This window comes from Mycobacterium sp. Root265 (assembly GCF_001428895.1).
In the GTDB taxonomy this organism is placed as follows: Bacteria; Actinomycetota; Actinomycetes; order Mycobacteriales; family Mycobacteriaceae; genus Mycobacterium.
Window position 1 is genome coordinate 1 of the sequence record NZ_LMJA01000013.1, and the last position, 55,455, is coordinate 55,455.

At 67.2% G+C, this 55,455-nt stretch carries 58 protein-coding genes and 1 tRNA gene; 34 read left to right on the forward strand and 25 right to left on the reverse strand.

The genetic code is table 11. The annotated features are described in order from the left end of the window. Nucleotides 1-126 precede the first annotated feature (126 nt). Genes ASE48_RS14300 through ASE48_RS14320 form a run of 5 tightly spaced genes read right to left on the reverse strand, consistent with a single transcriptional unit; the run spans nucleotide 127 to nucleotide 4,897 of the window. Complete coding sequence (locus tag ASE48_RS14300) at nucleotides 127-1,353, reverse strand: hypothetical protein (RefSeq protein WP_057167778.1); 1,227 nt, start codon at nucleotides 1,351-1,353, stop codon at nucleotides 127-129. Further along, entirely contained in the window at nucleotides 1,343-1,786 is a 444-nt protein-coding gene (locus ASE48_RS14305; protein WP_057167779.1) for a carboxymuconolactone decarboxylase family protein, read from the reverse strand. Before ASE48_RS14305 ends, ASE48_RS14300 begins: the two co-directional genes overlap by 11 nt. 2 nt (nucleotides 1,787-1,788) lie before the next feature. Continuing rightward, entirely contained in the window at nucleotides 1,789-2,643 is an 855-nt protein-coding gene (locus ASE48_RS14310) for an NAD(P)-dependent oxidoreductase (RefSeq protein WP_057167780.1), read from the reverse strand. Then, nucleotides 2,640-3,401, reverse strand: a complete 762-nt coding sequence (locus ASE48_RS14315; RefSeq protein WP_057167781.1) for an SDR family oxidoreductase — start codon at nucleotides 3,399-3,401, stop codon at nucleotides 2,640-2,642. The genes ASE48_RS14310 and ASE48_RS14315 overlap by 4 nt, the downstream gene beginning before the upstream one ends. Before the next feature lie 26 nt (nucleotides 3,402-3,427). Continuing rightward, complete coding sequence (locus ASE48_RS14320; RefSeq protein WP_057167782.1) at nucleotides 3,428-4,897, reverse strand: aldehyde dehydrogenase; 1,470 nt, start codon at nucleotides 4,895-4,897, stop codon at nucleotides 3,428-3,430. Between the two features lie 197 nt (nucleotides 4,898-5,094). Here ASE48_RS14320 and ASE48_RS14325 point away from each other — a divergent pair, with 197 nt between their 5' ends. From ASE48_RS14325 to ASE48_RS14365, 9 genes are all read left to right on the forward strand, one after another. Further along, complete coding sequence (locus tag ASE48_RS14325) at nucleotides 5,095-5,706, forward strand: TetR/AcrR family transcriptional regulator (RefSeq protein ID WP_057167783.1); 612 nt, start codon at nucleotides 5,095-5,097, stop codon at nucleotides 5,704-5,706. Beyond that, a complete protein-coding gene (locus ASE48_RS14330; RefSeq protein WP_057167784.1) occupies nucleotides 5,703-6,905 on the forward strand; it encodes a cytochrome P450 in 1,203 nt (400 codons plus the stop codon). The genes ASE48_RS14325 and ASE48_RS14330 overlap by 4 nt, the downstream gene beginning before the upstream one ends. Before the next feature lie 12 nt (nucleotides 6,906-6,917). After that, on the forward strand, nucleotides 6,918-7,745 hold the full coding sequence (locus ASE48_RS14335; RefSeq protein WP_057167785.1) for an SDR family oxidoreductase: 828 nt from the start codon (nucleotides 6,918-6,920) through the stop codon (nucleotides 7,743-7,745). Further along, on the forward strand, nucleotides 7,742-9,103 hold the full coding sequence (locus tag ASE48_RS14340; RefSeq protein ID WP_057167786.1) for a cytochrome P450: 1,362 nt from the start codon (nucleotides 7,742-7,744) through the stop codon (nucleotides 9,101-9,103). The genes ASE48_RS14335 and ASE48_RS14340 overlap by 4 nt, the downstream gene beginning before the upstream one ends. A gap of 1 nt (nucleotide 9,104) precedes the next feature. Next, on the forward strand, nucleotides 9,105-9,311 hold the full coding sequence (locus tag ASE48_RS14345; RefSeq protein ID WP_057167787.1) for a ferredoxin: 207 nt from the start codon (nucleotides 9,105-9,107) through the stop codon (nucleotides 9,309-9,311). A gap of 12 nt (nucleotides 9,312-9,323) precedes the next feature. Continuing rightward, nucleotides 9,324-9,863: a nuclear transport factor 2 family protein gene (locus tag ASE48_RS14350; protein ID WP_057167788.1), complete on the forward strand. Its 540-nt coding sequence runs from the start codon at nucleotides 9,324-9,326 to the stop codon at nucleotides 9,861-9,863. Between the two features lie 96 nt (nucleotides 9,864-9,959). After that, nucleotides 9,960-11,093, forward strand: a complete 1,134-nt coding sequence (locus tag ASE48_RS14355; RefSeq protein WP_057167789.1) for an NDMA-dependent alcohol dehydrogenase — start codon at nucleotides 9,960-9,962, stop codon at nucleotides 11,091-11,093. A gap of 18 nt (nucleotides 11,094-11,111) precedes the next feature. Then, nucleotides 11,112-11,531: a nuclear transport factor 2 family protein gene (locus ASE48_RS14360; RefSeq protein WP_057167852.1), complete on the forward strand. Its 420-nt coding sequence runs from the start codon at nucleotides 11,112-11,114 to the stop codon at nucleotides 11,529-11,531. 4 nt (nucleotides 11,532-11,535) lie between these two features. Continuing rightward, nucleotides 11,536-12,384: an SDR family NAD(P)-dependent oxidoreductase gene (locus ASE48_RS14365; RefSeq protein WP_057167790.1), complete on the forward strand. Its 849-nt coding sequence runs from the start codon at nucleotides 11,536-11,538 to the stop codon at nucleotides 12,382-12,384. Between the two features lie 6 nt (nucleotides 12,385-12,390). On the opposite strand, the gene ASE48_RS14370 is transcribed toward ASE48_RS14365, so the two are convergent. Beyond that, nucleotides 12,391-13,347, reverse strand: a complete 957-nt coding sequence (locus tag ASE48_RS14370) for an acyl-ACP desaturase (protein ID WP_442928723.1) — start codon at nucleotides 13,345-13,347, stop codon at nucleotides 12,391-12,393. 180 nt (nucleotides 13,348-13,527) lie between these two features. Here ASE48_RS14370 and ASE48_RS14375 point away from each other — a divergent pair, with 180 nt between their 5' ends. Continuing rightward, nucleotides 13,528-13,932 carry an HIT family protein gene (locus ASE48_RS14375; RefSeq protein WP_057167854.1) on the forward strand — a complete coding sequence of 135 codons (405 nt, stop codon included), beginning with the start codon at nucleotides 13,528-13,530 and terminating at the stop codon, nucleotides 13,930-13,932. On the opposite strand, the gene ASE48_RS14380 is transcribed toward ASE48_RS14375, so the two are convergent. Next, on the reverse strand, nucleotides 13,920-15,410 hold the full coding sequence (locus ASE48_RS14380; RefSeq protein ID WP_082614201.1) for a sensor histidine kinase: 1,491 nt from the start codon (nucleotides 15,408-15,410) through the stop codon (nucleotides 13,920-13,922). The two genes, ASE48_RS14375 and ASE48_RS14380, sit on opposite strands and share 13 nt — an antisense overlap. Before the next feature lie 9 nt (nucleotides 15,411-15,419). Further along, nucleotides 15,420-16,148 carry a response regulator transcription factor gene (locus tag ASE48_RS14385; protein WP_057167791.1) on the reverse strand — a complete coding sequence of 243 codons (729 nt, stop codon included), beginning with the start codon at nucleotides 16,146-16,148 and terminating at the stop codon, nucleotides 15,420-15,422. A 92-nt stretch (nucleotides 16,149-16,240) separates the two neighbouring features. On the opposite strand from ASE48_RS14385, the gene ASE48_RS14390 reads away from it, so the two are divergent. The 3 genes from ASE48_RS14390 (at nucleotide 16,241) to ASE48_RS14400 (ending at nucleotide 17,808) form a co-directional block, all read left to right on the forward strand. Next, a complete protein-coding gene (locus ASE48_RS14390; protein ID WP_057167792.1) occupies nucleotides 16,241-17,272 on the forward strand; it encodes a hypothetical protein in 1,032 nt (343 codons plus the stop codon). Between the two features lie 19 nt (nucleotides 17,273-17,291). After that, a tRNA-Thr gene (locus ASE48_RS14395) sits at nucleotides 17,292-17,366 on the forward strand. 43 nt (nucleotides 17,367-17,409) lie between these two features. Continuing rightward, nucleotides 17,410-17,808, forward strand: coding sequence for an HNH endonuclease (locus ASE48_RS14400; RefSeq protein ID WP_200962158.1), 399 nt, complete (start codon nucleotides 17,410-17,412; stop codon nucleotides 17,806-17,808). Here the strand turns inward: ASE48_RS14400 and ASE48_RS14405 are convergent. Then, a complete protein-coding gene (locus ASE48_RS14405) occupies nucleotides 17,805-18,518 on the reverse strand; it encodes a GntR family transcriptional regulator (protein WP_327049650.1) in 714 nt (237 codons plus the stop codon). The genes ASE48_RS14400 and ASE48_RS14405 overlap by 4 nt on opposite strands. 123 nt (nucleotides 18,519-18,641) lie before the next feature. On the opposite strand from ASE48_RS14405, the gene ASE48_RS14410 reads away from it, so the two are divergent. The 8 genes from ASE48_RS14410 to ASE48_RS14445 all read left to right on the forward strand — a co-directional run bounded on the left by ASE48_RS14410 (nucleotide 18,642) and on the right by ASE48_RS14445 (nucleotide 26,716). Further along, nucleotides 18,642-19,319 carry a phosphonatase-like hydrolase gene (locus ASE48_RS14410; RefSeq protein ID WP_057167794.1) on the forward strand — a complete coding sequence of 226 codons (678 nt, stop codon included), beginning with the start codon at nucleotides 18,642-18,644 and terminating at the stop codon, nucleotides 19,317-19,319. A 15-nt stretch (nucleotides 19,320-19,334) separates the two neighbouring features. Then, entirely contained in the window at nucleotides 19,335-20,294 is a 960-nt protein-coding gene (locus ASE48_RS14415; RefSeq protein ID WP_057167795.1) for a phosphate/phosphite/phosphonate ABC transporter substrate-binding protein, read from the forward strand. 2 nt (nucleotides 20,295-20,296) lie between these two features. Next, entirely contained in the window at nucleotides 20,297-21,115 is an 819-nt protein-coding gene (gene phnC, locus ASE48_RS14420) for a phosphonate ABC transporter ATP-binding protein (RefSeq protein ID WP_057167796.1), read from the forward strand. Beyond that, nucleotides 21,112-22,698 (forward strand): phosphonate ABC transporter, permease protein PhnE, encoded by a 1,587-nt coding sequence (phnE, locus tag ASE48_RS14425; protein WP_057167797.1) that lies wholly within the window; start codon nucleotides 21,112-21,114, stop codon nucleotides 22,696-22,698. Before phnC ends, phnE begins: the two co-directional genes overlap by 4 nt. Next, nucleotides 22,674-23,690, forward strand: a complete 1,017-nt coding sequence (locus ASE48_RS14430; RefSeq protein WP_057167798.1) for a zinc-binding dehydrogenase — start codon at nucleotides 22,674-22,676, stop codon at nucleotides 23,688-23,690. Before phnE ends, ASE48_RS14430 begins: the two co-directional genes overlap by 25 nt. A gap of 49 nt (nucleotides 23,691-23,739) precedes the next feature. After that, nucleotides 23,740-24,105 carry a hypothetical protein gene (locus ASE48_RS14435; RefSeq protein ID WP_057167799.1) on the forward strand — a complete coding sequence of 122 codons (366 nt, stop codon included), beginning with the start codon at nucleotides 23,740-23,742 and terminating at the stop codon, nucleotides 24,103-24,105. A gap of 122 nt (nucleotides 24,106-24,227) precedes the next feature. Continuing rightward, a complete protein-coding gene (locus ASE48_RS14440) occupies nucleotides 24,228-26,249 on the forward strand; it encodes a DUF4185 domain-containing protein (protein WP_082614203.1) in 2,022 nt (673 codons plus the stop codon). Between the two features lie 2 nt (nucleotides 26,250-26,251). Then, nucleotides 26,252-26,716: a hypothetical protein gene (locus ASE48_RS14445; protein WP_057167800.1), complete on the forward strand. Its 465-nt coding sequence runs from the start codon at nucleotides 26,252-26,254 to the stop codon at nucleotides 26,714-26,716. On the opposite strand, the gene ASE48_RS14450 is transcribed toward ASE48_RS14445, so the two are convergent. Both ASE48_RS14450 and ASE48_RS14455 read right to left on the reverse strand, forming a co-directional pair. Next, on the reverse strand, nucleotides 26,713-27,579 hold the full coding sequence (locus ASE48_RS14450; RefSeq protein ID WP_057167801.1) for a DKNYY domain-containing protein: 867 nt from the start codon (nucleotides 27,577-27,579) through the stop codon (nucleotides 26,713-26,715). The genes ASE48_RS14445 and ASE48_RS14450 overlap by 4 nt on opposite strands. A gap of 38 nt (nucleotides 27,580-27,617) precedes the next feature. Continuing rightward, complete coding sequence (locus ASE48_RS14455) at nucleotides 27,618-27,911, reverse strand: hypothetical protein (RefSeq protein WP_156409205.1); 294 nt, start codon at nucleotides 27,909-27,911, stop codon at nucleotides 27,618-27,620. Between the two features lie 94 nt (nucleotides 27,912-28,005). Here ASE48_RS14455 and ASE48_RS14460 point away from each other — a divergent pair, with 94 nt between their 5' ends. The 6 genes from ASE48_RS14460 (at nucleotide 28,006) to ASE48_RS14485 (ending at nucleotide 34,084) form a co-directional block, all read left to right on the forward strand. Further along, on the forward strand, nucleotides 28,006-29,163 hold the full coding sequence (locus ASE48_RS14460; RefSeq protein ID WP_057167803.1) for an XdhC family protein: 1,158 nt from the start codon (nucleotides 28,006-28,008) through the stop codon (nucleotides 29,161-29,163). Nucleotides 29,164-29,274: 111 nt separating this feature from the next. Next, on the forward strand, nucleotides 29,275-31,608 hold the full coding sequence (locus ASE48_RS14465; RefSeq protein ID WP_057167804.1) for a xanthine dehydrogenase family protein molybdopterin-binding subunit: 2,334 nt from the start codon (nucleotides 29,275-29,277) through the stop codon (nucleotides 31,606-31,608). Between the two features lie 3 nt (nucleotides 31,609-31,611). Next, nucleotides 31,612-32,298, forward strand: coding sequence for an SRPBCC family protein (locus ASE48_RS14470; RefSeq protein WP_057167805.1), 687 nt, complete (start codon nucleotides 31,612-31,614; stop codon nucleotides 32,296-32,298). Further along, a complete protein-coding gene (locus ASE48_RS14475) occupies nucleotides 32,295-33,170 on the forward strand; it encodes an FAD binding domain-containing protein (RefSeq protein ID WP_057167806.1) in 876 nt (291 codons plus the stop codon). The genes ASE48_RS14470 and ASE48_RS14475 overlap by 4 nt, the downstream gene beginning before the upstream one ends. Next, on the forward strand, nucleotides 33,163-33,636 hold the full coding sequence (locus ASE48_RS14480; protein ID WP_057167807.1) for a (2Fe-2S)-binding protein: 474 nt from the start codon (nucleotides 33,163-33,165) through the stop codon (nucleotides 33,634-33,636). Before ASE48_RS14475 ends, ASE48_RS14480 begins: the two co-directional genes overlap by 8 nt. A 109-nt stretch (nucleotides 33,637-33,745) precedes the next feature. After that, nucleotides 33,746-34,084: a DUF732 domain-containing protein gene (locus ASE48_RS14485; RefSeq protein WP_057167808.1), complete on the forward strand. Its 339-nt coding sequence runs from the start codon at nucleotides 33,746-33,748 to the stop codon at nucleotides 34,082-34,084. Here ASE48_RS14485 and ASE48_RS14490 read toward each other — a convergent pair. Further along, entirely contained in the window at nucleotides 34,081-34,917 is an 837-nt protein-coding gene (locus tag ASE48_RS14490) for an SDR family oxidoreductase (RefSeq protein WP_057167809.1), read from the reverse strand. The genes ASE48_RS14485 and ASE48_RS14490 overlap by 4 nt on opposite strands. Nucleotides 34,918-34,976: 59 nt before the next feature. Between ASE48_RS14490 and ASE48_RS32695 the strand changes: the two genes are divergently transcribed. Both ASE48_RS32695 and ASE48_RS14495 read left to right on the forward strand, forming a co-directional pair. Next, nucleotides 34,977-35,141, forward strand: a complete 165-nt coding sequence (locus ASE48_RS32695; RefSeq protein WP_105361631.1) for a hypothetical protein — start codon at nucleotides 34,977-34,979, stop codon at nucleotides 35,139-35,141. Between the two features lie 6 nt (nucleotides 35,142-35,147). Then, nucleotides 35,148-36,617 carry an alpha,alpha-trehalose-phosphate synthase (UDP-forming) gene (locus tag ASE48_RS14495; RefSeq protein WP_057167858.1) on the forward strand — a complete coding sequence of 490 codons (1,470 nt, stop codon included), beginning with the start codon at nucleotides 35,148-35,150 and terminating at the stop codon, nucleotides 36,615-36,617. On the opposite strand, the gene ASE48_RS14500 is transcribed toward ASE48_RS14495, so the two are convergent. The 12 genes from ASE48_RS14500 to ASE48_RS14555 form a co-directional block, all read right to left on the reverse strand. Then, the gene (locus ASE48_RS14500) at nucleotides 36,604-37,089 is read right to left on the reverse strand and encodes a mammalian cell entry protein (protein WP_057167810.1); all 486 of its coding nucleotides are present in this window, start codon (nucleotides 37,087-37,089) and stop codon (nucleotides 36,604-36,606) included. The genes ASE48_RS14495 and ASE48_RS14500 overlap by 14 nt on opposite strands. After that, the gene (locus ASE48_RS14505; protein WP_057167811.1) at nucleotides 37,089-37,781 is read right to left on the reverse strand and encodes a hypothetical protein; all 693 of its coding nucleotides are present in this window, start codon (nucleotides 37,779-37,781) and stop codon (nucleotides 37,089-37,091) included. Before ASE48_RS14505 ends, ASE48_RS14500 begins: the two co-directional genes overlap by 1 nt. Beyond that, nucleotides 37,782-39,563 (reverse strand): MCE family protein, encoded by a 1,782-nt coding sequence (locus ASE48_RS14510; protein ID WP_057167812.1) that lies wholly within the window; start codon nucleotides 39,561-39,563, stop codon nucleotides 37,782-37,784. Then, nucleotides 39,563-40,729 carry an MCE family protein gene (locus tag ASE48_RS14515; protein WP_162264231.1) on the reverse strand — a complete coding sequence of 389 codons (1,167 nt, stop codon included), beginning with the start codon at nucleotides 40,727-40,729 and terminating at the stop codon, nucleotides 39,563-39,565. The genes ASE48_RS14510 and ASE48_RS14515 overlap by 1 nt, the downstream gene beginning before the upstream one ends. Nucleotides 40,730-40,734: 5 nt before the next feature. After that, nucleotides 40,735-42,126 (reverse strand): MCE family protein, encoded by a 1,392-nt coding sequence (locus ASE48_RS14520; RefSeq protein ID WP_057167814.1) that lies wholly within the window; start codon nucleotides 42,124-42,126, stop codon nucleotides 40,735-40,737. Next, the gene (locus tag ASE48_RS14525) at nucleotides 42,123-43,181 is read right to left on the reverse strand and encodes an MCE family protein (RefSeq protein WP_057167815.1); all 1,059 of its coding nucleotides are present in this window, start codon (nucleotides 43,179-43,181) and stop codon (nucleotides 42,123-42,125) included. The genes ASE48_RS14520 and ASE48_RS14525 overlap by 4 nt, the downstream gene beginning before the upstream one ends. Continuing rightward, entirely contained in the window at nucleotides 43,174-44,208 is a 1,035-nt protein-coding gene (locus ASE48_RS14530; protein WP_057167816.1) for an MCE family protein, read from the reverse strand. The genes ASE48_RS14525 and ASE48_RS14530 overlap by 8 nt, the downstream gene beginning before the upstream one ends. A gap of 67 nt (nucleotides 44,209-44,275) precedes the next feature. After that, the gene (locus ASE48_RS14535; protein ID WP_057167817.1) at nucleotides 44,276-45,478 is read right to left on the reverse strand and encodes an MCE family protein; all 1,203 of its coding nucleotides are present in this window, start codon (nucleotides 45,476-45,478) and stop codon (nucleotides 44,276-44,278) included. A 7-nt stretch (nucleotides 45,479-45,485) separates the two neighbouring features. Then, entirely contained in the window at nucleotides 45,486-46,328 is an 843-nt protein-coding gene (locus tag ASE48_RS14540; protein WP_057167818.1) for an MlaE family ABC transporter permease, read from the reverse strand. Between the two features lie 7 nt (nucleotides 46,329-46,335). Continuing rightward, nucleotides 46,336-47,100, reverse strand: coding sequence for an MlaE family ABC transporter permease (locus ASE48_RS14545; protein WP_057167859.1), 765 nt, complete (start codon nucleotides 47,098-47,100; stop codon nucleotides 46,336-46,338). A gap of 272 nt (nucleotides 47,101-47,372) precedes the next feature. Beyond that, nucleotides 47,373-48,302: a 3-oxoacyl-ACP reductase gene (locus ASE48_RS14550; RefSeq protein ID WP_235571205.1), complete on the reverse strand. Its 930-nt coding sequence runs from the start codon at nucleotides 48,300-48,302 to the stop codon at nucleotides 47,373-47,375. A gap of 22 nt (nucleotides 48,303-48,324) precedes the next feature. Beyond that, a complete protein-coding gene (locus ASE48_RS14555) occupies nucleotides 48,325-48,516 on the reverse strand; it encodes a ferredoxin (RefSeq protein WP_057167820.1) in 192 nt (63 codons plus the stop codon). A 165-nt stretch (nucleotides 48,517-48,681) separates the two neighbouring features. Between ASE48_RS14555 and ASE48_RS14560 the strand changes: the two genes are divergently transcribed. The 5 genes from ASE48_RS14560 (at nucleotide 48,682) to ASE48_RS14580 (ending at nucleotide 54,187) form a co-directional block, all read left to right on the forward strand. Continuing rightward, the gene (locus ASE48_RS14560) at nucleotides 48,682-49,866 is read left to right on the forward strand and encodes an acyl-CoA dehydrogenase family protein (RefSeq protein ID WP_057167821.1); all 1,185 of its coding nucleotides are present in this window, start codon (nucleotides 48,682-48,684) and stop codon (nucleotides 49,864-49,866) included. 9 nt (nucleotides 49,867-49,875) lie between these two features. Next, nucleotides 49,876-50,973, forward strand: coding sequence for an acyl-CoA dehydrogenase family protein (locus tag ASE48_RS14565; RefSeq protein WP_057167822.1), 1,098 nt, complete (start codon nucleotides 49,876-49,878; stop codon nucleotides 50,971-50,973). 3 nt (nucleotides 50,974-50,976) lie between these two features. Next, nucleotides 50,977-52,488: a long-chain-fatty-acid--CoA ligase FadD17 gene (fadD17, locus tag ASE48_RS14570; RefSeq protein ID WP_057167823.1), complete on the forward strand. Its 1,512-nt coding sequence runs from the start codon at nucleotides 50,977-50,979 to the stop codon at nucleotides 52,486-52,488. Continuing rightward, nucleotides 52,488-53,303, forward strand: coding sequence for an SDR family NAD(P)-dependent oxidoreductase (locus ASE48_RS14575; RefSeq protein WP_057167824.1), 816 nt, complete (start codon nucleotides 52,488-52,490; stop codon nucleotides 53,301-53,303). The genes fadD17 and ASE48_RS14575 overlap by 1 nt, the downstream gene beginning before the upstream one ends. Before the next feature lie 152 nt (nucleotides 53,304-53,455). Next, nucleotides 53,456-54,187 (forward strand): LpqN/LpqT family lipoprotein, encoded by a 732-nt coding sequence (locus tag ASE48_RS14580; protein ID WP_057167860.1) that lies wholly within the window; start codon nucleotides 53,456-53,458, stop codon nucleotides 54,185-54,187. Between the two features lie 72 nt (nucleotides 54,188-54,259). On the opposite strand, the gene ASE48_RS14585 is transcribed toward ASE48_RS14580, so the two are convergent. Continuing rightward, nucleotides 54,260-55,429 (reverse strand): NADH:flavin oxidoreductase, encoded by a 1,170-nt coding sequence (locus tag ASE48_RS14585; RefSeq protein ID WP_057167825.1) that lies wholly within the window; start codon nucleotides 55,427-55,429, stop codon nucleotides 54,260-54,262. Between the last annotated feature and the right edge of the window lie 26 nt (nucleotides 55,430-55,455).

Sequence of the window (55,455 nt, forward strand, 5' to 3'; positions counted from 1 at the left end):
CACGGACCTACCGCGACCGTGAACCCCATCCGGCATCATCAGTGTGAGCGATGTCTTGAGACATATGTGTACGCGATGTCCCGAGACACCACATCGGAACAGGTCCGACGAAAACTCCACCAATCGCTAGACGACGGTGAGCGGCAACGACTTACGCTCCTCGAACACCCAGGATGCGCCGCCGCTGAACTCGCACACCTCGACCTCGGGCAACTTCTTGGCCGCCGTATCGGTGCTGATGACGCGCACGGTCCAGTCCGAGTCGGTACCCGATACCTCGGCACGCAGGTGCGGGTCGACGGCCTGCACGATGGCCTGCAGCGGGGCGTCCACGACCGGCGAGACCAGCGAGATCCAGGAACCGTCCTCGTAGGCCGGCGAGCGACGCACATGAACGAAGCCCGGGTCGACATCGGCCGACACGTAGGCCGCCGGGTTGAGCAGCGGGTGCAGTTCCAGCACCCGCAGCGCGCCCTGGGCATCGCTGCTCAGCTTGAGCGCCTTGTGGATTCGCTCCGCGGCCACCCCGGCAATGCCGATCAGCTGCTTGGTGCGAATCGAACGGGCCAGTGCCGCATCATCCTTGGCGCGTTTCTCCACAGCGATCGTGAAGGACTTCACCAGCAGGTGCATCTGGATGCACACCTCGTCGGCGATCCGGACCAGTGCCGAGTGGGAGAACGCGCCGAAGTCGACGTCGGCGAGCAGATCGCCCGAATAGTCGGACATGCCTTCGTCGTTCGGGTCGATCGGGTCGAGATCGATCGAGTGGGCGTGGGTGGCGCCGACGATGTCCATCGCCGGGATGAACGGCACCTCCGGGTAGGACTCGTCGATGATGACGGTCCACCGGCAATGCGGGTGTTGATCGGTCGATGCCCTCGGCGGCCGGTGGATGGGCCGGACCTGCGCCTTGCGGTTGGTGGCCAGCGCGGTGGCATCGAAGGTCGGGTCCTCGATGTCGTGGCACATGCCCTTGACGTAGTCCTCGCCCATCGGCTCCACGTCCAGCAGTGCACCGCAGTGATCCAGGTAGAACTCGCCGTGCCAGCGGTCGTGCACGACGTAGCGGAAGTCCATGAACTGTGGCGGCGCACCGATGTCGAGCTGCAGCCCCTTGAAGAGCGTGAAGATGTCGACGCCCTCGTATTTGAGCGCCTTCTGCATCCGCCGGGTGTAGAGCGGGCTGGACGCCGCCCACTCCTCGATCGCGATCTGCAGCATCTCCTCGCGGCCGAACGATGAGATGCACCAGGCCATTCCGGACCGGTCGATCAACTGACCGATCAGCAGTAGTTCGGGAACCAACGTCGCCAGCTCGTCACGGGTGAGCGAGGCATATCTACTCATCATCGAGGGACTTCCCGGAGTGCATCTTCACCGCGGCGTTCACGTTGCTCTTCTTGTCCTCAGCGCCGCCCTTCTCGGCGGCCTTCTTGCGGTTGCGCACCACCTTGCTGACCGCCCCGTCCAGCTTGGAGCCCAGCGGGAAACCCAGGTAATGGGTCAGGAACACCGAGACCTCCTTGAGCTCCTCGGCGGTGATCTCCCCGTTGTGCAGCGCGGCATTGACCTGGATCTCGGCCAGATCCGAGTTGCCCACCGCGGTCACCGCGGCGAGCGTCAGCAGACGCTTGTCCCGCATCGACAGTCCCGGTCGGGTCCAGATCGTGCCGAAGAGATGCTCGACGGTCAGATCGAAGTACGGGTCGCCCTGGATGTCGGGCATCTCCCAGCCGTAGACCTCGTTCATCTTCTGCAGGCCCTGCTTGCGACGATCGGTCATACTCACGACTCCTTCGTGTGCGGTACTCCGAGACCATCGGCCAGGCGCTGCAAGGCCACCTCTGCCAACGGAAGATCCACTCCCACAGCCTCACCCAAGCCGAGCGCCAGCGCCAGGTCCTTCTCGCCGAGACCGCGGGTATGGGTGAACATGTCGAACAACCAATGATCGGGCGCCAGCGGGGACATGTCATCGCGCAGGATGATCGCGCCGGGCCCGCCGCTCTGCGCATCGCTGTGCCGCACCACCCGGCCCAGCTTCTGCAGATCGATACCGGCGGCCTGGGCCAGGAACTGTGCCTCGTTCGCGGCGGCGAAACCGATGAACGTGAGCATGTTGCGGGCCAGCTTCATCCGGGTGCCCGCGCCCGGCTCGCCCGCGCGCACGACCAGTGAGGCCCACTTCTTGAACACCGGCTTGACCGTGTTGTAGGCCTCTTCGTCGGCGCCCACCATGACCGCCAGCTCACCCTTGTCGGCAGCACCGGCTCCCCCGCTGACCGGCGCGTCGACGATGTGAATACCCTTGGGCCGCAGCTGCTCGGCCAGCTCGGGCGCAGTACCCGGCTCGATGGTGGAGTGGATGGCGATGACGGTGCCCGCCGCGGCGTGTTCGCCGAGCTGGGTCACCACATCGCGCACCTGCGCGTCGTTGAGCACGGTCACGCTGATGACGTCGGCCTTGGCGACATCGGCGATACTGTCGGCCAGCGAGGCGCCCAGTTCCACCAGCGGCGTCATCGCCTCGGTGCGGACGTCGAAGACGATCAGCCCGCCCGGCCAGTCGGCCAGCCGCTTGGCCATCGGGGCACCCTGGTTGCCCAGACCGATATAGCCGAGCTTCACGTCATCGCTCATGACCGGATGATCTGTCCGCCGTCGACGTTGTAGATCTGCCCGGTGATCCACTTCGCCTGGTCCGACAGCAGGAACAGGCACATACCGACCAGGTCCTCCGGCTGGCCCATCCGGGACAACGGAATTCCCTTCACGATGTCGGCGACCATTTCCTGCGGTGTGGTGGTGCGGTTGGCCTCGGTGTCGATCGGTCCCGGCGCGATGGCATTGATGCGGATGTTCTGCCCGCCGAGCTCACGGGACAGCTGCTGAGTCAGGCCGTTGATGCCGACCTTGGCCAGACCGTAGAAGTTGGCGTACATCCAGGCCGCCGTGGAGGACTGGTTGATGATCGCGCCACCACCGCGCTTGGCCATCTTCTTGTAGACCGCACGCGTGCACCACAGTGCGCCGTCGAGGTTCACGCTCATGAACTTGCGGTAGTACTCCGGATCGACGGTGACCAGGAAGTCCAGCTTCATACCTCCGAAGATGGCCGCGTTGTTCACCAGGTAGTCGATGCCACCGAACTCCGAAAGCGTCTGTGCCGCCATCTCCCTGGCCGATTCGGGGTCGGATACGTCGACCCGAACGGCGAGCGCATTGCCACCCTCGCCCTTGATACCGTCGGCGACCTTCTGGGCGCCCTCGAGGTTGATATCGGCCACCACGACGGCCGCACCCTCACGTGCCAGCGCCTCGGCGTAGACCTGACCGATACCGCCGCCGGCTCCGGTGATGATGCCGACCTTGTCCTTGAATTCCGGGTACTGCGCCATGATGTCCTCTCCGCCTGTGTATGTGTCTAGGTCGCGATGGTCGCGATGAGTTTGGTTTCCAGGTATTCCTCGAAGCCGGCCACACCCATTTCGCGGCCGACCCCGGATTGCTTGTAGCCACCGAAGGGCGCGTCCGCCGAGTACCAGATGCCGCCGTTGACGTTGACGGTGCCGACCCGCAGCCGCGACGCCACCGCCTGGGCGCGTTCGTCGTCGCCGCCGAACACCGTGCCCGACAGTCCGTACGGGGAATCATTGGCGATGCGTACCGCGTCGTCGTCGCCGTCGTGGGCGATCACCGTCAGCACCGGGCCGAAGATCTCCTCGCGCGATACCTTCGCCGAATTGTCCAGTCCGGCAATGACGGTCGGTTCGATGAAGAAGCCGGTGTCCAGGTCGGCCGGGCGCCCGCCGCCGCAGGCGAAGCGGCCGCCCTCGGCGATCGCGGAGTCCAGATAGCCCTGGATACGGTCACGCTGGCGCGCCGAGATCACCGGGCCACACACGGTGCGCTTGCTGTTGGGGTCACCCGGCTTGATTCCGCCGAGCGTGGCCGCGGCGGCCTCGACGGCCGCGTCGTACTTGGCCCGCGGGACGACCAGGCGGGTGGTGATCGCGCAGCCCTGCCCAGCATGCATGGCGACGGTGAAGGCCGCCATGGCGCAGGCGCCGCCCAGGTCGGCGTCATCGAGCACGATGAAGGCGGACTTGCCGCCCAGTTCCAGGAAGACCTTCTTGATGGTCACCGCCGAGTCGGTCATCACGGCCCGGCCGGTGTTGGTCGATCCGGTGAACGAGACCATGTCCACCCGGGGGTCCTTGGACAGCAGCGCACCGACGCCGTGGTCATCGGAGGTGACGATGTTGATGACGCCGGCGGGGAAATCGGTGTGCTCGGCGATGATCTCGCCGAGTACGGCGGCCACCCACGGGGTGTCCGGGGCGGGCTTGAGGATCAGCGTGTTGCCTGCGGCCAGCGCCGGGCCGACCTTGGCCAGGTTGATCTGGTGCGGGAAGTTCCACGGGGTGATGGCGCCGACGACGCCGACGGCTTCCCGCGCGACGACGCGGTTGGTCGGAATACCCTGCGGTGTCGCGTATCCCAGATCCGACCGCCATGGGTAGTTCTCGGCGGTGTCGGCGGAGAACGCCAGATCGTCGATCGGGCCCTCCAGCTGCGCACCGGAGGTCAGCATGCGTGGAGCACCCACCTCGCTGATCGTCAGCTCCCGTAGATCCTCCAGGTTCGCCTGCAGCGCTTCGCGAAGCTGGCGCAGGCAGCGCACCCGCAGTTCGGTGTTGGTGGACCAATCGGTCTCGTCGAAGGCGGAGCGGGCGGCGCCGATGGCCGCGCCCATGTCTGCCTCGTCGGCGTTGGCCGCGACACCCAGGACCTCTTCGGTGGCGGGGTTGACCGTCTCGAAGGTCCCCCCGCTTCCGGCGACGAGCTTGCCGTCTATGAACAACCGGCTCTCGCGATCCGCCAGAATCGACATCCCACTCCTAGGTTTTGGTGACCCATATTCTCTGGACAAGTGTCCGACAACAATCCACCGCACCATAACCTCACCCGCGCGGCGGTGGCAAGGCCGGCCCTCACCCGCACGCGCTCCGCTGCCGGATCGATGCTGCTGTACTGGGAATTTCGGGCGATCGCTTGCCCATCGGCGACCCTTTCCGATAACTTGGACATGTGTCCAGCGATTCGGTGGTTGCCGTCACAGCCAAGACAGACGGCGAGCCAGTGGAAACGCCGCGCAACCGGCGGCAGGAAGAAACCTTCCGCAAGGTGCTCGCGGCGGGCGTCGAGATGCTGCGCGAATCGTCCTACGCCGATCTCACGGTCCGCGCCGTCGCGGCCCGCGCCAAGGTCGCGCCGGCCACCGCCTACACGTACTTCTCGTCCAAGAATCATCTGATCGCCGAGGTCTACCTCGACCTGGTCAAGCAGGTGCCCTATTTCACCGATGTCAACGACTCGATGACCACGCGCGTCGACAAGGCGGTACGCGCCCTGACCATGGTCGTCGCCGATGAACCCGAGGTCGCCGCCGCTTGCACCACCGCCCTGCTGGGCGGAGGCAGCGACCCCGCCGTGCGCACCGTCCGTGACCGTATCGGCGCCGAGATCCACAAGCGCATCCGTTCGGCGGTCGGCCCCGATGCCGATCCGCGCATCGTCTCAGCCCTGGAGATGACGTTTTTCGGAGCGCTTGTCAACGCCGGTAGCGGCGCGTTCACCTACCACCAGATAGCCGACCGGCTCACGTATTCGGTCAGCCTCATGCTCGGAGAGAACCGTTGAGCCTCGAAACAGCCCCACCGATACTCGATCCCTACGATTACGACTTCCACGAAGACCCGTACCCGTACTACAAGCGACTGCGCGACGAGGCCCCGCTCTATCACAACGAGCAGCGCAACTTCTGGGCGCTGTCGCGGCACAAGGACGTGGTGGCCGGCTTCCGGAACAGCGTCACCTTGTCCAACAAGCATGGCGTGGCGCTTGATCCGATCTCCCGCAATGACGAGGCCCACCGGGTGATGTCGTTCCTGGCCCTCGACGATCCCGGCCATCTGCGGCTGCGCACGCTGGTCTCCAAGGGCTTCACCCCGCGGCGCATCCGCGAGCTCGAAGGCCGGGTCACCGAGATCGCGCACCAGCACCTGGATGCGGCACTGCAGAGCCCCTCCTTCGATTACGTCGACGAGTTCGCGGGCAAGCTCCCGATGGATGTCATCTCCGAACTGATGGGGGTGCCCGACGAGGACCGGGTCCGGATCCGGGCGCTGGCCGACGGCGTGATGCACCGCGAGGACGGCGTCGCCGATGTGCCCACCTCGGCCATCGAGGCCTCCGGTGAACTGCTGGTCTACTACGCCGATATGGTCAAGCAGCGCCGCAAGAACGTCTCCGACGATCTGACCTCGGCACTGGTGGAAGCCGAGATCGACGGGGACAAGCTCACCGACGACGAGATCATGGCGTTCCTGTTCCTGATGGTGGTCGCGGGCAATGAGACCACCACCAAACTCCTTGCCAATGCCGCCTTCTGGGGCTACAAGAATCCCGACCAGCTGGCCCCGGTGTTCGACAACCACGACCTGGTCACCCCGTGGGTCGAAGAGACGCTGCGCTATGACGCCTCCAGCCAGATCCTGGCCCGCGCGGTCGTCGAAGACCTCACCTTCTATGACACCGTGGTCCCCAAAGACGATGTTCTGGTCCTGCTGATCGGCTCGGCGAACCGCGACGAGCGCGTCTTCGAGAACCCCGACGAATACCGCATCGACCGCGAAATCGGTCCGAAGCTGGTGAGTTTCGGCAGTGGCGCCCACTTCTGCCTCGGTGCGCATCTCGCGCGCATGGAGGCCCGGGTCGCACTGACCGAGTTGTTCAAGCGAATCCGCGGATATGAGGTCGATGAGGCCAACGCCGTCCGCGTCCACTCCAGCAGCGTCCGCGGATTCGCCCATCTCCCGATCACCGTCCAGCTCCGCTGAAAGGCCCGCTGCATGCCTCGTTTTGAACCCCTACCCGACCGTCGTCCCGCCCTGGTCGCCGGCGCCTCCTCCGGTATCGGCGAGGCGACCGCGATCAGGCTCGCCCGCAACGGTTTCCCGGTGGCGCTCGGTGCCCGCCGGGTGGAGAAGCTCGATGAGATCGTCGGCCAGATCCGCGCCGACGGCGGCGAAGCGATCGCCGTGCACCTCGATGTCACCGATCCGGATTCGGTGAAGGCCGCCGTCGAGCAGACCACCTCCGAACTCGGCGATATCGAGGTCCTGGTGGCCGGCGCCGGCGACACCTACTTCGGCAAGCTGGACTCGATCAGCACCGAGCAGTTCGATTCACAGATCCAGATCCATCTGGTCGGCGCCAACCGGGTGGCCTCCGCGGTGTTGCCCGGGATGATCGAGCGCCGCCGCGGTGACCTGATCTTCGTGGGATCCGATGTCTCGCTGCGCCAGCGGCCACACATGGGCGCCTACGGTGCGGCCAAGGCCGCCCTGGTCGCGATGGTCAACAACTATCAGATGGAACTGGAAGGCACCGGCGTGCGCGCGTCGATCGTGCATCCCGGCCCCACCAAGACCTCCATGGGCTGGAGCCTGCCCGCCGAGCTGATCGGCCCCGCGCTCGAGGACTGGGCCAAGTGGGGCCAGGCGCGCCACGACTACTTCCTGCGCGCGGACGACCTCGCTCGTGCCATCGCGTTCGTCGCCGAGACGCCCCGCGGCGGCTTCATCGCGAACATGGAGCTCCAGCCCGAGGCTCCGCTGGCCGACGTCACCGACCGCCAGAAGCTCGCCCTCGGCGAAGAAGGGATGCCTGCGACATGAGCGACCTCAGAGAGGTGGAACGCGTTTCGGGTGGCGAGGCCGAGGAGCACGGCCACCTGGAAGAGTTCCGCACCGACCCCATCGGACTGATGTGGCGCATCCGCAACGAATGCGGGGACGCCGGCTGGTTCCAGCTGGCCGACAAGCAGGTGGTGCTGCTGTCCGGCGCCGAGGCCAACGAGTTCTTCTTCCGCTCCAATGACAGTGAACTCAACCAGGCCGAGGCCTACCCCTTCATGACCCCGATCTTCGGCGAGGGTGTCGTGTTCGACGCCGATCCCGAACGCCGGGCCGAGATGCTGCACAACACCGCGCTGCGCGGCGAGCAGATGAAGGGCCACGCCGCGACCATCGAGAACGAGGTCAAGAAGATCATCGCCGACTGGGGCGACGAAGGCGAGATCGAGCTGCTGGACTTCTTCTCGGAACTGACGATCTACACCTCGACCGCCTGCCTCATCGGACTGAAGTTCCGCGAGCAGCTCGACAGTCGCTTCGCCCAGTACTACCACCAGCTGGAGCGTGGGACCGACCCGCTCTGCTACGTCGACCCGTACCTGGACATCGAGAGCTTCCGCATTCGCGACGAGTCGCGGGTCAAACTGGTTGCGCTGGTGCAGGAGATCATGAACGGGCGGATCGCCAACCCGCCCACGGACAAGAGCGATCGCGACCTGCTCGACGTGCTGGTCTCCATCAAGGACGAAGAGGGCAATCCGCGCTTCACCGCCAACGAGGTCACCGGCATGTTCATCTCGCTGATGTTCGCCGGCCACCACACCAGTTCGGGCACCTCGTCGTGGACGCTGATCGAACTGCTGCGCCACCCCGACTTCTACGCGCAGGTCCAGACCGAACTCGACGAGCTCTACGCCGACGGCCAGGAGGTGAGTTTCCATGCGCTGCGCCAGATCCCCAAGATCGACAACGCACTCAAGGAGACCCTGCGCCTGCATCCGCCGCTGATCATCCTGATGCGGGTCGCCCAGGACGAATTCGAAGTGGCCGGCCATCCGATCCGCAAGGGCCAGATGGTGGCCGCCTCCCCGGCGATTTCCAACCGGATCCCCGAGGACTTCCCGGATCCGGATGCCTTCGACCCGAGCCGGTATGAGAAGCCGCGCCAGGAAGATCTGATCAACCGGTGGACCTGGATCCCGTTCGGCGCGGGTAAGCACCGCTGCGTGGGCGCCGCGTTCGCGCAGATGCAGATCAAGGCGATCTTCTCGGTGCTGCTGCGCGAGTATGAGTTCGAGCTGTCGCAGCCGCCGGAGAGCTACCAGAACGACCACTCGAAGATGGTGGTGCAGTTGGCGCAGCCGGCCAAGGTGCGCTACCGCAAGCGCGTCAAGGCCTGAGATGGGCTGCTACCGGATAGAACTCGACGAGGACCTGTGTCAGGGCCACGCCATGTGCGAGCTGGAGGCACCAGACGTGTTCAAGGTGCCCAAACGCGGTGTCGTCGAGATCCTCGACCCCGAACCCCCTGACGAGCTCCGCGATGCCGTGGAGCTGGCTGTCGACATGTGTCCCACCCGAGCCCTGACCCTGATTGAAAAAGACTAGGAGAGAATGACAATGGCGTCACGCGAACAACTCGAAGACTGGGTCCAGCGCTGGCTCAAGGCCAACCAGGACGCCGAAGCAGCCGGCGACTGGAAGCCGATGGCGGAGTTCTACACCGAGGACGCCACCTACGGCTGGAACATCGGCCCCAAAGAGGACGTCATGTGCGTCAACCGCGACGAGATCCGCGACGTCGCACTGGGCCTGGAGATGGAAGGCCTGGAGAACTGGGTCTACGAGTACCAGAAGACGCTCATCGACGAGAAGCAGAACGAGATCGTCGGATTCTGGAAGCAGATCGCCAACAAGACCGACGGCACCCGTGACGAGATCTACGGCATCGGCGGCAGCTGGTTCCGGCTGAACGACGAGCTGCTCATCGAATGGCAGCGCGATTTCTTCGACTTCGGGCACGTCCAGAAGGCATTCCTGAAGCTCATCGAATCCGGTGACCTCACCCCCACCATGCAGAAGCGCATCGAACGTTCGCTGGCCGGCGAGAAGCTGCCCGGCTACTACCCGCTGGGTCAGGCGCCCGTCCCGATCTGGTGAAAACCCGGCCAAGCAGTTGATTGGGGGTGGCTGTGACGCACGTAACTAATGGCTCTAGTCTGGGGGCATCGAAGCTCTAGTGGAAGGCACATGCGGATGAAGACCAAAGGCGCTCTCATCAGGGAGTTCAACCAGCCCTGGGCGATCGAGGAGATCGAGATCGGTGACCCCCGCAAGGACGAGGTCAAGATCCAGATGGAAGCCTCGGGCATGTGCCACTCGGATCACCACCTGGTGACCGGTGGCATCCCGATGGCCGGCTTCCCGGTGCTCGGCGGTCACGAGGGCGCGGGCGTCGTCACCGAGGTCGGCCCCGGCGTCGAGCACATCGCCCCGGGCGATCACGTGGTGCTGTCGTTCATCCCGTCCTGTGGTGAATGTCCGTCGTGTCAGGCCGGCATGCGCAACCTGTGCGATCTCGGTGCCGGACTCCTCGGTGGCGCGTCGGTCTCCGACGGTTCCTTCCGGGTGCAGACCGTCGCCGACGGCGCGGATGTCTACCCGATGACCCTGCTGGGCACCTTCAGCCCGTACATGGTGGTGCACAAGAGCTCGGTCGTGAAGATCGATCCGTCCATCCCGTTCGAGGTCGCCTGCCTGGTGGGTTGCGGTGTCACGACCGGCTACGGCTCGGCGGTCCGCAATGCCGACATCCGCCCCGGTGAGGATGTCGCCATCGTCGGCGTCGGCGGTGTGGGCATGTCCGCGCTGCAGGGCGCGGTCATCGCCGGTGCACGGCACGTCTTCGCGATCGACCCGGTGGAGTGGAAGCGCGATCAGGCGCTGAAATTCGGTGCTACCCACGTCTACCCGGACATCTTTGCCGCAATGGGCGGGATCGCCGAGACCACCCACGGCGGGATGGCCAAGAAGGTCGTCGTCACCGTCGGCGAGCTGCACGGCGAAGATATCGACAACTACCTGGCCATCACCTCCAAGGGCGGCACCTGCGTGCTGACCGCCATGGGCGGGCTGATGGACAACCAGGTGACGCTGAACCTGGCCATGCTGACCCTGCTGCAGAAGAACCTGCAGGGCACCATCTTCGGCGGCGGTAATCCGCATCACGACATCCCGCTGCTGCTGTCGATGTACAAGGCCGGCCGCCTCAACCTCGACGACATGGTCACCCGCCAGTACAAGCTCGAACAGATCAATGACGGCTACAAGGACATGCTGGAGGGTCGCAACATCCGCGGCGTGATCCGCTACACCGACGCGGATCGGTAGAACGCGGTGACCGAGACGATGGAAATGTCTCCCGTTGTCGCAGCGTCACAAAACTCGTGGCGCTGCGTGCAGTCCGGTGACCGGGAGGGATGGCTGGCGCTGATGTCGGAGGACATCGTCGTCGAGGACCCGATCGGTGAGGCCGTCACCAACCCGGACGGCACCGGGGTGCGGGGTAAGGAAGCGCTGGCCGCGTTCTACGACGCGAACATCGGTCCCAACACCCTGACGATCACCTGCGAGGAGACGTTCCCGTCGAGCTCGCCGACCGAGATCGCCTACATCCTGGTGTTGCGCACCGAGTTTCCGAACGGCTTCACCGCCACCGTGCGCGGCGTGTTCACCTATCGGGTCGATGACGCCGGTCTGATCACGAACCTGCGCGGGTACTGGAACATGGATGCCATGACGTTCGCCGAGGGAGAGAAAGCCGATTAGTGGATTGCTCGCCGGCCGCGCCGCGGTCGTGGTCGGCGGCACCCGCGGTATCGGACTCGCGGTCGCCGAACTGCTCGCCGCCCAGGGCGCGCGGGTGGTTGTCAACGGTCGCGACCCGGACGCGGTGCACGAAGCCGCCCAGCGTGTTTCGGGTATCGGTCACGCCGGCTCCCCGGCCGATCCACAGGTCGCCGACGCACTGGTGGATGCCTGTGTCACCGAGTTCGGCAGCATCGACATCCTGATCAACTGTGCGGGCACCGCAGAACCGTCCGGCTCCTCGATCCTGACGGTGAGCAGTGCCGATTTCCGCGAACTGCTCGACGCCCATCTGGTCACCGCGTTCGAGGTCGCCAGGGCGGCCGCCCCGCACATGGTGGCGCAGCGGTCCGGGACGATCGTCAACACCAGCTCGTTCGCGTTCCTCGGCGATTACGGCGGCACCGGTTACCCGGCGGGCAAGGGCGGCGTAAACGGCCTCACCCTGGCCATCGCGGCCGAACTCAAGGCCCACAATGTGCGAGCCAATGTGGTCTGCCCCGGCGCGAAGACCCGGCTGTCGACCGGTGCCGACTACGAACAGCACGTCACTGAGCTCAACCGCCGCGGGCTGCTCGACGACGTGAGCCTGCAGGGCGCCCTGGACGCCGGCCCGCCCGAGTACGTCGCCCCCACCTACGCCTATCTGGCCAGCGATCTGGCCATGGACGTCACCGGTCGGATCTTCATCGCCGCGGGCGGTTTCGTCGGTGAGTTCACCCGCCCCGCACCGGGTTTCATCGGCTACCGGGACCACCACGACACCGCGCCGTACACCGTCGAAGAGGTGCACGGCCTGATCGGCAAGCGGTAGACCAGCTCAGCTGGCCCGCAGCTCGCGCCTGGCCGCTTCACGGGCGAGCAGCCGATCGCGCTGCTCCTCGAACCGCACGACATTGACGGCCAGGCCCTCCAGGAACGTCGCCAGCTGCTCGCGGCGGGCCTCGCCCGTGGCGCTCAAGTCCGTCCGATCGAAGATCCGCCACTTGCGCAGCACCGGCATCACCACTTCGTCCATGTGCTGGCGCAGGTCATAGATACCGTGCTTGGCCATCATCACCCCGTTGCGCCGGAAGTCGGGCATGCCCTGCCCGGGCATCCGGAAGTTCTCCACCACCGAGGCGATCGCCTCCAGCGCCTGATCCGGCGAAAGATCAAGGGCCGCATCACAGATATTGCGGTAGAAGACCATGTGCAGGTTCTCGTCGGCGGCGATCCGGCCCAGTAGCCGGTCGGCGATGGGGTCGTCGCAGACCTTTCCGGTGTTGCGGTGGCTCACCCGGGTGGCCAGCTCCTGGAACGTCACATAGGAGACCGACATCAGGAAATCCGAATCGTGCTTGGCCAGTTCCTCTTTGGTGGCCGCGAACCCGTTGGTCACATGCTCCATCCGGGCCCGCTCCAGCGCACCCAGGTCGACGGCGCGGGTGACGACGAGATAATCACGCAGGGCGATACCGTGCCGGTTCTCTTCGGCGGTCCAGCGATTCACCCAGGCGCCCCAGGGACCATCCTGGGAGAAGCTGCCCGATGCCTGGCGGTGGTAGGACGGCAGGTTGTCCTCGGTGAGCAGGTTGGTGATCATCGCCGCGCGCGCCACCTCGCCCAGCGACGACTGCTCGGGATGCCAGTCCGCGCCGCCGGTGGCCGCGAAATTGCGGCCCTCCTGCCACGGCACATAGTCGTGCGGATACCAGTCCTTGGTGGTGTCCAGATGCCGGTTCAGGTTGTCCGCGGCAATCGGCTCGAGCTCGTGCAACAGCACGGCATCTGTCATCGGCTTCTGCATGAGCCAGAACATCCCGTCGGTATCGTCCAGGTCGCCCGTGAGGGCTACGGATTCCCGAGTTGTGGCTCCGGCACGTCGGTTTCTGCGGAGTGCGCCTAGGTGGCGGTCAAGATCAGCATAAATGGCGCGGCCGTGAATTGGCTGAGCGACCCGCCTATGCTCGACCACATGGCGACCGTATTCACCATGATCATCAACGGCGATATCCCGGGGCGATTCGTCTACGAGGACGACGAAATCGTCGCGTTCCTGACCATCGAACCGATGACGCAGGGCCACACGCTGGTGGTACCGCGCGAAGAGGTGGACAACTGGCAGGACCTCGACCCCGCCCTGTTCGGCCGGGTGATGGCCGTATCGCAGCGCATCGGCAAGGCGGTGTGCAAGGCGTTCGACACCGAACGGTCCGGTGTGATCATCGCCGGCCTGGAGGTCCCGCACCTGCACGTGCACGTGTTCCCGGCGCGCAACCTCAGCGATTTCGGTTTTGCTTCCGTCGATCGCAATCCGTCACCGGAGTCCCTGGACGAGGCGCAGGCCAAGATCAAGGCCGCGCTGGCTCAGCTGGGCTGAGCCGCGACGTCGACGATCCTGGGCAAGCTGACCCGGAACCGGCAGCCGTGCCCGGGTGCGGTGTCCACCGATACCGCACCGCCGTGCGCCTCGACCAGCGAGTCGACGATCGACAGGCCCAGCCCGAATCCTCCACTGGAACGGGTCCGTGACGAGTCCGCGCGGTAGAAGCGCTCGAAAACCCGTTGAGCATCTTCGGCATTCATACCGGGACCCTCATCGCAGACTTCCAGCACCGCGTCGTCCTCGTCGGTACCCACCCGGACCGTGATCCCCGCCGACGGCGGAGTGTGCTGCACGGCATTGGACATCAGATTGCTGAACACCTGCCGCAGACGCGCCTCGTCGCCGAGCACCTCGGGGGTGCCCGGGCCGTCGAACACCTCCATCCGGATCTTGCGCTCCGGCGCGACCGTCTGCGCGTCGTGCACCGCATCGCTGGCCAGCGCCAGCAGATCGACCCGGCGCTGATCCAGCGGGCGCTGCTCGTCGAGGCGGGCCAGCAGCAGCAGGTCCTCCACGAGCAGGCCCATCCGGCCGGCCTCGCTCTCGATGCGGCCCATCAGCATCTCGGTATCGCGGGCCGCACCCTGGCGGTACAGCTCGGCGTAGCCGCGGATGGTGGTCAGCGGGGTCCGCAGATCGTGGCTGGCGTCACCGACGAACCGCCGCATCCGCTCCTCAGATTGGCGCGCCATCTCCGCGGACTGCGCCGAGGACGCCATCGCGCGCTGGATCTGCGCCAGCATGCCGTTCAACGCCAGGGACAGCCGGCCCACCTCGGTACGCGGATCACGTTGCGGCACACGACGATCCAACTCGCCGGCGGCGATCGCGGCGGCGGTCTGCTCCACCTCCGCCAGCGGGCGCAGGCTGCGGCGCACCACCGCGTAACCGACCACCCCGAGCACCAACAGCACGGCGGCTCCGATGGCGAACTGCGACCAGATCAGGGCGCGCATGGTGGATTCGACCTCGGTGAGGTCGATCGCGACGGTGGTCAGTGTCCCGTTCGATCCACCGACCGTGACGGCCCGCCACTCGATCCCGGAGGCGTCATCGGAGCCGACGGTCACCGGATTCGGGCCGACATCGTTGTTCGCCGGCAGTGCCGGATCGGTGGCGCCACTCTTGACGGCCAGCCGCACGCTGCCGTCGGCGTCGGTGCCGCGCACGTAGAAGGTCGACGGCGGATAGGCCGGGCTGGGGTCGGGGGCGATGGTGAGCGCGTTCATCGGCGCCCGCGCCCAGCCGCCGGATGCCTCCAGCAGGGTCTGGTCGATCCGCTGGATCTCGGTGTGCCGCATCAAAGAGGTGACCGCCACCCCCGACGCGAGCAGGCCCAGGCCGACCAGGACCAGAGTGACCGCGACCAGACCGACCCGCAGCGGAACTCCGCCTGCGAGTTTTCCCTCGTCGCTTCGCTCGCTCGGACGCGTTTCCTCGTCGCTCCGCTCGTGCGCGTGCCCCTTGGTCATCCCCCGCGACTAGCGCGGTTCGCGCAGGACGTAGCCCACGCCTCGCAGCGTGTGCAGCAATCGTTTGTCGCCGGTGTCGATCTTGCGGCGCAGATAGGAGACGTAGGACTCCACGACGTTGACGTCACCGCCGAAGTCGTAGCGCCACACGTGGTCGAGGATCTTCGGTTTGCTGAGCACGGTGCCCGCGTTGATGACGAAATAGCGCAACAGGGTGAACTCGGTGGGCGACAGCGACACCGGCTCGCCGGCCTTCCACACCTCGTGGGTCTCCTCGTCGAGTTCGATGTCGGCGAAGGACAGCCGGGCGTTGCGGGGCTCCTCGACGCCGCGGCCGACGCGCCGCAGGATGACGCGCAACCGCGCCACCACCTCTTCCAGGCTGAACGGCTTGGTGACGTAGTCGTCGCCGCCGAGGGTCAGGCCGGTGATCTTGTCCTGCAGGTTGTCGCGGGCGGTGAGGAACAACGCGGGGGCGTCGATACCGTCGGCGCGCATCCGGCGCAGCACGCCGAAGCCGTCCATGCCGGGCATCATCACGTCCAGGATCACCGCGTCAGGGCGGACTTCACGGGCCTTGTCCAGCGCATCGGTGCCGCTGGAGGCGGTGTGCACCTCGAAACCCTGGAATTTCAGGCTCACCGAGAGCAGCTCGACGATATTGGTCTCGTCGTCGACGACGAGCACCCGCGCCTCGGGGATGCTGTCCGCTGATTCCGAAATCGCCGCCATTGCCATCCCTATACAGTCCTCCCTTTGCATGAAGCGAAGCTGCGTAGTAGTTGTGAACTTGCTGAGAATGCGGTTCCGCGTCGCCCTAGACTGACGGCATGAACCTGGCCAATTCGATCGTGCAGGTTGCTACGGCCCCGGTGCGGGTCGGGCTCGCCGTCGCCGATCTGGGTCTCAACATCGCAGGTGGCACCCTCAAGGTGGTCCAGCGGTCGCTTTCGGAGACCAACCCGTCCGGCGGCACCTCCTCCTTTGCCGCAATGCTGGGCATCGACGACGCCGTCGACCGGGCGAACCGGCTGGCCCGGCTGATGGACGACGATGCCCCGCTGGGCCGCGCACTGGCCCCGGAAGGCCCACTCAACCAGCTGCTCCGCCCGGGCGGCCTCGTCGATCAGCTCACCGCTCCCGGCGGACTGCTGGACCGGCTCAATGCCCAGAGTGGACCGGTCGCGCGGGCACTGGCCCCGGACGGCCTGATCGATCAGGTGACCGCCGAGGGCGGGCTGGTGGACCGGCTGACCGTCGAAGGCGGCGTCGTCTCGCGGGTGATCGCGCCGGGCGGGCTGGCCGACCGGCTGCTGTCCGACGAGGGCCTGGTGGAGCGGGCGCTGCGCGAGGACGGTGTCGCCGAACAGCTGCTCTCCGAAAACGGGCCGGTGGGTCGCGCCCTGGCCAAGGGGGGACTCGTCGACCAGATCACCGCCGAGGGCGGCCTGATCGATCGCCTCACCACCGACAGCGGCGCGCTCTCCCGGGTGATCGCGCCCGGCGGACTGGCCGACCAACTGCTCGCCGACGACGGCCTGATCGAGCGGATCCTGCGCGAGAACGGCGTCGCCGACACCCTCCTGTCCGAGGGCGGCCTGCTGGACACCCTGACCGATCCGGACGGCCCGCTGCTCAAGCTGGCCGACGTGGCCGACACCCTGAACCGGTTGGCACCCGGCCTGGAGGCGCTGGCGCCGACCATCGACGCGCTGCACGAGGCCGTCATCACGCTCAGCCAGGTGGTCAACCCGCTGAGCAATATCGCCGGGCGCATCCCGCTGCCGCGTCAGCGCAGCCGGCGCAGCAACAGCGGACCGCGCGCCGTGGTCTCCGAACGGATCATCGACGAGGAACGCTAAGCTGTAGCGCGTTCCACCCGCCTCCGTAGCTCAGTGGTAGAGCTTCCGCCTTGTAAGCGGACGGCCGTCGGTTCAATCCCGACCGGGGGCTCCACACGGTACTTGTCGGTGGTTGTCCGTAATTTCTGATCATGAGAATCTGCCTCGGCTGCGGCGCAACGCTTTCCAGGCGCAGCCAGAAAATCTATTGCAATAACGCGTGCCAGGCGGTTGCCCGGCGCAATGCCAGTGTCAAGCTCTGGCTCGAGACCGGCGCAGCATGGGTTGGCAGCAGTCGAGGCCACTACGTGCGTACCTACCTCGCCGAGGCCCAATCAGGCTGTTGTGCCATATGCGGCGCATCGAGCACCTGGCAGGGACTGCCGCTCACTTTGGTCGTAGACCATATCGATGGCAATCCCACCAATAACTGGCGCGACAACCTGCGGCTGGTCTGCCCGAACTGCGACTCGCAACTGCCGACCTACAAGAGCCGCAACCGCGGCAGCGGACGGGCCTTCCGCAGGCAGCGCTATGCCGACGGCAAGTCCTACTAGCGGTCCTCCATGGTGATGGTGAAGGTCATCCGGTCCCCGCGGTACAGCGAGCGCCGCTGCTCGATCGGGACACCGTGCTGGTCGTAGGACACCCGGTTCAGCAGGAACATCGGGGTGCGCGCGTCGACAGTGAGCAGCGCTGACTCCCGCGCGTCCGGCAACGCGGTGTCGATGGTGTCGACCGTGCGCCCGAATGTCACTCCCCTGCTGCGGATTTCGGCGTACAGCGAGGTCCGGTAGTCGAATGTTTCGCGCAGGCCGGGATAGCGCTGGGCCGGCAGCTTCGAGGTTTCCAGCCCGACCCGCACCCCGTCGGTGGTGAAGACGCGCTCGAGCTGGATCACCGGTGCACCCACCTCCACCCGCAACACCCCGGCAAGCACCTCGTCGGCTTCCAGGTGCGTCCAGCCGACCAGGAACCGGTCCACGCTGTGCCCCTCATCGCGGGCGGCCTCGGTGTAGGACCCCATGCCCAGCGGCTGCAACAGCTTGGGGGCGGCGACCACGGTGGTGCGCCCGCGCCGTTCGACCCGGCCCGCCAGCAGCAGCTCCCGGACGGCCTGACGGACCGTCTCGCGGGCCACGTCGAACATTTCGGCGATCTCGCGTTCGGCCGGGAACGGGTCGCCCACCTGCAGCCCGTCCAGCATCCCATCGAGCTGCGCGCGCACGACCTGATGCTTCAGCACCCGGGGCTGCGCGCTGCTCATCACCCTTCTGACCATAGCAAACGCTGGCATAGACCATGGTCTAGACCAAGCTGTCGAGTGTTGTTCACCGACCGTTCGCCATCGATACACGCCTTGGTATAGACCAACTGTCAGGGTGGCACCATGCAACCGATCGAACTGGCCGTGCTCGACATGGCGGGCACCACCGTGACCGACGACGGACTGGTGCTGCGCGCCTTCGACGAGGCCGCCACCGCCGTCGGGGTGCCCGGGTCCGGCGAGGAACGCGAATCGGCCCGCACCTACGTACGCGACACCATGGGCCAGTCCAAGATCGAGGTGTTCCGCCACCTCTTCGGCGCCGAGGACCGCGCCCAGCAGGCCAACGCGACCTTCGAGCAGGCCTACACCGACAGCATCGACGGCGGCATCGCCCCGGTGCCCGGCGCCACCGAGGCGATCACCCGATTGCGCGAGGCCGGCGTGAAGGTCGCACTCAGCACCGGCTTCAGCCCAGCCACCCAGCAGCGCATCATCGACGCGCTCGACTGGGCCGACATCGCCGACCTGGTGCTCGCCCCCGGCGACGGCGGGCGCGGGCGCCCCTATCCCGACCTGATCCTGAACGCGTTGCTGCGCACCGGCATCGACGATGTCGCCAAGGTCGCCGTGCTGGGCGACACGACCAGCGACATCCTGTCCGGCCTGCGCGCCGGCGCCTCGATCGTCGCAGGCACCCTGACCGGCGCCCACGACGCCGACACCCTGACCGCCGCCGGAGCCACCCACGTCGTGGCCTCGGTCGCAGATTTCCCCGCCCTCTTCCTTCCCCTGTCCTGAAAGGACCTCTCAGACATGAAGATCCGTATCGCCGTAGTGGCAGCAGCTGCCGCCGCCCTCGCCCTGTCCGGTTGTTCGAGCAGCGATTTCGGCTCTGAGGCCGCCAATGCCCAGGGCTTCCCGGAGACCATCACCTTGGCCGCCATCCCGGCCGAGAACTCCTCGGACCTCAAGGCCAGCTACGCACCCCTGATCAACCTGCTGGAGAAGGAAACCGGCTCCAAGGTCGAGTTCGTGCAGGCCTCCGACTACGCCGGTGTCGTCGAGGGCATGATCGCCGAGAATGTCGATCTCGCCTTCTTCGGCCCCTTCGCCTATGTGGTGGCGAAGGTCAACGGCGCCAAGATCACCCCGCTCGGCGCGGTGATCGGCGAGGAGGGCGAGCAGCCCGGCTACCAGTCCTACGGCCTGACCCGCTCCGATGTCGCGGATATCAACGGCCTCAAAGACTTTGCCGGCAAGAAGGTCTGCTTCGTGGACCCCGGTTCCACCTCCGGTTTCCTGTACCCGACGGCGGGCCTCATCGAGGAAGGCGTCATCAAGTCCGGGTCGGAAGCCGATATCTCGGCCGCCATGTCACCGGTCTTCGCCGGCGGGCATGACGCCTCGGCGCTGTCCATCGCCAACGGTGACTGCGACGCCGGTTTCGCATTCGACACCATGGTCGACCAGACCATGATCGAGAAGGGCGATCTGCAGCCCGGTCAGCTCAAGACGGTGTGGAAGTCGGAGATGATCGCGGGCTCGGTGTTCGCGGCCAACGACTCGCTGGGCACGGAGGCGATCGACAAGCTCAAGACCCTCTTCGCCGAGAAGGTGAATGTGGAAAGCTTTGAGGCCGAGGGCTTCTGCAAGGGCGACGAATGCCGCATCACCGACGAACGCGCCTGGGGTGTCGTCCCGGCGTCTGACGCCGACTACGACGGTGTGCGCCACGTCTGTGACGTCACCGGCTCCGAGAAGTGCAAGGGCTGATCATGACGCTCCCGGCCGGCCCCGGCCATCCCGTCGCGGGCGACGACCTGGTCGTCGTCGCCCGCGACGTCACCAAGAAGTTCGGTGACACCCTGGCGCTGAACAATGTCTCACTGGATGTTCGGCGCAGTGAATTGCTGGTACTGCTCGGGCTTTCCGGCTCCGGTAAATCGACGCTGTTGCGCTGCTTCAACGGGCTGCACCCGGTCGACTCCGGCCGGATCGACGTCGGCGGTACCCGTGTCGACCAGGCCTCGGCGGCCCACCTGCGCGCGCTGCGCACCCGGGTCGGCTTCGTGTTCCAGCATTTCAACCTGGTCGGCCGGCTCAGCTGCCTGGAGAACGTCCTGATCGGTGGTCTCGGGCAACTCACGTTCCCCCGCTACGGTGCCCTGACCTACCCGAAGCACATGCGGGCGGCCGCCATGTCGCACCTCGACCGGGTCGGCCTCGCGGACTTCGCCGAACGCCGCGCCGACACCCTGTCCGGCGGGCAGCAGCAGCGCATCGCCATCGCACGCACGCTCATGCAGCGCCCGGCGCTGCTGCTGGCCGACGAGCCGGTTGCCTCACTCGACCCCGAAAATGCCGGTGTCGTCATGGATCTGCTGTTCCAGATCTGCGTCGAGGAAAAGCTCACCGTGGTCTGCACCTTGCATCAGGTCGATCTCGCGCTGGGCTGGGCGCACCGGCTGGTGGGTCTGCGCAACGGCGAGAAGGTCCTCGACCGGCCGGCGGTCGGCATGACCCGCGACGAGGTCATGGCGATCTACCAACGCGTCGACCCGACCAGCGAGACCGCCGCGAAGCAACGCTCATGAGCGCACCCGTCGCGGAACGCCCCTCCGCGCCGCCACGCGAGAAGCGCGCGCTGCCAGGCCTCCTGCACCTCGTGACCGTGGCGGCGCTGGTCGCCACCATGGTGTCGGCCTGGTCCATCGACTTCTTCCCGTCCGAGCTCATCGACGGATTCGACGAGGTCCTGCGCCTGCTGGAACGCATGCTGCCACCGCGCCTCGACGACCCGGGCCGCATCGGCGTCCTGGCCGTCGAGACCCTTCTGATGGCGGTGCTGGGCACCGTCCTCGCAGCAATCGTCTCGATTCCGTTGGCGTTCATGGCGGCCCGCAACACCACCCCGCATCCGGCCGTCTACGCCGCGGCCAGGGCGATCATCACGTTCTGCCGGGCCATGCCCGATCTGCTGTTCGCGGTGCTGTTCGTGCGCGCGCTCGGCATCGGCGTGCTCCCCGGCATCCTCGCGCTGGCGCTGCACTCCATCGGCATGCTGGCCAAGCTGTTCGCCGACGCCATCGAGCAGACCGATCCGGGCCCGCGCGAAGCGGTCCGCAGCACCGGCGTCGGTTACTTCCGCGAGATGCTGAACGCCGTCATCCCCCAGGTCATCCCGTCCTGGATCGGCACCTTCGTCTACCGCATCGACATCAATCTGCGGATGTCGGTGGTGCTCGGCTTCGTCGGCGCCGGCGGTATCGGTTTCGCCCTGCAGGACGCCCTGCGCGGGCTGATCTATCCCCGCGCCCTCGGCATCGTCTGCGTCATCCTGGTGATCATCGTCGCGATGGAACTGCTGTCCATCGTGATCCGACGAATGTTGTTGGCGCCGGGGCAGTCCGATCCTCGCCGTGACCGGGCGATGCGCTTCGCGTTCTCCGGTCTGCTGCTCGGCACCATCGTCGCGGCCTTCGCGGTGCTGCGGATCAATCCACTGTCTTTGTTCACCTGGGTCGTCCCGTCGGCCGAGGTGTTCACCCGGATGGTGCCGCCCAACTTCGGCGCGCTGGGCTGGGACCTGTTCGACGCCGCCGCGCAGACCGTGGCGATCGGCGTGGTGTCCACCGCGATCGGCGTGGTGTTGTCCATCCCGGTGGGAATCCTGGCCGCCCGCAACGTCACCCCGGGACCGACGGTGTACTGGCTGGCGCGCGGCTGGATCCTGGCGGTCCGCGCGGTACCCGAACTCATCCTGGCCGTGGTGTTCGTCGCCGCGCTGGGCCTGGGCCCGATCGCGGGAACCTGCGCGCTGGCCATCGGGTCGGTCGGCTTCCTGGCCAAACTCGTCGCCGACGCGGTCGAGGAGATCGATCCCGGGCCGATGGAGGCGGTGCGCTCGGTGGGCGCCGGATGGTGGAAGACGTTGTTCTCCGCGGTCATTCCGCAGTCGATGCCCGCGCTGGTCGGATCGAGCCTGTATCTGTTCGACGTCAACGTGCGCACCTCCACGGTGCTGGGCATCGTGGGCGCCGGCGGAGTGGGGTTCCTGCTCTTCGAGTCGATCAGGACGCTGAACTTCGATGTGGCCGGCGCGATCGTGATCGTCATCTTCGTCATCGTGTACTCGATCGAAAGGCTGTCCGGATGGATACGTTCGCGCCTGGTGTGACCACCGCCGCGGTGTGGACGGGCGGATCGGCGATCTCGCTGGAGAAGGTCGACATTCCGCGCCTGCGCGACGGCGAGACCCTGGTGCGGGTGCGGCTGGCCACCATCTGCGGCAGCGATCTGCACACCGTGACCGGGCGCCGGCCCGCCCCGTGTCCGTCGGTGCTCGGGCATGAGGCGGTCGGCGATGTCGTCGCCGTCGGACCCGGTGCGACTGCCGAACCGGGACAACGCATCGTCTGGTCGGTGACGGTCAGCTGTGGCGATTGCTCCCGGTGCGCGGCCGGACGGACGGCAAAGTGCACGTCGGTACGCAAGACCGGCCACGAACCCTTCGACGGGGACTGGCCGCTGTCGGGTTCCTACGCCGAGCACATCGTGCTGCCACGCGGCACCACCGTCAGCGTGGTGCCCGGCCGGATGCCCGACGCCGTCGCCGCACCGGCGGCCTGCGCGACGGCCACCGTGATGGCGACGCTGGAAGCGGCGGGTCGGCTGACCGGCAGACGGGTGCTGATCGGCGGGGCCGGGATGCTCGGGCTGACCGCCGTCGCCGCCTGCCTGGATGCCGGAGCGCAGGTCCAGGTGATCGACAACCACGCCGACCGGCTCGCGCTGGCCACCGGGTTCGGGGCACTGCCCAGCGACGGCGCACCGGTCGATGTGGCCATCGACTACACCGGCTCCACCGAGGCGGTGGGCGCGGCACTGTCCCGGCTCGATACCGGCGGCGTGCTCGTACTGGCCGGATCGGTCACGCCCGGCCCCGCACTGGCCGTGGACCCGGAGACGGTGGTCCGGCGCTGGCTGACCATCACCGGGGTGCACAACTACGAGCCCCGGCACCTGCATCAGGCGGTGCGCTTCCTGGACCGCACCCTGCACCGGCATCCGTGGCACCGACTGGTCACCGACCCGGTTCCGCTGGCCGACCTGTCGGCTGCGCTGCGCCCGCCGCCGACACGGACGTTGCGCACCGCGGTGGCGCCCTGACGCTGTGTACGTTTTTGGGGCGAGCGATGCGACGGGAAAGAGGTAAAACATGTCCAATACCGGTTTCTGGATAGCATGGGGACTGCCGACGCAGGGCCGCGAACCGCAGGCCCTCGCCACGTTGAAATCCTCGCGGACCTTCTTGGCCGAGCTGGCCGACGGCGGACGGATCGAACGTTTCGACGTAGTGGTCCTGCGACCGCAGAGCAGCGAACTCGGGGGCTTCATCCTGATCCAGGGCAGCACCCAGCAGATCGACCAGTTGCGGCGCGCCCCGGATTTTGAGCGTTGGGTCAACACGGTGCAGTTGGTCGCCGACCGGGTCGGCATCGTGGACGCCTGGGTCAACGACGGCCTCGACGAGGCCACCGACCTGTACACCGACGCCCTGCGCGAGGCCGGTCTGATCGACTGAAAGACCAGCTCGACCGCGACCGCTGGGGCCGGTGGGGTATTTGCCTCTTCCACTATCGGCGCCGCTGAGGTTTGATGGGGACTACTTGTTGGGCCGGGGGCGGACAGCACGGAGACTCCTTCATGGGCACAGCAACATATGTCGGGCGGGATGGCGAGATCACCGCCAAGCGGGGTGCACTGGCAATAGGCCGGGTCGGGGGCCTGGCCGTGGCACTCGGCGTCGGCACCGCGATAGCCACTGGGCACGGTATTGCCACGGCCGATCCCGGCGACCCGTCGTCCGGCTCCCCAGCCAAGGACTCCACCGCCAGTTCGGCCGGACCCGAGTCGACCTCCGGTTCCGGCGACAAGACCGAAACCGCGGGCACCGAGACGGATGAGAAACCGGCGAAGCCGGACGCCGACCCGGAGACCGAGACCATCAAGGATCCGGAGACGCCGGACAAACCGACCACCAAGAAGCCGCGACCCAGCCTGCGCACCGCCGGCAAGACCGCACTCTCACCGAAGCGGGCCGGCAGACCGGCGGCCGCCGAGGTGACCGAGCAGACGGCCACCGCGCCGGCCACCCCCGCGCCGGTGACGACGACGCCCATCGCGGCCGAGCCGGCCCGAGCCGCCGACCCCACCGACACCCTCCAGACCGCGGACAGGGTGGCGGTCTTCGCCTCCGCCCGCACGCTGGCGTCCTCGGACGCGGTGCAGGTCGAACGACGGGTCGCACCCATCACGGCAGCCCCGCCGAACCCGGTGACCGCGGTCGTCAAGGTGGTCTCCAAGGTGCTGGACTGGGCGGCCGGGGTGATCCCCGGCTCACCGTCGAGCCCGACGCTGGCCTGGACCCTGCTGGCCTTCGCCCGCCGCGAGGTCGACAACCTGCTGACGCGGCTGGACCCGAGCGGTGCCGCCGCCACCGGAGGCGTTGCCTCCGACAACGTCTCGCTGGCACTGGCCGCCGCCAATGCACGCCCCGGGTTCCCGTGGCCGGGCGCGCAGGTCAGCGGTTCCACCCAATTCGTCGACTGGGTGACCGGTAACTTCCCGCCGAACGATACGTTGAACCGTTACGGTATCTGGGGTACTGACATCGGCACCATGTGGGACAACGGGATTCCCGATGACCCGAGCACTCCGATCAACGAGCACCAGGTACTGATCGCCTTCGGCGACACCTTCGGCGGGCCTAACATGACCGGGACCTGGCGCCTGAACACGCTGTTCCGGAGTTCCGACATCGTTCTTGGGGATGGCATGGCGGTACCGGATGGACAATGGTTCAACGGCAACATGTTCGGTGGGTCTCCCTTGTGGGAGAAGTACTACGCACGCCAGATCATCCTGCCGGAACGGCTGCCCTCCGGGCTGCCGACCGGAGTGACCCTGATCCCGACGGCCGGCATCTCTGTCCCCACTCCAGGCACCAAGTACGGTGCAACGCAGTACCTCAGCTTTATGTCGGTCAAACAGTGGGGCGCCGCCGGGCAATGGACCACCAACTACTCGGCGATCGCTTATTCCGAGGACAACGGCGAGAACTGGTACATTTCACCGGCGAGCGTTCGCACAAACTTCGGCGGCAACAGCAACTTTCAGCAAGCATCCTTCGTTCGGCCGGGCGACGGATTCGTGTACGCCTATGGGACACCGAATGGGCGGCAGGGCGAGGCCTTCGTTTCTCGAGTTCTCGAGAAGGACATCCTCGACGTCACCAAGTACGAATATTTCAGCCAGGGCAATCCAGGCTGGTTCTTCGGGTTCGGCTCGTATCCCGCCGGGTGGTACAAGAACGACCCGGCGAAGGCGAGCCCGATCTTCGGTAGGGAACAAGGCGCTTGCGGAGTGGCGAAAGCTGGTAACCAGGTCAGCGAAATGTCGGTGCAGTACAACAAGACGCTAAAAAAGTACGTTGCTATGCACGGCGACCAGTTCAACAACATCGTGATGCGCACCTCGGATACCCCGACGGGCAATTGGTCGGGCCCGACCGTCGTGATGGGCCAGCAGAACGGCGGCATCTACGCGCCGATGATGCACCCGTGGTCGCCGTCCACCCTTGGCACCGGCACCGATCTGTACTGGAACCTGTCGATCTGGAGCGAGTACAACGTCATGCTCATGAAGACCGACCTCACCAAGCTGTAGCCATGCTCAAACTGGCAGTACCGCTGTTCGCCGCACTCGTGACGGCCGCGCCGGCGTATGCCGAACCCGCTGTGCCGCAACCGGACACCACATGTCCGTCCGACCTGACCGGTACCGCCACCCTGCCGTTCGGGCGGTCACTGCCGCTGATCTGCCAAGACCAACGATGGCAGGCGGCCACCGCTCCCACCGATCCCAGCGATCGGTGGGTCAGCTTCGGTCCGGTGATGGCGCTGCACGGCGGCGGCCTGCGCAACCCGAACCTGTTGCCGGGCCCTTGGATCGCGACCCCGCTGGACCCGGACACCCGGTGCGCGGCGACTCAGCAGACGGTCGTCAGCGCGGGTGTCCTCGGAACTCCGGTCAAAAACGAAGGCGCTCCCGGGCAGCCGCTCTCGCTGGAGGTCCTGCCCAGCCTGTTCGACATCTCGATGACCGGGCACTGCCTGTGGGAGCGCAAAGACTAGCCGGAGAACGTGATCCGGGATGTCGAACAACCGGTGACCGCGCGACCGGCCGGGAAGGTGCGCGGTTGGGCGCCGGCGATCACATCGCGCCGGTAGTACGCCCGGCGGTCATCGGCGGAGCATTCGAAGGCCGCGCTCAGCACCCGAAAACTGACCGGGTCGGCACCGGCGATTCCCAGCCCCATCCAGTACGCACCGCGTGCGTCCGCGGCGTAGGCGCCGTCCAGGTGACGCAGCGAGGCGGTGTCGGCACCGGCGATCGGATCGTCGAAGTAGTAGGCGCGCGTCGCATCGGTGGCATACGCCCCGCCGAGCACCGTGAAGCTGCGCGGGTCGGCCCCGTCGACCTCGTTGCCGTTGACGTGCACACTGTCGTCATCCCGGGTGAACAGATAGTGGTCGGCATTGGAGATGACCGCGAAATGCCCCGGATCATCGGACAGCACGCTGCCGTCGGGCCAGTACACCGCGGTGCTGTCCCTGGACAGCTCACCGTCGAGCAGTTCGAAATGCCCGGGATCGGTGCTGATCACCTGGCCACGGATATACACCTGATGGCCGTCCTTGGCGTAGCCGGGCCGGTCCAGCAGTTCGAAGGTCGCCGGGTCGGCCCCGTCGAGCCGGTGACCGTCCAGATACACCGCGTCGCGGTCCCTGGCGTAGGAACGGTCCAGCACCTCGAAGCTGCCGGCATCGGCGCCGTCGATGGCGAATGCCTTGCCGGGAAAGGCGTTCAGGTAGTAGACGTGTCCGTCACGCAGGTGGTAGCCGGCGGCGTCGAACAACGAATTGGGCTCGCCGGGGCCGCACCCGGACAGCACCACCGCCAGGAACACCGCCACGGCCGCGGTCACTGTGCGCATGACTCATCATGACGGCAGCCGCCTCACGGCTCCACCGTCTACGGGCACCATGTCACGACGCCGTAGGGTCCGGTCACGCACGGGAGATTGATGTGCAGGCCGGAGCGGCGCCCGTCGTCACGCCAGCCGTTGTCGTGACCGCGCCAGCCACGGTCGTCGTGCCGATCGTTGACCCACGGGGGATCCTGGGCGAATTGCATACCGCTACCGCCGGGCGACGGCGGCGCGGCGTTCGCAGCACCGGCACTGACTCCCAGCACCATTGCGAGTGATCCGGCACCGATCGCGCCGACCATTTCCGCCCTTCGCGCAAGCTGTTTCATGTCGATCATGCCTATAACTTAGCACAGCTAATAAAATGGGCGCCTGCGCTCGCTCCGGCCGCATCCGCGCGGGCCGGGCGGCCGCACTGCATAGACTTCAACGGTGCGCGAGGTTCTCGACGACCTGATGACCACCTGGCGGGCCGGCGGCACCGCCGGCCTCGCCACCGTGGTGCGGACCATCAAGTCTGCACCCCGGCCCGCCGGGGCGGCATTGGTCGTCGCCCCCGACGGTACCGTGGCCGGTTCGGTATCCGGTGGCTGCGTCGAGGGGGCGGTCTACGAGCTGGCCACCGAGGTGGTCGACACCGGGGCACCCGCGTTGCAGCGCTACGGCTTCAGCGACGATGACGCCTTCGCCGTCGGCCTGACCTGTGGCGGCATCCTGGACGTGTTCGTGGAACCGGTGTCGCAGCAGACGTTTCCACAGCTCGCCGAGGTCGCTGCGGCCATCGACGCACACCGGCCGATTGCGGTGGCCACGATCATCGCCCATCCGGAGGATGCCTGGGTGGGCCGCAGGCTCATCGTGGAACCCGATGCCGCGACGGGTTCGCTCGGGTCGGCACGTGCCGATGCCGCGGTCGCCGACGACGCCCGCGGCCTGCTGCTGGCCGGCCGCACCGCGGTGCTGTCCTACGGCCCGGACGGTGAGCGGGTGGATGAGACGGCCGAGACCGGCATGGCCGTCTTCGTCGCCAGCTACGCCCCGCGCCCGCGCATGCTGATCTTCGGCGCCATCGATTTCGCGGCCGCCCTGGCCCAGCAGGGGGCCTTCCTCGGCTACCGGGTGACGGTGTGCGATGCCCGGCCGGTCTTCGCCACCGAAGCACGCTTCCCGGCGGCCGACGACGTGGTCGTGGACTGGCCCGACCGCTATCTGCGCGCCCAGCAGGACGCCGGCGCCATCGACGGCCGCACCGCGATATGCGTGCTGACCCACGACCCCAAGTTCGACGTGCCCGCCCTGGAGGTGGCACTGCGACTGCCGCAGATCGGCTATATCGGGGCCATGGGTTCGCGGCGCACCCATCTCGACCGCCTCGCCCGGTTACGCGAGGCGGGGATCACCGATGCCGATCTGGCGGGGCTGTCGAGCCCGATCGGACTGGACCTCGGGGCGCGCACCCCCGAGGAGACCGCTGTCTCGATCGTGGCCGAGATCATCGCCCGCCGGTGGGGCGGCGGGGGTCGCCCGCTGGCCGCGGTGGACGGTCGGATCCACCACGAGCGGGCCGACACCAGCATCAACGTGCGGTAACGCCACTCTCTTCTTTTGGAACGCTGCTTCTCGGGGTAGGCTAACGCCGCTCGCATCAACGTGTGACACAGCCCACTTACACGCGCAAGCATTCGAGGAACAGGAGCCCCTGTGACGGGAACCGTCGCCGCTCGCTACGCAGGCACCCGGGTGCCACGAATCGAAGATGCCCGCCTGCTCACCGGCAAGGGCACCTTCGTCGATGATGTGCAGCGGCCCGGCATGCTGCATGCCTGCTTCGTGCGCAGCCCTTTCGCGCACGCCACCATCAACCGCATCGATACCGCGGCCGCGCTCGCGCTGCCCGGCGTGCAGGCGGTGTTCACCGCCGCCGACATCAACCCCGGCGTGCACGAGGCCTGGCACGCGGTGGCCGGCAAGGATGTCCCCGACACCCCGCGCCCGCCGCTGGCCGAGGGCGAGGTGAAGTTCGTCGGCGACCCGGTCGCCATCGTCATCGCCGAGAGCCGGCGCCTGGCCGAGGACGCCGTCGACCTCGTCGACGTCGACTACACCCAGCTGCCCGCCGTCGCCGACTTCCGCAAAGCAATCGGCGGTGCCGCCGAAGACATTCCCGTCGTGCACGAGGCCTACCCCGACAACGTCGCCGGCGGGATGGGCGGGATGCCGCCGGACGAGGAGCTGTTCGCCTCGGCGGCCCATGTGGTCGAAGAACGTATCTACCAACAGATGTACGTGCCGGTGCCGATGGAGACCCGCGGGATCGTCGTCGAGTGGACGGCAGGCACCTCCGAGCTCACCATCTGGGGCTCTACCCAGACACCGCACGAACTGCGTGCGTTCGCCGCCCGGCTGCTCGGCATCCCCGCCCAGGGCGTGCGGGTCATCGTCCGCGACACCGGCGGCGGATTCGGCCAGAAGGTCGTCCCGATGCGCGAGGACATGAGCATCATGCTGGCCGCACGCCGGGTGCCGGCGCCGCTGAAGTGGATCGAGGACCGCCGCGAGAACCTGATGTCGGCCGGGCAGTCCCGGCACGTCGACGGCACCGTCCGGATGGCCTTCGACGCCGAAGGGAAGATCCTGGCCGCCGATATCGACTTCGTCCAGGACGTCGGCTCCTACCCGACGCCCTACCCAGTGCTCACCACCGCCGCGATCGGCATGTTCTTCCCCGGCCCCTACCGGGTGCCCAAGGCCAGCTTCAACTACAAGACGGTGTTCTCCAACACCCCCGGCCTGCACGCCTACCGCGGCCCGTGGCAGTACGAAACCCTCACCCGGGAAATGCTTCTCGACATCGCCGCGCGCAAGATCGGGATGGATCCCGCGGAGCTTCGGCGCATCAACATCCTGCGCGGGGACGAGATGCCCTACTTCAATCCCAACGGCATGCCCTATGACAACTGCGCACCCGCCGACACCTTCGAGCAGGCCGTCAAGATCCTCGACCTCGAGGGTTTCCGCAAGGAACAGGCCGAAGCGCTGGCCCAGGGCCGCTACATCGGGCTCGGGTTCTCGGCCTACATCGAACCCACCGGTGCGGCGACAGGGAACCTCGCCACCGAGGGCGCCACCATCCGGATGGAATCCACGGGCAAGATCAACGTCTACGTCAACGGCGGTTCCAGCGGAAACAGCATCGAGACCACAGTCGTCCAGCTCACCGCAGATGTGTTGGGCGCCAACATCAACGACGTGGCCACCATCCAGGGCGACACCGCGGTGACACCGTACGGCGCGGGCACCCAGGGCAGTCGCAGCGCGCCCATGACCGCGGGCGCGGTGAACGAGGCGGGCACCATCCTGCGCCGCCAGATCGTCGCGATCGCGGCCCAGATGCTCGGCGCCGAGGCCGACGACATCGAGCTGGCCGATTCACGGGCCATCCTCATCAGCGATCGCGAGAAGAGCGTCGGCTTCTCCGACATCGCCTACCGGTCCTACTATGACCCCGCTCAGCTGGGCGGGGTCTCCCCCACCCTGGAGGCCACCGCGCGGTTCAACTCACAGGCGATGATCCACTGGGCCAATGCAACCCACGCCTGCACCTGCGAGGTCGACGTCGTCACCGGCCAGGTGACGCTGACCCGATACATCGTCAGCGAGGACGTCGGCCCGATGATCAACCCGAACGTGGTCGAGGGCCAGGTGGCCGGCGGCACCGTGCAGGGCATCGGCGGCGCACTGCTGGAACAGCTGGCCTACGACGACGCCGGCAATCCGATCGCCTCGACGTTCGTGGACTATCTGCTGCCCACCGCCACCGAGGTACCGACCATCGAGTTCGGTCACATCGAGATCCCGGGACCCGGCGTCGGCGGCTACAAGGGTGCCGGCGAGGGCGGCGCCATCGGGTCGCCGCCCGCCGTCATCAACGCCATCAACGACGCGCTCGCCCCCTTGGGTGTGACGGTCACCCAGATGCCCGCCACCCCGGCCAAGATCGTCGACCTGATCGAGAACGCCAGAAAGGACCGCTGAAACGTGGAGCTGAACAACGAATTCCGGGTCGCGGTGCCCACCGCCACCGTCTGGGAGGTTTTCACCGATGTGGAACGGGTGGCCCCGTGCCTGCCGGGAGCCACCCTGCTCAGCGTCGACGGCGATGACTTCACCGGGGCGGTGAAGGTCAAGGTCGGACCGATCACGGTGTCCTACAAGGGCGTGGCGACCTACCAGGAGAAGGACAGCGCAGCCCAGCGGATCGTGCTCAAGGCCGAGGGCAAGGAGACCCGCGGCAACGGCACCGCCGCAGCCACCGTGACCGCCCAGCTCAAGGACGAGGGAGACGCCACCACGGTGGTGATCACCACCGATCTCGCCATCTCCGGCAAGGCCGCCCAGTTCGGCCGCGGCGTGCTCGCCGATGTCTCGGGCAACCTGATCGCCCAGTTCGCCCGCAGCCTGGAGGCCGAACTACTCGGTGGCGCACCGTCTGCCACCTCCGCACCGTCCACCGAGACGGCCACCGCCGCCGCGCAACCCTCCGACTCCGTCGACCTGCTCAAGGTGGTCGCCGTGCCGGTGGCCAAGCGCTACGGACCCGCCGTCGCCGCGGCCGCGGCCGCCGGCGCCGCCGGATTCCTGGTCGGCCGGCGCAGGCGCACCGCCGCCGCCCCGCCCACGGTGTCCGCCGAACTGCAGGCCCTGCTGACCCGGTTGCTCGCGTGAAGGCCGCCCCGTTCGCCTATCACCGGGCCGAGTCGGTGAAGGAAGCCGCGGACGTGCTGGCCGAATTCGGTGACGAGGCCAAGGTGCTCGCGGGCGGGCAGAGCCTGATCCCGCTGCTGGCGATGCGGCTGACCCATTTCGAGAACCTGGTGGACATCTCCCGGGTACCCGAACTGCAGGGCATCGACCTGATCGAGGACGAGGTGGTCATCGGCGCCGGCACCGCGCACGCGTTGGTGGGCATGGACGACGAGGTCGCCGATTCGGTGCCGCTGCTGTCCCTGGCCACCCCGCACATCGGGCATTTCCAGATCCGCAACCGGGGCACCCTCGGCGGCGCGATCGCCCACGCCGACCCGGCGGCCGAATTCGCCGCGGTGGCACTGACGCTGGATGCCACCATCGACGCCGCGTCCTCGCGGGGTGACCGCCAGATCGCGGCCTCGGATTTCTTCACCGGCCTGTGGGAGAACTCGCTGGCCGCCGATGAGCTGCTGCGCGCGGTGCGCTTCCCGGTCTGGTCCGGGCGAACCGGCTTCGCCGTGCACGAGTTCGCGCGCAGACACGGTGATTTCGCGATCGCCGGCGCGACGGTGGCCGTCGAACTCGACACCGAGGATCGCGTCAAGCGCTGCGCGGTGGGGCTGCTCGGGCTGGGTTCCACCCCCGAGCGGGGCACGCCGGCCGAGCGGGCGATCACCGGCAGACCCGTCTCCGACATCACCGCAGAGGAATTCGGCCGGCTCGCGCTGTCCGAACTGCACGACGTCCCCGCCGACCTCCAGGGTTCGGCGTCCTACCGCATCCGGGTGGGAGCGGCGATGGTCGCCCGCGCCTGGACCGACGCCACCACGGAGGCCCTCGATGCATGAACTTCCCATCGCGGTGTCGGTGAACGGACGCGAGTACCGCGACACCGTCGAACCACGCGTGACGCTGGCCGATCACCTGCGCGAGAACTGCGGTCTGACCGGCACGCACCTGGGCTGCGAGCACGGCGCCTGCGGTGCATGCACGGTCCTGCTGGACGGTCAGGCCGTGCGGTCCTGCCTGGTGCTGGCCGTGCAGGCCGACGGCCGGGAGGTGACCACCGTGGAGGGCATCGCGTCCCCGGACGGCGAGCTGTCCCCGGTGCAGGCCGCCATGCGGGAATGCCACGGCCTGCAGTGCGGCTTCTGCACACCGGGTTTCGTCACCTCCATCACCGCACTGCTGGCCGAAAACCCCGACCCCACCGACGCGGAGATCCGCGAAGGACTGTCCGGCAACTTCTGCCGGTGCACGGGTTATCAGGGCATCGTCAATGCGGTGAAACGCGCCGCCGAGGTCATGAGTTAACCGAGCGCCTCCTGGGCCGCTGCCGTGATCGACGGGTTGGGTAACGTCGGGTATCTGGCCGCCGATAGTCACCACGACGCTTCCCTCGGGGTGACGGGACAGGAGAACCATGAGGACCACGACGATCAAGGGCGCCTTCGCCGCGGCCGTGCTCGCCGCCGGCACCGCGATCGCGCTGGCCGCACCGGCCATAGCCGACGAACAGCTCGACCAGCAGTTCCTCACGGCGCTCTCCGAGCGCGGCGTATCCGTGGGCAGCGACTCCAAGGCGATCGACATGGCCCAGTCGATGTGCCGCAAGCTGGGTAACGGCAGCAAGAAGGGCATCGAGACCGCGCTGTACTACATCAAGGACCACACCAACCTGGCCGACGACGAGATCACCACGTTCGCCGGAGTGGCGGCGCAGGCGTACTGCGCCGACAAGCTGCAGAAGCAGTCCGGCTAACTCTCGACGACCCCGCGCAGGCCGTCCGCGCCGAAAACCGGCTCCAGCATCGCCGACAGGTCGGGCCCGCGGCGCAGACCGTGTCCGCCGTCGATGTTGATGACCTGGCCGGTGATCCACCCCGAGGCATCGCTGAGCAGGAACACCGCGGCGTTGGCGATGTCTTCGACCTCGCCGTGCCGCGGTAGCGGCGTGTTGGCCGCGTAGTCGCCCTTGAGCTCTGGCATGGACAGGATCGGGGCGACCATATCGGTGGCGATCAACCCCGGACGGATCGAGTTGACCCGCACCCAGGACGGGCCGAGCTCGTCGGCGGCCAGCATCATCAGGTGATCCAGCGCGGCCTTGGTGACACCGTAGGCACCGAACCAGCGGTGGGTACTACCTGCGGCGATCGACGAGATCCCGATGAACGAGCCGCCGCCGCCGCGCACCAACTCACGCGCCGAATGCTTGAGCACGTACATGCTGCCGTTGACGTTCAGATCGACGGCGCGGCGCCACCCGTCGGAGTCGACCTGGGTGAGCGGGCCGATGGTCTCGGTGCCGCCGGCGCAGTGCACCACCCCGTTCAGCCGGCCCGTCCAGGCGGTTGCGGCGTCGACGGCGCGGGCCACCTCGTCCTCGTTGGTGACGTCGGCGGGTTCGAAGCGGACCTCGCCGTCTCCGGATCCCGCGGTGATCTCGTCTACCGCCGCCGACAGCTTGTCGGCGTTACGCCCGACCAACATCGCGTTGCCGCCGCTGGCCACCACGGCTGCGGCCACACCCTTGCCGATTCCGCTTCCGCCGCCGGTCACCAGGACCGTCTGTCCTGCCAAAGTAATTTGCACAGCTACACATTTACACGGGTGCCGACGGCGGTGGCCCGGACTTCGCATAGAATTACGAGATGCCCGCCAAAACTGATAGCGCCGAGATCGGCGACGTCGAGCCCGTGGCCGACGACACCGCCAGCATGGCTCGCCGTGTGGTGGCCGCCTACGCCACCGACGCCGACGAATGTCGCACCTTCCTGGCCATGCTCGGTATCGGACCGGCAAAGCTCGAGGCCTAGGTGTCGATGGGAGTCGATTCCGCCGACTCCGCCCCAGACGGGGGCCAAGCCGAGTTCGTCGTCGTGGCCAATCGGCTACCGGTCGACCAGGTCGTGCTGCCCGACGGCTCCACCACCTGGAAACGCAGCCCCGGTGGCCTGGTCACGGCGCTGGAGCCGATCCTGCGCAAACAGCGCGGTGCCTGGATCGGCTGGCCCGGTGTCGCCGACGACCGCGTCGTCGACGGCGACGAGGAACCCATCGTCCAGGATGACCTTCAGCTCTACCCGGTGCGGCTGTCCGCCGACGACGTGGCGCTGTACTACGAGGGTTTCTCCAACGCCACGCTGTGGCCGCTGTACCACGACGTCATCGTCAAACCGATCTACCACCGCGAGTGGTGGGAGCGCTACGTCGAGGTGAACCGGCGGTTCGCCGAAGCCACCTCGCGGGCTGCCGCACCCGGCGCCACCGTGTGGATCCAGGACTACCAGCTGCAACTGGTGCCCAAGATGCTGCGCATGCTGCGCCCCGACCTCACCATCGGGTTCTTCCTGCACATCCCGTTCCCGCCGGTCGAGTTGTTCATGCAGATGCCGTGGCGCACCGAGATCATCGAGGGCCTGCTCGGCGCCGATCTGGTGGGCTTCCACCTGGCCGGCGGCGCCCAGAACTTCCTGATCCTGGCCCGCAGGCTGATCGGTGCCCACACCTCGCGCGCCTCCATCGGCGTGCGCTCCCGCTTCGGCGAGGTCCAGGTCGGGTTCCGCACCGTCAAGGTCGGCGCGTTCCCCATCTCCATCGACTCCGCCGATCTCGACCGCAAAGCGCGCGACAAATCGGTCCGGCAGCGGGCCCGCCAGATCCGCGCCGAACTGGGTAACCCGCGCAAGATCCTGCTCGGAGTCGACAGGCTGGACTACACCAAGGGCATCGACGTCCGGCTCAGGGCGTTCTCCGAACTGCTCGAGCAGGACCGCGCCGATCGCAGCGACACCGTGCTGATCCAGCTGGCCACACCCAGCCGGGAACGGGTCGAGAGCTATATCGAGATGCGCGAGGACATCGAGCGACAGGTCGGCCATATCAACGGCGAGTACGGCGAGGTCGGGCATGCGGTGGTGCACTACATCCACCGGCCGCTACCCCGCGATGAGCTGATCGCGTTCTTCGTGGCGGCCGACGTGATGCTGGTGACCCCGCTGCGCGACGGTATGAACCTGGTCGCCAAGGAGTACGTGGCCTGCCGCAGCGATCTCGGCGGCGCGCTGGTGCTTTCCGAATTCACCGGCGCCGCAGCCGAACTACGCCAGGCCTACCTGTGCAACCCGCATCACACCGACGGTGTCCGCGATGCCATCGAGCAGGCGCTGAATCAGACCGTCGAGGACGGCAAGCGCCGGATGCGTGCGCTGCGCCGCCAGGTGCTCGCCCATGACGTCGACCGCTGGGCGAGGTCGTTCCTGGACGCCCTGGCCACCGCTAAATCGGAGTGATGTAGCTGATCAACCACTTGCCGTCGATCTTCTGGTAATCGACGCGCAGGCGGCTGCCGTCATAGACGGGCTGCTTGGCCTTGTCGGTGACGGTGCGATTCATGAACACCAGCACCGACGCCGAATCCCGTTGCGCGCTCATCAGACCCGCGCCGACCGCGTGTGCCTGGCTGATCACCTGGCGCTCACGCGCCTGCGGGATGATGTCCTGGGTGGCGCGTTCCTGGAATTCGCGGCGGTATTCCGGCGTCAGCAGTGTCGCGGCATCGGTGAGACTGCGCTCGACGGTCTGGAAGTCGTAGCCGAACACCCGCGGGATCTGCTCGATGGCCATGCCCGGCAGCACCGCCTCGGCCTGCTCGGCCGCGCGGGTCTGCACCCGGTCCCAATACAACCCGCCCGCCGCTGCGGACAGGGCGATCAGACCGAGCGCGAAGACCGCGACGGCCAGCTGGATCAGTCTGGCGCGCATCAGTTGCCACCCTCGGGGTACTTCAGGTCGTAGCCGGTCATGTGACCGTTGTCGTCCTCGTGCACGATCACCCGCATCCGATAGGGCTGTGAGGGCTTGTTGACGCCCTCCAGGTCGGTGACGGTGACCCGCACCGAGACCAGCACCGCGGCGTTGCCACCGATGTCGTCGACCTTCTCCAGTGCGGCACCACTGATGACCGCCTCGGAGGTGGCATTGGTGTCGCGGAAGATGGCCTTGAGGTTGTCGACGTTGTTGTCCTGGCTCAGCATGTCCCGCAACGGACCGCTGGTGCCGTCGACGAACCGGTTCACGCTCTCGTCGATCGTGTTCTGGTCGTAGCTGAACATGTTCATCACGGTCTGTTCGGCGGTGTCGACGAACCGCTGATCACGGGCCTGGACGTCCTCGGCGTGCCGGTGCTGCACCATCAGCACGGCCACCACCACCACCAGTGCGACCGCGGCGACCAGCGCGGCCACCCCGGACACCAGGGCGACCAGCGCGCGGTGGGGTTGGCGCGGCGGCAGCGCGGTGGGCGTGGCCGGCGTCGTGCGGGTCACCGGTGCGCTGGTGACCACCTTGGCGGCGGACTCACCCTCCGGGGCGGCCGCCGGGCCCGCCGCGCGCGAGGCACGCCGACGGGTGGGCTTGGCGGGTGTGTCCCCGGAAGCCCGTTCCTGCTCAACCATTTACATCTTCCTCGGCGCCATCATCAGATCGACCCAGTTCTCCGCGGGTGTGAAGTCGTCGCTACCGGGGGCGAACACCCCGGTCTCGCCGCTCGCCGGGTCGGCGAACACACCTGTCTTCGGATCGTAGGTGCTCGTCAGGGAAGCGCTGGCAAGGGGTTGTTCCGCGGGCAGCGGACCCGGTGCCGGCGGCGGGCCCGGGGCGGGCGGCGGGGGCAGCAGCGCCTCCGGTGGCGGCGCCAGACCCGGTGCCTCCGAGCCCGGGGGCCGGTAGATCGGCGTACCGGGCGGCAACGGCGGCATCGGCTCCTGGCGGCCGTAGGGCGGCAGCACCTGATCCGGCGGCGCGTAGTACGGCCACGGCGGTGCCGGCGCATTGTTGTTCGGCGGCACCGGGTTCGGGAACGGCGCGTTCGGGGCCGGACCGGGGCCCGGTTGCACGCCCGGAGGCAGCTGCACCGCGGGTGCGCCCGGATCGTAATCGTGGGCCGGCGGGATGTTCGGGAACTTGTTCGGCGGCGTGATGTTCCGCGGATCGGTGATCGGGGTGTCGTACGGCACCGGCGGGCCGCGCCACGGGTTGCTGCCGATCGGCACATAACCGACCGGGTCGCGGCAGAGCTGGACCGTGGGCGCCCGCTTACCGGGGAACTCCTGGCACGGGTAGTTACGCGCACCACGCACCACCGCGGGATCGTTCTGCGCGGTCTTGCAGTACATGTCGGTCGGCAGCTCACGCAGGGTGGTGTCGGCCGGCGAGCGGATGTCCGAGGGCGGGATGAAGCCGGTCGAACACGGCGGCGAGTCACCCAGGTTGATCTTGAAGTCCAGCTTGCCGCCCTCGTCGGCGGGCAGGCCGGTGCCGACCGTGATCAGCGCGGCCATCAGGGCCGGGAAGATGACCAGGGCCTGTTCGATCGACTTGTGATAGATGACGCCGATGCGACCGAAGTTGGCCAGGTTGGCGGCCAGCACCGGGAACGTCGGCCGGATGCCTTCGAACGTGGTGTTGGCCTCCGCCACCGCGCCGGGCACGGTCTGCAGCGTCGAACGGAACTGCGGGTCGGCGTTGGCGACCTCGGTGGTCAGCCGGGCCAGTCCGTCGGCGGAGGAACGGATGTCGTCGCCGGCGGTGATCTGGGCGTCCAGGAACGGGCCGGCCTGATCGATCAGCTGGCTGGTCTGCCCGTAGCTGGCGTTGGCCTCGTCGATGAGGTCACGCCCGGACTGGATCAGCCGCGCCAGCTCCGGCCCGGATCCGTTGAATGCCTTGAACGTTTCCTTCAGCAGATCCTGGATCCGCGCGTCGCCGACGCTGGCCACCAGATCGTCGGCCTGCTTGAGCATGCCGGCGATGTCCTGGCCGATCGCGGTGTGCTCGACCCCGATGTTGGAACCGTTGCGCAGCAGGCCGGGGGCGGCGCCACCGTCGTCATCGCTCGGCGGCACCAGGTCGATGTACTGCTCGCCCACCGCGGAGACACTCTTGACCGTGGCCGTGACGTTCTCCGGCACGTCGGTGTCGGTGTTGAGCCGCATGTGCGCCTCCACACCGTCATCGGTCAGTCCGACCGCCTCGACGCGCCCGATGGTCACGCCGCGGTAGGTGACGTTGGCGTTCTGGTACAGCCCGCCACCGGCCTTGAAGTCCGCGGTGACGTTGTAGGTGCCGATCCCCAGCGTCGCCGGGACGTGCAGGTAGAACGCCGAGATGGCGGTGACGGTCAGCACCGTGACGACGGCGAAGATGGACAGCTGCAAACGTGTCAGACGGGTCAGCATTACGGCGTCCCCCCATCGTGCTGTGTCGCGGTGCCGGGCGGGATCTTGAACGGATCGGCCGCCTGACCGGAGAGGTTGGCCATCGCACCGGTCAGGAAGTCCGGCGGGTTGATCACCTCGCTGAGATGCTTCATGTTCGGATCGAAGAACGATGTGGTGAACACCGACTCACCGAACCGCCGCACCGTGAGGTCGAACGTCACGAAGACGTTCATGTAGTCACCGCGGACGGCGTTGCGCAGATACTTGTAGTGGAACGGGAACGTCGGCAGCAGCTCCAGGTCCTTGATGAAGTCATCGGCATTGTCGTTGAGCGCCTTGATGACCGGGAACAGGTCCTTGAGGTCGGCCGTGAAATCGGTCTTCGTCTCCGACAGCACGCGCGAACCCACCTCGGCGAAACTCTTCAGGGCCGTGAAGGCACTGACGATGTTGTCGCGGTTGTTGTTGAGCACCAGCAGCGCATTGGGCAGGCTGTCCAGCGTGCGACCCAGGTTGTCCTTGCTCTGCGCAAGGATCGAGGCGAACCGGTTGAGCCCGTCGGCGGCGGTGAGGATGTCCTCGGTCTGCCGGTCCAGTGAAGCGGTCAGTTCGGCCAGCCGGGGCAGCAACTCGGCGAAGCTGCCGGTCCGCCCGGCGACCGCGGCGTATGCCTCGTCGGTGATGTCCTGCAGCGCACCGAGATTGCCCTTGTTGACCACCACACCGAGCGCGGAGAGCACCTCTTCGGTGGTCGGGTAGCGACCGATGGCCCCGAGCGGGATGTTCGAGCCCTGCTTCAGCTTCCCGACGGCATCGTCGATCGGCGGGGTCAGCTGCACGTGCTGGGAACCCAGCAGCGAGGTCTGCGCAACGGTGGCCGTCGAGTTCTGCGGCAGGTCGACATCGCTGTCCAGCGACAGCTGCACCGCGGCGTAGAACGTCCCGTCCTGGCGCTGCACCGCCTCGATACCCGAGACGCTGCCGACGGTGACGTCGTCGACCATCACCGGCGAGTTCTGCGGCAGCGTCGCGACGTCGGGCAGTTCCACGGTGATCGTGTACGAGCCGGAGCCGTGACCGGCGGTGCCCGGCATGTTCAGCGAGTTCAGCCCGCCGAACTGGCAACCCGCCAGCATGAGCGTGCCGCCGCCGAGCGCGGTGCCACGCAACAGGATCGATTTCATCGAGGTCATCCGCCCGCCCCTCCGGCCGGCGCCGGGGCAGGCCCCGGCAGGGGTCCCGCGCCCATCGGCGGGGCCGGCTGTACCGGGCCTGCCGGTGAGATCTGTCCGGGCACCGCGGGTGGCGGCAGGATCAGTTGGCTGAGGTTGCCGCCCGGAGGTGCGATGGGCGGGGTGACCCCGGGTGCGGGCTGCCACTGCAGGTAGGGCACCGGTGTCTCGGCCTTCGCCTGGGTCTCCGGGGTGTCGTAGATGATCTGCCCCTTGTACGCGGTGATGCTGTCGATGGGGTGCAGCAGGATCGGCGGGTAGTTCATGGTGATCCGCTTGAGCACCGGCGCCATGCGCTGGCGGCAGATCTCGGCGCGCTTGTAGTTGTCCGGCGAGGCGCCGACATCGAAGGTGCCACCGCAGATGAACTGCACCGGGTTGGCGAAGTTCGGCAGCGACAGCAGGCCGCCGACGGTGCCCTGCGCCGGGTTGTAGATGTTGTAGAAGTTGGCCAGACCGTTGGGCGTCACGTGCAGGATCTGCTCGATGTCATCGCTGTGGTCGGTGAGGATCTGGGTGAACTCACTGAGCTTGCCCACCGACTGGATCAGCGAGGCGTTGGACTCGCTGAGCAGACCGCGGACATCACCGAGCGCCTGATTGAGCGCGCCCAGGGTGGCGTCCAGATCCTGGGTGCTGGCCGCGAGCACCTGCGACACCGACGCGACGTGGTTGGTGAACTGCACGATCTGCTCGTTGCTGTTGGCCAGCGCGTTCACGAGCACCTGCAAATTGCGGATGGTGCCGAACAGGTCGGTCCGCGAATCCCCGAGGCGGCCCGCGGTCTGCGAGAGTTCGCGCAGCGCTTGGCGGAACGAGTCGCCGTTGTTGTCGAACGCGTCGGCGGCCTGGTTGACGACCTGGGTGAGCGGCCCCTGCAGGCCGCCCTCCTGCGGGCCGAGCTGGGTGCTCAGCGCGGTGAGCTGCTCCTTGACCTCGTCCCACTCGACCGGGACACCGGTACGGTCCAGCCCGATCTCCGCGCCGTCGGCCAGCACGTCACCTTCGGTGTAGGCGGGCGTCAGCTGGATGAACCTGGCGGACACCAGGTTCGGCGCGATGATGATGGCCTGCGCATTCGCTGGCACCCGCACACCGTCGTCCAGCGTCATGTTGATCTTGACGTCTTGGGCGCGCGGCTGGATCGAATCGATCCGCCCGATGGGCACACCGACGATGCGGACATCGTCGCCGGGGTACAGCCCGACCGCAGTCGGGAAGTAGGCCACGACCTTCTGTCCGCCGCGGCTCGGCCACACCAGGTAGACACCGACGGCCAGCAGGACCGCAAGCGCCACCGCGAGAGTTCCGCGCAGCCACTTGCTCTTTCCGGATCTGATTTCTGTCATGGCGTCTTGGGCCTCACCAGCATGCGCTCGGAGATCATGCCGCGCAGGTAGTCGGCGAGGCTGTCCGGCAGCTTGCCCGGCTGGAAGTAGCCGTCCAGCAGGACTTCGGCGATGGTCGCCGGGGGCAGGCCGTAAAGGTTGATGTTGAAGCCGGGTCCGTTACCGACCACCTCGGCGAGCGCAGTGGCGTACGGCGGCAGTCGCTTCAGCGCCTCGCCGATGTGCTCCTTGCGCTCGAGCAGGTTGGCCATCACCGCGTCCAGCCGCTGCAGCACGGGCAGGAACTCACGCTTGTTGTCGGCGACGAAACCGGAAAGCTGGTGCGAGACATCGTCGATACCGGCGATCAGCGTGCTCAGTGCCTGCCTGCGCTCGTCGAGGGCGGCGAACAACTGGTTGCCATCGGTGATGAGCTGGTTCACCTGACCGGCCCGCTGGGCCAGGGTGTCGGAGACGTTCTTGGCGTGCAGCAGCAATTCTTCGAGCGCCTGATCGCGCTTGTTCAGGCTGCGGCTCAGGTTCGCGACGCCGTCGAGCGCGCCGCGCAGCTGCGGGGTCGCGTCGCGCAGCGTATCGGTCAGGGTCTGCAGCGCCTGCTCGAACTTCGGCTTGTCGAGCGCGCTGACGTTGCCGCCGAGGTCCTGCAGTGCGGTGTTCAGGGTGTACGGGGTGGTGGTGCGGCCGACCGGGATGACGGTCGAGTCGCCGCTGCCTCCTGGTGTCACCGACAGCGACTTCTGGCCCAGCACGGTGTCGGTCTTGATGGCCACCAGAGTCTGGTTGCCCACCTTGATGTTCCGGTCGACGGTGAAGCCCACCTTGGCCTGATCGCGAGCCAGCGACACCGAGGTCACCTTGCCGACCTTGATACCGGACACCGCGACGTCGTTACCCGGTGAGATGCCACCGGCGTCGGAGAAATAGGCCTCATATCCGCGGCCCTGCGGGTACCACGGCAGGCCGGTGTACCCGAAGGACACCAGCACCAGGCACGCCACCACGAAGATGCCGAGAATCCCGGTGCGCAGCGGGTTGCTGCGGTCTGGGCTAGCCATTCTCCGAGCACCTCCCCTTCGACGGGTCCGGCGGGCCACCGAACGGGATCAGGATGTCGCTACCGGCCGGGCCGTTGATCTTCAGCCGGATGGAGCAGTAGTAGATGTTGAAGAACGCGCCGTAGGCACCCAGCGAGTTCAGCCGCATGTAGTTCTCCGCCAGCGGCTCGATCACCTTGTTGATATCGGCCTTGCGCTCGTCCATCCGCTGCAGCAGCGGGCGCGCGTTCTCGATGACGCCCTGCAGGGGGCGGCGTGAGGCCTCCAGCATCTCGGTCAGATCGTTTTCCGCCGATGCCAGCGGCGCGATCGCCCCGGCGATGGGGTCACGGTTCTCGGCCAGCCCGGTGATGAGCTTCTGCAGTTCGTCGACGCTGGCGTTGAACTGGGCGCCCTTCTCATCGACGGTGCCCAGCACGGTGTTCAGGTTGGTGATGACGTCGCCGATCAGCTGATCCCGGTCGGCGAGACGCTGGCTGAACGAGCTGGTGTTGGACAGCAGGCTCTGGATCGCGCCGCCCTGGCCCTGCAGCAGTTCGATGACCGCGTTGCTGATCTCGTTGACCTTGGCCCCGTCCAGACCCTTGAGCACCGGCTTCAACCCACCCAGCAGCGCGTCGAGATCCAGTGCGGGCTGGGTGTTGTCCTTCGAGATGGTGGCGCCGGCCGGCAGCTTCTTCAGCTCTCCCGGGCCGGAGGTGATCTCCATGTAGCGGTCGCCGACCAGGTTCTCGTAGCGCACCACCAACCGGGTGGAGGTGTAGAGCTGATAGCGCTTGTCCACGTCGAATGCGACGTTGACGGTGTTGTCGGGGTTCAGCGTGACCGAGCCGACCGAACCGACCGGCACGCCCGCGATGCGGACGTCCTGACCGGACTTCAGCCGGGAGGCCTCGGAGAAGGTGGCCGAGAACTGGTTGCTGGAGGCGAATCGGAACTGCCCGAACACCACGACCAGACCGGCGGCCACCAGCACCATCGCGAGCGTGAACACGATGACGTTGATCAGGGTCCTACGTTGGTTCATCAGATTTCACTGTTCTTTGTGACACGAGGCTCTTCGCGTAGGCGCTCATCGCGGCGCAACCTGATCATCAGAAATCGTCCCGTTCCGCGAACGCGCCGTTGAACAGGAACTGCAGTGTCGAGGGCGCATTGAACTGCAGTTCGGTGTTCGGTTGGTAGGGCACGTAGGCGTTGTCGGTCACCAGGAACGGTGTGTGATACCAGGATCCGCCGAGCTGCTTACCCGGGACGTCGGGAAGTCCGCGGCAGTTCGGTCCGCCCGAGGCATTCACCACGGGCAGGCTCTCGGGGTAGGTGTAGGACGGCGCGCCGGGCAGGAAGTTGGATGCGACGAACAGGCCGGGCCGGATGCCGCCGATGACGGGGGCGAAGGTGTCCAGCGCCTTCGACGTGCCCTGCAGCGTGCAACCGATCACCGGCGAGTAGTCGCCGGCCACCTTGAGGACCGCGCGCATCCGCTGGATCGCGGCGATGTAGTCGTCGGCGGCCGGTTCCAGTGTGGCGGTGCCGTTCTCGGCGAAACCGGTGGCCGCGAGCAGCGCGGCGTTGAGGTTGTCCTGTTCGTCGACGATGGTCTGGGCCAGCCGGGGCGCGTTGTCCAGGATGGTCGCCAGGTCCGGTCCGGCGTCACCGTAGATATCGGCCACCACGGCGGTCTTACGGAAGTCCTCGGCCACTGTGGGCAGCTTCGGATTGAGCTGGGCCAGATAGCTGTTCAGCCCGGCCATCGCGGCACCCGCATCGTCTCCGTTGCCGCGCAGGCCCTCGCCCAACGCGGTCACGGTGGCGTTCAGGTTGATCGGATCCACCTTGTGCAGCACATCGGTGAGGGTCTGGAACAGCGTGTTGACCTCGAGCTGCACATCGGCGGCCGCGATGCTGGTGCCCGGCCGCAAGGGGGTGTCGCGGGGATCCTCCGGTGGCAGGAACTCCACCGACTTCGCACCGAAAACCGTGGTGCCGGCGATCTTCACGACGGCGTTGGACGGGATGAAGCGCATCTGGCTGCGGTCGATGGACAGCGTCAGCTTCGCCTGATCCCCGGCGTAGGCGATCTCGCTGACCTTGCCGATCTGGATACCCCGGTATTTGACCTTGGCGTCCCGCTCCATCACCAGGCCGGCCCGCTCCGAGGTCACCGTGACGGTGTCGGTCGGGGTGAATGCCGCGGTGAAGAACAGGTAGGTGAACAGCACGGCGAGGGCGATCAGCGCGGCCAGGATCGCGGCGGCGATCCGGACATGGCTGCGTTTGGCGGTTCCGTCGGACATCCGTGGCCTACCCGGAGAGATTGAAGTTGCCGGACGCGCCGTACACGGCGAGTGAGATGAACAGGGTGATGGTGACGACGACGATCAGCGAGGTGCGCACGGCCTGGCCGACCGCGATGCCCACGCCGACGGGTCCGCCGGAGGCGTTGTAGCCGTAGTAGGTGTGCACCAGCATGACCGCGATCGACATGACGATGGCCTGCAGGAAGGACCACAGCAGGTCGCTCGGTATCAGGAAGGTGTTGAAGTAATGGTCGTACAGACCTGCGCTCTGGCCGTTGATGAAGACGGTGGTGAAGCGGGCCGCGAAGAAAGCCGCGAGCACCGACAGCGAGTACAGCGGGACGATGGCGATCAGTCCGGCGATGATCCGCGTCGACACCAGATACGAAACCGCGTGCACCGCCATGGCTTCCACGGCATCGATCTCTTCGGCCACCCGCATGGCGCCCAGCTGTGCTGTCGTACCGGCGCCGATGGTGGCCGCCAGCGCGATCCCGGCGATCACCGGGGCCACGATGCGCACGTTGAGGAAGGCCGAGAGGAAGCCGGTCAGCGCCTCGATGCCGATGTTGCCCAGCGAGGAGTAGCCCTGCACCGCGATGACACCGCCGGAGGCCAGCGTGAGGAACGCCGCGACACCGACCGTTCCGCCGATCATGACCAGTGCGCCTGCGCCCATGGTCATCTCGGCGACCAGCCGGATGGTTTCCTTGCGGTAGCGGGTGAGCGCGTTGGGGATGTAGCGCATCGACTCGCCGTAGAACAGCGCCTGCTCACCGATGTTGTCCACGGCTCGCGGGACGCCCCGGAAGAACCGGCGCAGCCGCACCGTCGCGTCGTAGCTCATGAGCGCCTCACCGCTCCAGCACTCGGACGCCGACGGCGGTCAGGATGACGTTGACCACGAACAGGCAGATGAAGGCGTAGACCACGGTCTCGTTCACCGCGATGCCCACACCCTTGGGCCCGCCCTGCACGGTCAGCCCGCGGTAGCAGCCGACCAGGCCGGCCAGCAGGCCGAACAGCAGGGCCTTGAACATGGCGAGCACCAGCTCGCCGAGGCCGGTGAGGATGGTCAGCCCGTTGATGAACGCGCCGGGGTTCACGCCCTGCAGGAAGACCGAGAACACGTAGCCGCCGGACAGGCCGATGGCGCACACCAGGCCGTTGAGCAGCACCGCCACGACGGTCGAGGCGAGCACGCGGGGCACCACGAGTCGCTGGATCGGATCGATGCCCAGCACCCGCATGGCGTCGATCTCTTCGCGGATGGTGCGGGCGCCGAGATCGGCGCAGATCGCGGTGGCGCCGGCGCCGGCGACCACCAGCACGGTCACCACCGGACCCAGCTGGGTGATGGTGCCGAAGGCAGTGCCTGCGCCGGACAGATCGGCGGCGCCGATCTCGCGCAGAAGGATGTTGAGGGTGAAGGCAACCAGAACCGTGAACGGGATGGACACCAGGAGCGTCGGCACCAACGACACCCGCGCGATCATCCACGTCTGGTCGAGAAATTCGCGGAACTGGAACGGCCGGCGCCACATCTTGACGAAGGTGTCGATGGTCATTTCGACGAACCCACCCACGGCCCGCGCCGGAGCCGCAAGCTGTTCGATCAACCTCGACTCCATTCTCGAACGGGGTTGGCATCCCACACTGGCGAAGTACCCGACAATAGCCGGAATTTGTTCGCTCTGGCGGTCTTTCCACCCCTGATGTGCACGGTGCGCTTAGTGAGCGGGCTCATAGTAACTAGAACACGTTCACAGTGTCAAAGAACCGCAATCTTCGTGGAAAACTCCCGTTTCTGCTGGTCACAGACGGTGTGATCGAGGTCATTCTAGAACGTGTTCTATCGACCCCAGAACGGTGAATATACGGTTCTCCGGACTCAAGAACCCATTAGCGCAGTAGCGGAGAATCCTATTTCCGGATCCCTCTCAGCAAAGAACTCGCCCAGCGTCGCGCTCAGCGCCGCCGGATCCCAGGCGTCCCCGCCGGCATCGAAACGCTGCGCGGCCACCGGCGCGGCGACCAGGGTCACCGTCGGGCCGTACACGATGAACAGCTGACCGTTGACGCGGTCCGAGGACGGCGAGGCCAGGTAGCTCACCAGCGTCACGACGTGTTCCGGTGACAGCGCGTCGACCTGACCGTCGGCAAGATCGGGCGCGTCACCGAACACGTCGGCGGTCATCGCGGTGCGCGCGCGCGGCGCGATCGCATTGGCTCGCACGCCGTACCGGCTCAGGCCACGGGCCGCCGAGAGCGTCAGTGCGGTGATACCGGCCTTGGCCGCGCCGTAGTTGGCCTGCCCGACCGGACCGGCGATACCGGCCTCCGACGACGTGTTGATGATCCGGCCGTACACCTGACCGTCGGCGGATTCCTTGGCCTTGGCCTTCCAGTACGTCGCGGCATTGCGGGTCAGCAGGAAGTGACCGCGCAGATGCACGGCGATCACCGCATCCCAGTCCTCGTCGGACATGTTGAACAGCATGCGGTCCCGGGTGATCCCGGCGTTGTTGACCACGATGCCCAGGCCACCCAGCCGGTCCGCGGTCTCGACGAGTTCGTCCGCGGTGCTGCGGGCGCTGATATCGCCGGCCACCGCCACGCCCTTGGACCCGGCCGCCTCGATCTCGGCGAGCACATCGGACTTGTCGAGCGCCCCGGCCATGTCGTTGACCACGACGGTCGCGCCGGCGCGGGCCAGCCCGATCGCCTCGGCACGACCCAGGCCTGCGGCCGCGCCGGTGACGACGGCGACCTTCCCGGACAGATCGATCGCGTTATCGCTCGTTGCGGTGTCTGGAGCCACAGTACGAATACCTCTAGTTTCTTCAGTCTTTGCGGATCAGGGCTGCCCGTGGGCACTCTGCGACGGACTGCTCGGCCAGGTCCTCCTGGTCGGCGGGTACCGGGTCGGCCTTGACCACCGCGTAGTCATCGTCATCGAGATCAAACAGGTCGGGGGCGATACCGAGACACACCGCATTGCCTTCGCAGCGGTCCCGATCGACTTCTACGTGCATGACAACCTCCTCGCACTCCGGGTCAGGGCGGGCTGCCCCTGTGCTGTCCGACAATACCGCCCTGGACCGCAAGACTAGAACGTGTTACAACGAGACAGATGGACGGGTACCACCATGTGCCCGCCGGTGCACCGGCAACGAACCCCGAACAGTGAGGACGTCCCCATGCGGATCGGTTATACCGCCGAGCAGGAGGAGTTGCGCCGCGAACTGCGGTCCTACTTCCAGAAACTGATGACTCCGGAGCGGGCCGAAGCGCTGGGCGCCAGCGATGGCGAGATGGGCCGCGGCAACGTCTACCGCGAAACCGTCGAGCAGATGGGCAAGGACGGCTGGCTGACGCTGTCCTGGCCCAAGGAGTACGGCGGCCAGGCCCGTCCGCCGATGGACGGCCTGATCTTCAACGACGAGGCCTCGATCGCCAATGTGCCGGTCCCGTTCCTGACCATCAACTCCGTCGCGCCGACCATCATGCATTTCGGCACCGAGGAGCAGAAGCAGTTCTTCCTGCCCAAGATCGCGGCAGGCAAACTGCATTTCTCCATCGGCTATTCCGAGCCCGGCGCCGGCACCGACCTCGCATCCCTGCGTACCACCGCCGTCCGCAGTGGTGACGAGTACGTCATCAACGGGCAGAAGATGTGGACCAGCCTGATCGCCTACGCCGATTACGTGTGGCTGGCGGTGCGCACCAACCCGGAAGCCAAGAAGCACCGCGGTATCTCGATGCTGATCGTGCCGACCACCGCCGAGGGTTTTTCCTGGACCCCGGTGCACACCATGTCCGGTGTGGACACCAGCGCCACCTACTACCAGGACGTCCGGGTGCCGACCAGCGCCCTGGTCGGCGAGGAGAACGCGGGCTGGAAACTGGTCACCAACCAGCTCAACCATGAGCGCGTCGCGCTGGTGTCGGCGCAGCCGATCTTCGTCGCCCTCAACGGCGTTCGCGAATGGGCACAAAACACCAAGGACGTGCACGGCAAGCGGCTGATCGATTCCGAGTGGGTCCAGCTCAACCTCGCCCGGGTGCACGCCAAGGCCGAGGTGCTCAAGCTCATCAACTGGGAGCTCGCGTCCGCCTCCGACGACAATGCGCCGTCTCCGGCCGATGCGTCCGCGGCCAAGGTGTTCGGCACCGAACTCGCGACCGAGGCCTACCGCCTGCTGATGGAGGTGCTCGGCACCTCGGCGACGCTGCGGACCGGATCACCCGGCGCGCTGCTGCGCGGGCGGGTCGAGCGGATGCACCGCTCCTGCCTGATCCTGACCTTCGGCGGCGGCACCAACGAGATCCAGCGCGACATCATCGGCATGGTCGCACTCGGCCTGCCCCGAGTGAACCGGTAAGGAACAGACATGGACTTCACCCCTACCGAAGCCTCCGTCGATCTCGGCGGACTGGTGCGCACCATCACCGAATCGGTGGTCACCCCCGAGCACCAGCGGGTGCTCGACGGACTCGACCAGCGTTTCGACCGCGACCTGTGGGCCAAGCTGATCGAGGCCGACATCCTGTCCACCGCGGCCCCGGAATCCCTGGGCGGCGGCGGTTTCGGTGTGCTGGAGCAGGCGGCCGTGCTGACCGCGCTGGGACGGCAGCTGGCCGCGGTGCCCTACCTGGAATCGGCGGTGCTCGCCGCCGGTGCGCTGGAAAAGTTCGGATCGCAGGCGCTGCAGCAGGATTGGGCAGTGCCCGCGGTCAACGGCACCAAGATCCTCACGGTCGCCGTGGACGGCGAGATGGGCCAGGGCCCGGTCCAGGCGCAGGCGGACGGTTCAGGGTTCCGGCTGACCGGTTCGCGCACCCAGGTGGCCTACGGTCCGGTGGCCGACGCCTTCCTGGTGCCCGCCGAGACCGACTCCGCCACCTTGGTCTTCCTGGTGAGCACCGATGACCCCGGCGTCACGCTGAGCACGTTGGACACCACCGGTCACGGTGCCGTCGGGCACCTGGAACTCTCCGGCACGTCCGTCGGCGCCGAACGCGTCGTCGGCGATGCCGAGGTGCTGGAGTGGCTCACCGTGCAGGCGGCACTGGGCCGCACCGCATTCCAGCTCGGTGTGCTCGAACGCGCCCTGGAACTCACCGCGGTGTACGCCCGCGAGCGGGAGCAGTTCGATCGGCCGATCGGCAGCTTCCAGGCCGTCTCGGCGCGACTTGCCGACGGCTATATCGACGTCAAGGCGCTGCGGTCGACGCTCACCCAGGCCGCGTGGCGGCTGTCCGAGGACCTACCCGCCGCTATCGACGTGGCCAGTGCCGCGTTCTGGGCGGCCGACGCCGGACATCGCGTCGCCCACACCGCGGTGCATGTGCACGGCGGTGTCGGTATCGATACGGATCACCCGATCCACCGCTACTTCCTGGCCGCCAAGCAGACCGAGTTCGCGATCGGCGGGGCGACCGGCCAGTTGCTGCGGATCGGCCGTGAGCTGGCCGACGCACCCGTGTAGCCGGTGGCAGAACACGGCGGACCCACCGTCACCGAACTGCTGAGGCCACTTGTCGATGTCACCGACCGTGGTGTGTACGAGGGAGATTCGTTCAGCAGCTGGCAGGAGCACATCGCGTCCGGCGCGCAGCTGGCCGCGGCTCTCGGCGCGCGGCTGGATCCGTCCCGGCCCCCGCACATCGGCGCGCTGCTCGGCAACACCACGTTCTTCTCCACGCTGTTGGTGGCGGCCGGGCTGCAGGGCCTGGTCCCGGTGGGGCTGAACCCGACCCGTCGCGGCGCGGCCCTGACCTCCGATATCGCCAGGGCCGATTGCCAGTTGGTCCTCACCGACGACCCGAGCGTGGTGCCGCCCGGAGTCGATCACATCGACGTCGGATCCGCCTCGTGGAAAGCCGAACTCGCCTCCTACGCCGGCGCTCCGGTGACGTTCGCCGACCTGTCCGGCAATGACCTGTTCATGCTGATCTTCACCTCCGGCACCAGCGGTGAACCCAAGGCCGTGCGGGTGACCCATGACAAGGTCGCCTTCCCCGGAGCGATGTTGGCCGAGCGGTTCGGGCTGGGTCCCGAGGACACCTGCTATCTGTCCATGCCGCTGTTCCACTCCAACGCGATCATGGCCGGCTGGTCGGTGGGGGTCGCCGCAGGCGCCTCGATTGCGCTGCGCCGCAAATTCTCCGCGTCACAGTTCATCCCCGACGCTCGCCGCTACCGCGCCACCTACGCCAACTACGTCGGCAAACCGCTGTCCTACATCCTGGCCACCCCCGAGCGTCCCGACGACGCCGACAATCCGCTGAAATTCCTGTACGGCAACGAGGGTGCGCCGCGTGACCTGCCCCGGTTCGCCGCCCGTTTCGGCGTGCGGGTGGTCGACGGGTTCGGCTCCACCGAAGGCGGTGTGGCGATCGCCCGCACCCCCGACACCCCGGACGGCTCGCTGGGACCGCTGACCGACGAGGTGGCGATCGTCGATGTCGAGACCGGGCAGCCGTGCGAACCAGGTGTGGTCGGCGAGCTGGTCAACCCGACCGGCGCGGGCTGGTTCCGCGGCTACTACAACTCCCCCGACGCCGAGTCCGACCGGATGGCCGGCGGTGTCTATCACACCGGCGACCTCGCCTACCGCGACGAAGCCGGCTACATCTACTTCGCCGGACGGCTCGGCGATTGGATGCGGGTGGACGGCGAGAACCTGGGCACCGCACCCATCGAGCGGATCCTGTTGCGCCATATCGATATCGCCGAAGCGGCCGTGTACCCGATCCCGGACCCGGCCGTCGGCGACCGGGTGATGGCCGCGGTGGTCCTCGCCAACGCTGCCACCTTCGACGTGGAGGCGTTCCGCGCGTTCCTGGACGAGCAGCCGGATCTCGGGCCGAAGCAGTGGCCGTCGTTCGTCCGGGTCGCCACCGCGCTGCCCCGCACCGCGACCTTCAAGGTGCTCAAGCGGGTGCTGTCCGCGCAGGGAACAGACTGCGCCGATCCGGTGTACCCGGTTAAAGTCCGCTGATGGCCCTCGACCCGTCCGCAGTATCCCTGCAGGGACGGGTCGCGGTCGTCACCGGCGGCGGGGCCGGCATTGGCCGTGGCATCGCTGCCGGTCTGGTCGCTTTCGGCGCCCGCGTGGCGATCTGGGAACGCGACGAGGCCACCTGCGTCGCGGCGGCGACCGAGATCGGCGGGCTCGCGCTGGTGACCGATGTCCGGGAGTCCGCGGCCGTGGATGCGGCGCTGACCCGCACCGTCGAGCACCTCGGCCCTCCGCACATCCTGGTCAACAATGCCGGCGGAACCTTCGGCTCACCCCTGCTGGACACCTCCGAGAACGGCTGGGATGCCTTGTACCGCGCCAACCTCCGGCAGGTCTTCCTGTGTACACAGCGGGTGGCCCGGGTGATGGTCGAGGCCGCGCACGGCGGCAGCATCATCAACGTGACATCGATCGAAGGTGTCCGCGCCGCACCCGGTTACGCGGCGTATGCCGCGGCGAAGGCCGGTGTCATCAACTACACCAGGACCGCCGCACTCGAACTCGCCGAGCACGGCATCCGGGTCAACGGTCTGGCACCGGATTTCACCCTTACCGAGGGGCTGGCGGCGATGTCGGGCCCGCAACGCCTACAGGACGCGGGGCGGATGGTCCCGATGGGCCGCGGTGGTCACGTCGACGAAATGGCCGGCGCGGCGGTGTTCCTGGCCTCAGATCTGTCCAGTTACGTGACCGGCCAGACCATTCATGTCGACGGCGGGACGCACGCCGCCGGCGGCTGGTACCGGCACCCCGAGTCCGGTGACTACACGCTCGGCCCGGGCAGAACATCGTAAGAGAATTTGCTGTCACGGTCGAGACTTATCCGGGCGCACTTTTTGAGTACTTCTACCTAGCATGTAGCAGCGATATCTGAGCTACGCTTCCGAACGGAATGAGCATGGCAAGTGTTTGCCATGAATAAGACTTTCACAACAAGGGGTTCATGATGAAGACATCTGCAATTGCCGGTGTTGCGGCAATAGCCACCACATTGGGCTTGATCCTGTCCGGCTGCGGCTCGGACACCAAGACCACCGAGGGGTCCGCCAAGACCAGTGCCTCCGCGGAATCCTCGAAGGCGTCGGCGAGCGAATCCGCGCCGAAGACAACGAAGCCCAAGGTGGCACCGCGCGACGAGGTCACCGGCGCCACGGGTCCCAATGAGACGATCGCCAGCTACATCGAGGCCAACGGTATCCAGGAGACGCCGGTCAAGCGTGGCGACCCGGGCTCGCCGACCATCGACCTGCCGTTCCCCGAAGGCTGGGAGGACGCCGGCGCGGACACCCCCGAATGGGCTTACGGCGCAATCATCTACACCGGTCCCGAGGCTGCCGAGTACACCCCCAGCATCGTCGCCCTGGTGTCCAAGCTGACCGGCAACGTCGACCCGCAGCGGATCATCGACCTGGCCGGCGGCGAGCTGCAGAACCTGCCGGAGTACGAGGGCTGGAACGAGGGCGCGGTGAGTACCCTGGGCGAGTACCCGGCCTTCCAGCTCGGTGGCACCTGGGTGTCGGACGGACAGACCAAGATCGTGGCGCAGAAGACGGTCGTCATCCCGGGCGCCGACGGCCTCTACGTGCTGCAGCTCAATGCGGACGGCACCGAGGACCAGGCCGATATCGTCAGCTCGGCAACCGATGCCATCGATTCGGAGACCACCATCACGCCTTGATCCTCTCGGCGTGATCGACGATGCCGGCGCACCGCAGCTTCACCGCGGTCGCCGGCATCGCTCGTCCGGGCATCAGGCCGGTGTACGGATGACACAGCGGGTGCCGCTGTACACCGTCGGCATGCATTTCATGCAGTGCACGCACAATCCCGCCGTCGCCGTCTCGTCGCGGAACCGGTTGACCAGAGCAGGATCCCGCAGCAACGCACGGGCCATCGCCACGAATTCGAAACCCTCGTCCAGTGCGCCGTGCACGGTGTCCAGCTCGTTGATACCGCCCAGCAGGATCAGCGGCATCTCCAGCGTCTCGCGGAACTGGCGGGCTGTCGGCAGGAAGAACGCCTCCTCGAAGGGGTATTCACGAAAGAGCCTTCTGCCGATGACGCGCAACCCCAGTCCGACCGGCGCCGGCTGCGAGGCGATGAACTCCGCCATCGGGACCGGACCGCGAAAGTAGTACATCGGGTTGAGTAGTGAACTGCCCCCGGTGAGTTGCAGCGCGTCGAGATGCCCGTCGGACTGCAGGAGGTGTGCCGTCGCGAGGCTGTCGGTGAGCCAGAAGCCGCCGGGCACACCATCGTCCATGTTGAATTTGGCTGTCACGGCGACGGATTCACCCACCGTGGCGCGAACCCGCTCGGCCACCCGACGGGCCAGCTCGGCACGCCGGGTGGTGTCACCGCCGAATTCGTCGCTGCGGCGATTGAGGTTCGGGCTGAAGAACGAACTGATGAGATAGCCGTGGCCCATGTGGATCTCGATGGCATCGAACCCGGCCTCGACCGCATGGCGGGCCGCGGCACCGAACCCGTCCACCACGGCGGCGAGCTGAGTGGTGGTGGCCGCCCTGACCCGGCCCATCGCCGGAGCGCTGAACCGGCTGCTCGGCGCCAGCGACGGGGTGCGGTTGGACAGCGTGTTGGCGACCAGTCCGGCGTGCCCGATCTGGGCACATGCCAGGGCACCTTCGGCGTGCACCACCTCGGTCAGGCGCCGCAGTCCGGGCACGGCATCCGCGCCGAGCACGACGGTGTCGCGGTGCACCCGACCGCCTGGTGAGATCGCCAGATAGGCGACGGTGGTCATCGCCGCGCCACCGCGCGCGACCTCGGCGTGGAAGTCGATCAGCGCGTCACCGACCCGCCCTCCGCCCATCACGCCCTCGAACGTGGCCGCCTTGATGAACCTGTTTTTCAGCGTCAGGGGGCCCAGCGTCCCCGGCGTGAATGCTTTCGATACCATTGGCATCGAAATATAGCAGGAGGTTC

Bases quoted from the DNA above. Each gene is read 5' to 3' on its own strand.
- ASE48_RS14360 (WP_057167852.1), top strand. From the start codon at position 11,112: ATGGAAATGTCTCCCGTTGTCGCAGCGTCACAAAACTCGTGGCGCTGC.
- ASE48_RS14485 (WP_057167808.1), top strand. From the start codon at position 33,746: ATGAGGACCACGACGATCAAGGGCGCCTTCGCCGCGGCCGTGCTCGCC.
- ASE48_RS14315 (WP_057167781.1), bottom strand. From the start codon at position 3,401: ATGGCGCAGTACCCGGAATTCAAGGACAAGGTCGGCATCATCACCGGA.
- ASE48_RS14405 (WP_327049650.1), bottom strand. From the start codon at position 18,518: ATGAGCAGCGCGCAGCCCCGGGTGCTGAAGCATCAGGTCGTGCGCGCG.
- ASE48_RS14585 (WP_057167825.1), bottom strand. From the start codon at position 55,429: ATGGTATCGAAAGCATTCACGCCGGGGACGCTGGGCCCCCTGACGCTG.
- ASE48_RS14435 (WP_057167799.1), top strand. From the start codon at position 23,740: ATGTCCAATACCGGTTTCTGGATAGCATGGGGACTGCCGACGCAGGGC.
- ASE48_RS14370 (WP_442928723.1), bottom strand. From the start codon at position 13,347: ATGACAGATGCCGTGCTGTTGCACGAGCTCGAGCCGATTGCCGCGGAC.
- ASE48_RS14455 (WP_156409205.1), bottom strand. From the start codon at position 27,911: ATGATCGACATGAAACAGCTTGCGCGAAGGGCGGAAATGGTCGGCGCG.
- ASE48_RS14430 (WP_057167798.1), top strand. From the start codon at position 22,674: ATGGATACGTTCGCGCCTGGTGTGACCACCGCCGCGGTGTGGACGGGC.
- ASE48_RS14525 (WP_057167815.1), bottom strand. From the start codon at position 43,181: ATGGCTAGCCCAGACCGCAGCAACCCGCTGCGCACCGGGATTCTCGGC.
- ASE48_RS14380 (WP_082614201.1), bottom strand. From the start codon at position 15,410: ATGACCAAGGGGCACGCGCACGAGCGGAGCGACGAGGAAACGCGTCCG.
- ASE48_RS14350 (WP_057167788.1), top strand. From the start codon at position 9,324: ATGGCGTCACGCGAACAACTCGAAGACTGGGTCCAGCGCTGGCTCAAG.
- ASE48_RS14305 (WP_057167779.1), bottom strand. From the start codon at position 1,786: ATGACCGATCGTCGCAAGCAGGGCCTGCAGAAGATGAACGAGGTCTAC.
- ASE48_RS14440 (WP_082614203.1), top strand. From the start codon at position 24,228: ATGGGCACAGCAACATATGTCGGGCGGGATGGCGAGATCACCGCCAAG.
- ASE48_RS14310 (WP_057167780.1), bottom strand. From the start codon at position 2,643: ATGAGCGATGACGTGAAGCTCGGCTATATCGGTCTGGGCAACCAGGGT.
- ASE48_RS14345 (WP_057167787.1), top strand. From the start codon at position 9,105: ATGGGCTGCTACCGGATAGAACTCGACGAGGACCTGTGTCAGGGCCAC.
- ASE48_RS14480 (WP_057167807.1), top strand. From the start codon at position 33,163: ATGCATGAACTTCCCATCGCGGTGTCGGTGAACGGACGCGAGTACCGC.
- ASE48_RS14535 (WP_057167817.1), bottom strand. From the start codon at position 45,478: ATGTCCGACGGAACCGCCAAACGCAGCCATGTCCGGATCGCCGCCGCG.
- phnC (WP_057167796.1), top strand. From the start codon at position 20,297: ATGACGCTCCCGGCCGGCCCCGGCCATCCCGTCGCGGGCGACGACCTG.
- ASE48_RS14530 (WP_057167816.1), bottom strand. From the start codon at position 44,208: ATGAACCAACGTAGGACCCTGATCAACGTCATCGTGTTCACGCTCGCG.
- ASE48_RS14575 (WP_057167824.1), top strand. From the start codon at position 52,488: ATGGCCCTCGACCCGTCCGCAGTATCCCTGCAGGGACGGGTCGCGGTC.
- ASE48_RS14510 (WP_057167812.1), bottom strand. From the start codon at position 39,563: ATGCTGACCCGTCTGACACGTTTGCAGCTGTCCATCTTCGCCGTCGTC.
- ASE48_RS14385 (WP_057167791.1), bottom strand. From the start codon at position 16,148: ATGGCAATGGCGGCGATTTCGGAATCAGCGGACAGCATCCCCGAGGCG.
- ASE48_RS14355 (WP_057167789.1), top strand. From the start codon at position 9,960: ATGAAGACCAAAGGCGCTCTCATCAGGGAGTTCAACCAGCCCTGGGCG.
- ASE48_RS14495 (WP_057167858.1), top strand. From the start codon at position 35,148: ATGGGAGTCGATTCCGCCGACTCCGCCCCAGACGGGGGCCAAGCCGAG.
- ASE48_RS32695 (WP_105361631.1), top strand. From the start codon at position 34,977: ATGCCCGCCAAAACTGATAGCGCCGAGATCGGCGACGTCGAGCCCGTG.
- ASE48_RS14300 (WP_057167778.1), bottom strand. From the start codon at position 1,353: ATGATGAGTAGATATGCCTCGCTCACCCGTGACGAGCTGGCGACGTTG.
- ASE48_RS14390 (WP_057167792.1), top strand. From the start codon at position 16,241: ATGAACCTGGCCAATTCGATCGTGCAGGTTGCTACGGCCCCGGTGCGG.
- ASE48_RS14500 (WP_057167810.1), bottom strand. From the start codon at position 37,089: ATGCGCGCCAGACTGATCCAGCTGGCCGTCGCGGTCTTCGCGCTCGGT.
- ASE48_RS14565 (WP_057167822.1), top strand. From the start codon at position 49,876: ATGGACTTCACCCCTACCGAAGCCTCCGTCGATCTCGGCGGACTGGTG.
- ASE48_RS14580 (WP_057167860.1), top strand. From the start codon at position 53,456: ATGAAGACATCTGCAATTGCCGGTGTTGCGGCAATAGCCACCACATTG.
- ASE48_RS14555 (WP_057167820.1), bottom strand. From the start codon at position 48,516: ATGCACGTAGAAGTCGATCGGGACCGCTGCGAAGGCAATGCGGTGTGT.
- ASE48_RS14340 (WP_057167786.1), top strand. From the start codon at position 7,742: ATGAGCGACCTCAGAGAGGTGGAACGCGTTTCGGGTGGCGAGGCCGAG.
- ASE48_RS14320 (WP_057167782.1), bottom strand. From the start codon at position 4,897: ATGTCGATTCTGGCGGATCGCGAGAGCCGGTTGTTCATAGACGGCAAG.
- ASE48_RS14450 (WP_057167801.1), bottom strand. From the start codon at position 27,579: ATGCGCACAGTGACCGCGGCCGTGGCGGTGTTCCTGGCGGTGGTGCTG.
- ASE48_RS14540 (WP_057167818.1), bottom strand. From the start codon at position 46,328: ATGAGCTACGACGCGACGGTGCGGCTGCGCCGGTTCTTCCGGGGCGTC.
- ASE48_RS14560 (WP_057167821.1), top strand. From the start codon at position 48,682: ATGCGGATCGGTTATACCGCCGAGCAGGAGGAGTTGCGCCGCGAACTG.
- ASE48_RS14415 (WP_057167795.1), top strand. From the start codon at position 19,335: ATGAAGATCCGTATCGCCGTAGTGGCAGCAGCTGCCGCCGCCCTCGCC.
- ASE48_RS14410 (WP_057167794.1), top strand. From the start codon at position 18,642: ATGCAACCGATCGAACTGGCCGTGCTCGACATGGCGGGCACCACCGTG.
- ASE48_RS14335 (WP_057167785.1), top strand. From the start codon at position 6,918: ATGCCTCGTTTTGAACCCCTACCCGACCGTCGTCCCGCCCTGGTCGCC.
- ASE48_RS14520 (WP_057167814.1), bottom strand. From the start codon at position 42,126: ATGACAGAAATCAGATCCGGAAAGAGCAAGTGGCTGCGCGGAACTCTC.
- ASE48_RS14515 (WP_162264231.1), bottom strand. From the start codon at position 40,729: ATGAAATCGATCCTGTTGCGTGGCACCGCGCTCGGCGGCGGCACGCTC.
- ASE48_RS14445 (WP_057167800.1), top strand. From the start codon at position 26,252: ATGCTCAAACTGGCAGTACCGCTGTTCGCCGCACTCGTGACGGCCGCG.
- ASE48_RS14505 (WP_057167811.1), bottom strand. From the start codon at position 37,781: ATGGTTGAGCAGGAACGGGCTTCCGGGGACACACCCGCCAAGCCCACC.
- phnE (WP_057167797.1), top strand. From the start codon at position 21,112: ATGAGCGCACCCGTCGCGGAACGCCCCTCCGCGCCGCCACGCGAGAAG.
- ASE48_RS14375 (WP_057167854.1), top strand. From the start codon at position 13,528: ATGGCGACCGTATTCACCATGATCATCAACGGCGATATCCCGGGGCGA.